Origin of the sequence: Coralloluteibacterium thermophilum (assembly GCF_042654365.1) — a bacterium.
In the GTDB taxonomy this organism is placed as follows: domain Bacteria; phylum Pseudomonadota; class Gammaproteobacteria; order Xanthomonadales; family Xanthomonadaceae; genus Coralloluteibacterium; species Coralloluteibacterium thermophilum.
The window spans coordinates 1-55,318 of record NZ_JBHSGG010000025.1; the positions used below are offsets into that span (position 1 = coordinate 1).

Here is a 55,318-nt window from a genome sequence, read left to right on the forward strand (position 1 = left end):
GGGAACGGGGAACGGGGAACGGGGAACGGGGAACGGGGAACGGGGAACGGGGAACGGGGAAGGCTAGCAGCGGCACTGCAGCGGCGGTGTGCAGCAGCCGGACGCTCAGTCGCGCTCCAGCAGGAAGAAGAACGGCTGCGCGCTGTCGCGGAGGTCCATCAGGCCCAGCACGCGGGCCTCGTCGATGCGGCGGAAGTGGTCGACGATCGGCAGGCGGTCGTAGAGCATCGCCGCGCTGGCGACGCCGCGGTGGACGATCTCCCGCAGCCGCGCAGCGGGACGCCGGGTGCGCAGCAGCGGGCGCGCGAGCGCGAAGGCGCCGCGCACAGGAGCGCTGCGCGCGAGCGGGGGCGCGGCCAGTGCGAGCGAGAGCGGCATGCGCGCCGGCTGCAGGGCAACCGTGCCGCGCCCCGTCGCGAACAGCAGCGGGTCCACGTCGTCGTCGCCGCGGAACGCCTTGCCCCACCAGCCGAGCGCCGGGAGCAGGCCGTCGAGCCGATGCCCCGTGCGCAGCTCCGCACCGCGCCAGCGCCCACGCAGCGCGGCGGTCCGCAGCCCCGGCAGCCGGTCGTAGTGCGCGAGCGCATCCGCCGGCGCCAGGACGCCGCCGCGCCAGTCGGCCAGCCAGCGCGGCGGCGGCGCGTTCATTCGTCGAAGCGCAGGTGCTTGACCGACTTGCCGTGGCGCCGGATCAGCTTCAGCGCCTCGATGCCGATCTCGATGTGGCCCTGGACGAACTCCGCGGAGACGCGCGCGTCGCTGGCCTCGGTCTTCACGCCGTCCGGGATCATCGGCTGGTCGGAGACCAGCAGCAGGGCGCCGGTCGGGATGTGGTTGGCGAAGCCGGCGGCGAACACCGTCGCGGTCTCCATGTCGATCGCCATGCAGCGCAGCGAGCGCAGGTAGTCCTTGAAGCGCTCGTCATGCTCCCAGACCCGGCGGTTGGTGGTGTAGACGGTGCCGGTCCAGTAGTCGTGGCCGAGGTCGCGGATCATGGTCGAGACCGCGCGCTGCAGCGCGAAGGCCGGCAGCGCCGGGACCTCCGGCGGCATGTAGTCGTTGCTGGTGCCCTCGCCGCGGATGGCGGCGATCGGCAGGATCAGGTCGCCGAGCTGGTTCTTGCGCTTGAGGCCGCCGCACTTGCCCAGGAACAGCACCGCCTTGGGCGAGATGGCGGAGAGCAGGTCCATGAGCGTGGCCGCGTTCGGGCTGCCCATGCCGAAGTTGATCATGGTGATGCCGTCGGCGGTGGCGCTGGGCATCGGGCGGTCGTGGCCGACGATCTCCGCGCCGGTGATGCGGGCGAAGTGGCCGAGGTAGCCGCCGAAGTTGGTCAGCAGGATGTGCTCGCCGAACTGGTCGAGGGGCACGCCGGTGTAGCGCGGGAGCCAGTTGGCGACGATCTGTTCTTTTTCTTTCATGTGTCGACCCTGTCGTTGCGGAAGGCAGGGCGCGGTGCGGCATCGACACGCGGCCAACGTGGCCGCCCGGACGCGATGCCAAGAACCCGCACCCGAAGCGCCGGCGGCTGCGGGGGCGGCCGCGGGACGGCGCCCGCGCGCCCCCGGCACCGGCCGGGGCATGCCGCAGGATAACGGCCGCTTCCTGCACCCGGGCCGACCCGTGACCGGCGCCGCTTGGCAGCGGCGGCCGGCGGGGCTACGGTTCGGGACTGTTTTCCCGGGGAACTCCTGCCTCATGACACGACTGGCCCTTGCCGGGCTCGCCGTCGCGCTGGCCTGCACCAGCGCCGCGGCGGCCGACCGCACCTCCACCCGCAGCATCGACGCCTATCCCAGCACCTACCGTCCCATCGTCGAGGCGCCGACCCTGATCCGCGGCGCCACCGTCCTCACCGGCACCGGCGAGCGCCTCGACGGCGCCGACGTGCTGATCGAGGACGGCCGCATCGCCGGCGTGGGCAGCGGCCTGCGCGCGCCGCCGGGCGCGCGGGAGATCGACGGCAGCGGCAAGTGGGTGACGCCGGGGCTGATCGACGTCCATTCGCACCTGGGCGTGTACCCGAGCCCCGGCGTGCGCGCGCATTCCGACGGCAACGAGATGATCGCGCCCAACACGTCGCAGGTGTGGGCCGAGCACGCGGTCTGGCCGCAGGATCCCGGCTTCGCCACCGCGCTCGCCGGCGGCGTGACCACGCTGCAGATCCTGCCCGGCTCGGCCAACCTCATCGGCGGCCGCGGCGTGACCCTGCGCAACGTGCCGGCGCTGACCTACCAGGCCATGAAGTTCCCGGACGCCCCGCACGGCCTCAAGATGGCCTGCGGCGAGAACCCCAAGCGGGTCTACGGCGGCAGGAACCAGGCGCCGATGACGCGCATGGGCAACATGGCCGGCTACCGCGCCGCCTTCGCCCAGGCCGCGGAGTACCGCAGGGCCTGGGACCGCCACGACGGCAACAGCCGCGGCGGCGGCGAGCCGCCCAAGCGCGACCTGCAGATGGACACCCTGGCGGCGGCCATGGACGGCGACATCCTCGTCCACGTCCACTGCTACCGCGCGGACGAGATGGCCAACATGCTCGACCTGGCCAACGAGTTCGGCTTCCGCATCGCCGCCTTCCACCACGGCGTGGAGGCCTACAAGCTCGCCGACCGCCTGGGCGAGGAGGGCGTCTGCGGCGCGCTCTGGGCCGACTGGTGGGGCTTCAAGATGGAGGCCTACGACGGCATCCAGGAGAACATCGCCATCGTCGATCGCGCGCCGGGAGGCTGCGCCATCGTGCATTCGGATTCCGACGAGGGCATCCAGCGCCTCAACCAGGAGGCGGCCAAGGTCATGGGGCGCGCCGAGCGGCTGGGCATGCCGATCCCGCCGGAGCGCGCCATCACCTGGCTGACCTCCAACGCCGCCCGCTCCCTCGGCGTCGCCGACCGCACCGGCACCCTGGAGCCGGGGAAGATGGGCGACGTGGTGCTGTGGGACCGCAACCCCTTCAGCGTCTACGCGCACGCCGAGAAGGTGTTCGTCGACGGCGCCCTGCTCTACGACCGCCACGACCCGGCGCGCCAGCCGGTCTCCGACTTCATCCTCGGCCAGGAGGGCATCCGATGAGCCGCGCCGTCACCCTGCGCGGCATCGCCGCGCTCGCCGCCGTCCTGTTCGCCTTCCCCGCCGCCGCGCAGGACGTGCTGATCCGCGGCGCCCGCGTGCACACCGCCACCGCCCAGGGCACGCTCGAGAACGCCGACGTGCTGGTGCGCGGCGGCACCATCAGCGCCGTCGGCCCGGGTCTGGCCGCCCCCGCGGGGGTGCCGGTGGTCGAGGCCGAGGGGCGTCCGCTCACCCCGGGTCTGTTCGCCGGCCTCACCGCGCTCGGGCTGGAGGAGGTCTCGGGCGAGCCCGACACCGTGGACAACGCGCTGGGCTTCGCCGACACCCACTCGGTCGAGGCGCAGTGGCGCCCGGAGTTCGACGTCGCCCCCGCCTACAACCCGCACTCCGCGCCGGTCGCCATCAGCCGCGTCGAGGGCCTGACCTTCACCGTGCTCGCCCCCGGCATCCTGCCCGGCGGCAGCTTCGTCAGCGGCCAGGGCGTGGCGGTGCGCCTGGACGGCAGCTTCGACGCCGCGCTCGACCCGAGCCGCACGCTGTTCATCCAGCTCGGCAGCCGCGGCAAAGGCTTCGCCGGCGGCAGCCGCGCGGGGCAGTACATGCTGCTCGAACAGGCGGTGCGCGAGGCGCGTCCCAATGCCCCGGCCAATCTCGCCGCGATGGCGCCCTCGCACGGCCTGCTGACGCCGATCGGCCGCGAGACCCTGGCCCGCTACCTGCGCGGCGGCCGCGTGCTGTTCTACGTCGACCGTGCCGCCGACATCCGCCAGGCCCTGCTGCTGGCGGAGCGCTTCGGCTTCCAGCCGGTGATCGCCGGCGGCGCGGAAGCGTGGAAGGTGGCCGACCTGCTGGCGGCGAAGCGGGTGCCGGTGCTGGTCGACGCGCTGGTCAACCTGCCCGGCAACTTCGACCGCCTCGGCGCGCGCCTGGACAACGCCGCGCGCCTGCACGCGGCCGGCGTGCCGGTGGGCTTCACCCAGTCCGGGGACGCCACCCACAACGCGCGCAAGATCCGTCAGCTCGCCGGCGTCGCCGCCGCCAACGGCCTGCCCTGGGAGGCCGCCCTCGCCGGCCTCACCCGGGTGCCGGCGGAAGCCTTCGGCATCGCCGACGGCCTCGGCACGATCGCCGTCGGCCAGCGCGCCGACCTCGTGCTGTGGAGCGGCGACCCACTGGAGGTCACCACCGGCGCCGAGCAGGTCTGGCTGGGCGGCCGCCCCGACAGCATGCGCTCCCGCCAGACCCAGCTCCGCGACCGCTACCTGCGCGAGGACGGGGGCTGGCCGAGGGCGTACCTGAAGTAGGGCAACGGCGGGAATCGGGAGTCGGGAATCGGGACCTGAGGGGTGCGGGAACGTAGGAGCCATCCGCGCTATCCAGACCTGCAGGTCCCGATTCCCGCTTCACCCTTCCCTCTTCCCGCTCCAAGAAGAAGGCAGCAAACAGCGACCGAGGAGCGGGGGAACGTAGAGCCATCCCTCTACCCAGACCTGCAGGTCCCGATTCCCGCTTCCCTCTTCCCGCTCCAAGAAGAAAGCGGCGCAAGCAGGGACCCGAGGGGCACGAAAGTCCAGGAGCCATTCCGCTGTCCCGACCTACAGGTCCCGATTCCCGCTTCACCCTTCCCTCTTCCCGCTCCACCCATCTTCAGATCCCTGAACCGCCGTCGCGCCGGCCGGGCCGGCGCGACGGTTTCCACGGCGGTCCGCGTTGGAAGTAGCGAGGCAAGCATGCCTCCTCCCCCAACGTGAGGATCTGCCCATGTCCCGTACCCCCCTCCGCATCGCCCTGTCGCTCGCGCTGGCCGCCGTCGGCGGCGCCGCCATCGCGCAGGACGCCCCCGTCCGTGGCGAGCGCCAGGCGCCGGCCCGCGACGTCGCCACGCTCGAGCAGCATGCGCGCGACCGCGCCGCGGCCATCGACGCGAACAACGACGGCTACATCACCGCCGAAGAGGTCATCGCCCACCGCGACGCGCAGCGCCTGCGCATGGAGCAGCGCCGCCTGGAGCGCATGGGCGGCAGCGACGGCCGCATCTCGGTCGCCGATTACGAGGCCGCGCAGCTCGAGCGCATCGCCCGGCTGGATGCCGACGGCGACGGCCAGATCAGCCGCGAGGAGTTCCGGGCGCAGCGTCCGGGCGGCAAGGGCCACTTCGGCCACGGCCGCCGCGGCGGCCCGGCGGCCGGCGCCCGCTGAGCCCATGCGATGATCCGGCCTCCCGGCCTGACCGCGATGCTCCTGATGGACAACCGACCGGCGGACGCGACGTCCGCCGCCACCGGACCTGCCGACGACGGCGCCGATCCCGATCTGGAGCTCGTGCTCCGGATCGGGCGCGGCGACCAGGCCGCCTGCGCCGCCTTCGTCGAGCGCTACATCGACCGCGTGCAGCGGCTCGCCACGCGCCTCACCGGCAACCGCGAGGACGCCGAGGAGGCGACCCAGGAGGTGTTCATCAAGGTCTGGCAGCAGGCCGCACGCTGGACGCCCGGCAACGCCCGCTTCTCGACCTGGCTGTACCGGGTCGCCACCAACGTCTGCTACGACCGCCTGCGCCGGCGGCGCGAGCACGAGCCGATGGAAGCCGCCGACCACGTGAGCGGCGGCGACACGCCCGAACAGGTGATGGGCGAGGTGCAGCGCGAACGCGACGTGGCCGCGGCGCTCGACGCCCTGCCCGAGCGGCAGCGCGCCGCCATCGTCCTGTGCCATTACGAAGGCCTCAGCCAGCGCGAGGCCGCCGCCACCCTGGAGGTGTCGGAGGAAGCGCTGGAATCCCTCCTCGCCCGCGGCCGCCGCAGCCTGCGCCGCAGCCTTACCGGAGACGCGCGATGACGCCCCGCCCGCCCATGACCCTCGACCGCCTCGACACCCTGCTCGACGCGTGGGGTGCGGACCCCGCGCGCTGGCCCGCCGCCGAGCGCGACGCCGCGCTCGCACTGGTCGCCGCGTCGGCCGAGGCGCGCACGCGCCAGGCCGCCGCCGCCCGGCTCGACGCCGCGCTCGCTCTGCCCGATCCGCCGGGCGCATCGATGCGCCTGCGCCGCGCCGTCCTCGACGGCATCCCCGTCCCGCGCCCCGGCCTCGCCGCGCGCCTGCGCGGCCTGTTGCAGCCGCTCGGCGGCTGGCGCATGGCGGGGCCCGCCTTCGCCGCGAGCCTCGCGCTCGGGGTGGCCTTCGGCAGCTTCGTGCCGAAGCAGGAGACGGCGGTGGACGAGGACGCGCTCGTGCAGTTCGCCCAGCTCGACAACCGCTACCAGGACTTCCTGCCGTGACCGCCCTGCCCCGCCCCTGGCGCATCGCGCTCGTCGTATCGCTGCTGGTCAACGTGCTGCTCGCCGCCGCCCTCGCGACCTTCGCGCTGCGCTCGCCGGAGGAGCCGCCCCGCACGCGCGGCGGCGGCCTCGCCGGCATGCCGCATCCCCGCGCGCTCGCCGAGGCCTTCGGCGAGGAGCGGCGCGTGCTGCTGCACGAAATCTGGGACACCCATCGCGAGACCATGCGCCCGCGCTGGCGCGCCATGCACGCCGCGCGCCAGGACATCTCGAACGCCCTGCGCGCCCAGCCTTTCGTCCGCGCCGACCTGGACGCGGCCTTCGCCCGCCTGCGCGCGGCCGATGCCGAGATGGCCGAGACCGCCCAGGCCGCCCTGGGCGACTTCGCCGAACGCCTGGACGACGCCGAGCGCGCCCGCCTCGCCGACATGCTGGAACCGCCCCCGCACCGCGGTGACGGCAAGAGCCGCGCGCGCTGAGCCCACAGCGCACGGCCCTTCCCCCCGCCGCTTCCCGCTCTTCCGTCACCCATCCCGTCCCAGGCCCCGAGCCCCGGAACCCGGCCCCTCTCCACCATGCCCACCACCCCCGTCGCCTGGTACTTCGATTTCGTCTCGCCCTTCGCCTACCTGCAGTGGCCGAAGGTCCGCGCGCTGATGGCGCGCGAGCCGGTGACGCTGCGTCCGATCCTGTTCGCGGGCGTGCTCGACCATCTCGGCCTCACCGGCCCCGCCGAGATCCCCGCCAAGCGGCTGTTCACCTACCGCATCGCGCAGTGGCGCGCCGGGCGCGAGGGCGTGCCGCTGCGCTTTCCGCCGGCGCATCCGTTCAACCCGCTGGCGGCGCTGCGCCTGTGCATCGCGGCGGGCACGACGCCGGACGCCGTCGATGCGCTGTTCGACTGGATCTGGCGCGACGGCAACGCCGGCGACAGCATCGAGGCGCTCGCGCCCGTGGCGCAGCGGCTCGGGATCGACGACCCGGCCGCGGCCATCGCCGACCCGGCGGTGAAGGCGCAGCTCAAGGCCAACTACGAAGCGGCGCTCGCCGCCCAGGTCTTCGGCGTGCCCACGCTCACCGTCGGCGGCGACGCGTTCTGGGGCAGCGACGCGGCGCACGAGCTCGCCGAGGCGGTCATCGCCGACCCCGGCGTGCTGGAGACACCCGAGATGCGCCGTCTGCGCGACCTGCCGGTGGGCGCGCGCCGCCGCGGCTGAGGCTCAGGCGGGGCGCGCGCCCGCGGTCGCCGCCGCGGGCGCCGACTGCCGGTACCAGATGGCGAACAGCGCGACCGCGAGCAGCAGCTCGGCGAGGTCGCCGCCGTAGTACATCCACTGCGCCGCGGCCTCGCGCTCGGCCAGGCTCGCGCCGGTGCCATGGGGGAAGCCGCCCGCGTACATGACCTTCCCCAGCAGCGCGTGGGTGCCGGCGCCCACGAACAGCACCACCGCGCGGTACCGCAGCGACGGTCGCCGCGGTGCCGGGTCCGGCCCCACCAGGGCCCAGGCGTAGAGGTAGCCGGCGGCGACGAAGTGGTAGTGCACGAGCGCGTGCAGCGCGAGATCGTGCCGGGACATCGCGTACAGCGGCGTCAGGTAGAGCAGGGCCATGCCGCCGACGTTGAGCACCAGCGCCACGACCGGATGCACCAGGACGCGCGCCAGGTCGCCGTGCAGGACGCGCACGAGCCGCCGCGCGGCATCGACCGGCAGGGCGCCGAGCAGCAGCGTCAACGGCGCGCCGAGCACGAGGAACAGCGGCGCGAACATGCCGATGGCCAGGTGCTGCGCCATGTGCCCGCGCAGGTCCGCATGCGCCCACGCCATCGCCTGCGCCGACAGGCCCCACGCCAGCAGGGCGACCCCCAGCCCGAAGCTCGCGCCGCGCCAGCGGCTCCAGGCGCGACGGCGCCGCGCCGCCACCAGGTAGGCGCCGACCAGCACCAGCCCGACCGCCCACGGCAGCCACTGCCCCGGCGACAGCGCCGCGTCGTGGTGGGCGTGCACGGCTTCAGTCCACCGGCCGCGCGTGGCGCGCGCCGCGCCAGAGCCACACGCCGACGAGGAACAGCAGCAGGCCGGAGGCGTTCCAGGCGATGTCGTAGACCAGCAGGTTCTCGACCCCGTAGCGGACCTGGTGCAGGCGGAGGATCTTGTGGTCGACGATGCCGTCGAACATCTGGAACCCGCCCGCCCCCAGGAAGAACCCGGCCCAGGCCGCGCGCGGCACCAGCAGGCCGCGGCGGCGCACGTCGGCGTAGAGGAAGAAGCCCGCCACCAGCGCGATGAGCTCGGCCGCGTGCAGGAAGCCGTCGGACATCAGTCCCACCAGCGGCGTGGCGCGGTCGTAGAAGTGGTGCCAGGCGAGGATCTGGTGGAACACGATCTCGTCCACCGCCGCCATGATCGCGATGCCGATGACCAGCGCCGCGCGCAGCGAGCGGCGACGCGCGTGGGCGGCGATGTCGAGCGTGTCGGACGCGGCCATGCCCGCCGGTGTACGCGGGGCCGCGCCAAGGGCGCGTGGAGCGGGCGCGGCGCAGGCGCCGGCCGGGCGTCCGCCACGCGCCCCCGGAGGGCTAGGGCTGCGGGTCGCCGGCGGGCGTCGGCGGCGCGGGCTGCTGCGCGGGGCGGATGTAGAAGCCGGCGACGCTGCCGTCCGGCGCCAGCGCCCAGGCCAGTTCCGCCGGTGCGTCGGGCGCCTTCTCGAAGCGGGCCACGCGGCTGTAGATGCGCATGCCGTCCTGGCTGCCGGTCTGCTCGGCGATGACGGCCGTCTCGGCGCCGAGCTGGGTGCGCACCTGCTCGTGCAGGGCGCCGAGCTGCTCGCGGCTCAGCGCCTCGCGCATGCGCGCGTCGAAGCGGCCGTGCACGGCATCGAGCTCGCCCGCGGCGAACTGCCGGGTGAGCGCGCGGCCCTCCTCGAGGGTGGCGGGATCGGGGGCGTCCTGCGCGGCGGCGACGCCGGCGAACAGGAACAGGCAGAAGCAGAGGAACGAGAAGCGACGGACCTGGCGCATGGCGCGGCTCCGGGGGCGGCGGGCCAGCATAGCGCGGCCGCACCCTGACCTCCGGCCCGGTTGCGCGGGCGCCGCTTTCCCTAGGATCGACCGGTTCGCCACACCTTCCGGAGCATCCGATGCATCGTCGCCCCCTCGCCTGCGCGCTCGCGCTCGCGTTCGCCGCCTTCGCGCCCACCCACGTCCACGCCGCCGATGCGCGCGCCTGGGACGTCTCCGCCGCGCACGGGCAGACCAAGCGCGTGCGCTTCGAGACCAGCGAGGGCACCTGGCTCGACCTCGACGTCAGCCCGGACGGGCGCAGCATCGCCTTCTCGATGCTCGGCGACATCTACCTGCTCCCCATCGAGGGCGGGCAGGCGCGCCGGCTCACGTCGGGCCCGGCCTGGGACGTGCAGCCGCGCTTCTCGCCGGACGGACGCGAGATCGCCTTCACCTCCGACCGCGACGGCGGCAACAACCTCTGGCGCATCGGCATCGACGGCCGCAACCCGGTGCAGGTGACGAAGGAACGCTTCCGCCTGTTCAACAATCCGGCGTGGACGCCGGACGGGCAGTACCTGATCGGCCGCAAGCACTTCACCGGCACCCGCTCGCTCGGCGCGGGCGAGCTGTGGATGGTGCACCGCTCCGGCGGCAACGAGGGCATCCGCCTCACCGAGCGCAAGAACGACCAGCAGGACCTCGGCGAGCCCGCCGTCTCCCCCGACGGGCGCTACGTGTACTTCTCCGAGGACGTCACCCCGGGCCCGACCTTCCAGTACAACAAGAACCCCCACGCCGGCATCTACGCGATCAAGCGGCTGGACCGCGAGACCGGCGAGATCGAGACCGTGCTGCAGGGCGCCGGTGGCGCCGTGCGGCCGCAGCCCTCGCCGGACGGCAGGTCGCTCGCCTTCGTGCGCCGCGTGCGCGAGAAGACCGTGCTGCACCTGGCCGACCTCGACAGCGGCGACGTGCGCCCGCTGTGGGACGGCCTCTCCCGCGACCAGCAGGAGGCCTGGGCGATCTTCGGCCCCTACGCCAACTTCGCCTGGACCCCGGACGGCCAGGGCATCGTGATCTGGGCGCAGGGCCGGCTGTGGAACGTCTCCGCGGCCGACGGCACCCCGCGCGAGATCGCCTTCACCGCGGAGGTGGACCAGACCGTCGCCGCGCCGCTGCGCTTCGAACGCGAGCTCGACGGCGACAGCTTCGCGCCGCGCATGATCCGCGACGTCGCGACCTCGCCCGACGGCGGCACCCTGGTCTTCCACGCGGTCGGCAGCCTGTGGAAGAAGACCCTGCCGGACGGCCGTCCGGAACGCCTGACCGGCTCGCGCGGCGTCTTCGAGTACCAGCCCAGCTTCAGCCCCGACGGCCGCAGCCTGCTGTACACGACCTGGTCGGACGCCGAGCAGGGCGCGATCCACCTGCTCGACCTCGCGACCGGCCAGAGCCGCCAGCTCACCACGCAGCCGGGCTTCTACTACGGGCCGGTGTTCTCGCCGGACGCGCGCACCATCGCCTGGTCGAAGGAGAGCGGCGGCGGCCTCACCGGCAGCATGAACACCGGCGAGACCGGCATCTACGTGATGGCGCTCGACGGCGGCACGCCGCGCCGCATCGCCCAGCGCGGGCGCGCTCCGCAGTTCTCGGCAGACGGCGAGCGCGTGCTCTTCCTCACCGGCGGCGGCATGTCGAAGAAGCTGCAGTCGGTCGGCCTGCACGGCGAGGCGCCGCGCGACGTGTTCGACCTCAAGTACGTCGACACGGTGCGCATCAGCCCCGACGGGCAGTGGGTGGCCTTCACCGAGCTGTTCAACGCCTACGTCGCGCCCATGCCGCGCCTGGGCGAGGCCATCGCGCTCAGCAAGGACACCAAGGCGCTGCCGGTGAGCAAGGTCAGCGACTACGTCGGTTCCTACCTGCACTGGGGCGGCCGCGGCGCCTCGCTGCACTGGATGGTCGGCGACGAGTACATGAGCCGCGACCTGCACGAGGTGTTCCCGTTCCTGCCCGGGGCGTCGGCCTCGCCGGCGCAGGCGCGCGGGGTGAAGGTGGGCCTGAGCGTGCCGACCGACGCGCCCCGCGACGTGGTCGCCTTCACCAACGCGCGCATCGTGACCATGCGCGACGCGGAGAACACCGAGGAGGTCATCGAGAACGGCACCCTCGTGGTCGAGGGCGACACCATCCGCGCGGTCGGCGCGGATGTCGCCGTACCGGCGGGCGCGCGGGTGATCGACGCGAGCGGCAAGACCATCGTGCCCGGCTACGTCGACGCGCACGCGCACGCGGCGCACTTCGGCGGCGGCGTGGTGCCGCAGCAGAACTGGGCCTACTACGCCAACCTGGCGTTCGGCATCACCACCATGCACGACCCTTCGGCGACCACGGAGTTCGTGTTCTCGCAGGCCGAGCTGCAGCGCGCCGGCGAGATGGTGGGGCCGCGCGTGTTCTCCACCGGCACCATCCTCTACGGCGCCGACAGTCCGTCGAAGGCGGTGATCGACTCCATCGACGACGCGCGCGCACACGTGCGACGCATGAAGGCGCACGGCGCGTTCTCGGTGAAGAGCTACAACCAGCCGCGCCGCGACCAGCGCCAGCAGGTCAACCGGGCCGCGCGCGAGGAGGGCATGCTGGTGGTCGAGGAAGGCGGCAGCACCTTCCAGCACAACATGACGATGATCCTCGACGGCGTCACCGGCATCGAGCACAACATCCCGATCGCGCCGCTGTACCAGGACGTGCTCGGCCTGTGGTCGCAGACCGACGTGCGCAACACGCCGACGCTGGTGGTCACCTTCGGCGGCCTGTCCGGCGAGTACTGGTGGTACGCGCGCGACAACGTCTGGGAGGATCCCAAGCTCAACCGCTTCTTCCCGCGCGAGACGCTGGACGCGCGCGCCATCCGCCGCGAGACCGGCCCGGAATGGGACTACTGGCACATCGACGTGGCGCGCTCGGTCAAGCGCCTGCGCGATGCCGGCGTGCGCATCCAGGTCGGCGGTCACGGCCAGCTGCAGGGGCTGAGCCCGCACTGGGAGGCGTGGATGTTCACCCAGGGCGGCTTCTCCAACTTCGAGGCGCTGCGCGCCTTCACCATCGACGGCGCCGACTACATCGGCTACGGCCGCCAGCTCGGCTCGCTGGAGCCGGGCAAGAAGGCCGACCTCGTCGTGCTCAACGCCGACCCGCTGGAGGACATCCGCAACACCATCGACACCCGCTACGTGATGGTCGGCGGACGCCTGTTCGACGTGGACGCCGACATGGCGGAGATCGGCAACCGTGCCGCGCCGGCGCCGGAGTTCTTCTGGCAGCGCCACCGCGAGGGCCGCAGCTTCGGCCTGCAGTACGGCCCCGCCGGCCCCTGCCACTGCCCCAAGGGCACGCACCCGGCCTCGCCGCTGGAGATGTACGTCCGCCCGAACGCGCGCAACTGAGCCCCGCCGCCACGACGCGTGCCGGCCGGTGCCCCGCACCGGCTGGCACGCGCGACCGGGTTTGGCTAGGGTGACGCAACCCAGCACACCGCATCCGCATGCACGACGCCCTGCAGCGCCTGTTCAACGTCCGCCGCGACGAGGTGGTCCCGGTCCTGCTGGCGATGCTGTTCTTCTTCTGCGTGCTCACCGCGCTGATGGTCCTGCGCCCGGCGCGCGACGCGCTGGGCATGCAGCGCGGCATCGAGGCGGTGCGCTGGCTGTTCATGGGCACCGCCCTGGTCACGCTGCTCGCGAACCCGGTGTTCGGCTGGCTGGTGAGCCGCTTCCGGCGGATGGCCTTCATCGGCGCGACCTATGCCTTCTTCGCCCTGAGCCTGCTCGCCTTCCACCTGCTGCTGGTGCTCGCGCCGGCCGCGGTGGGCGAGGTCAGCGGCCAGGTGTTCTACGTCTGGTTCAGCGTCTTCAACCTCTTCGCGACGATGCTGTTCTGGGCGCTGATGGCGGACCGGTTCTCGCTCGCCCAGAGCAAGCGCTTCTTCGCGCTCATCGCGGTCGGCGGCACCCTGGGCGCGGTGTTCGGGCCCTGGCTCGCCTCGGTGCTGGCGGAGCCGCTCGGCACGCCCAGCCTGCTGCTGGTCTCGATCGGCTTCCTCGCACTGGCCACCCTCGCCGCCTGGGGCGTCGCGCGGGGCCGCACCGGCGGCACCGCGACGGAGGCGCCGCCGGAGCCCGCCATCATCGGCGGCAGCGCCTGGGCCGGGCTCAAGGCGGTGTTCCGCTCGCGCTACCTGCTCGGCATCGCGGGCTACGTGATCGTGATGACGATCATGGCCACCCTGCTCTACTTCACGCGCCTGCAGATGGTCGCCGCGCTGGGGGACGACCTCGACCTGCGCACCGCGGCGTTCGCGCGCATCGACCTCTACACCCAGCTCGCGACGCTGTTCCTGCAGGCGGTCGTGGCCGGGCACCTCATGCGCCGGCTCGGCGTCCACGTGGTGCTGGTGCTCCTGCCCCTGACCGCGGCGCTGGGCTTCGTCGGCCTGGCCATCGTCGGCTCGATCGCCGCGCTCATCGTCTTCGAGGCGGCGTTCCGCGCGGTCCAGCGCGCGCTGACGCGGCCCGCACGCGAGACCCTGTACGTGGTCGTGTCGCGGGAGGACAAGTACAAGTCCAAGGCCTTCATCGACACCTTCGGCTATCGCGGCGGCGACGTGATCGGCGCCCAGGTCGAGGGCCTGCTGGGGCGCCTGGGCATGGGCCTGGCCGCGCTCGCGAGTGCGGCGGTTCCCCTGGCGCTGGCCTGGGCGGTGCTGGGCCTCTGGCTGGGCCGCGCGCAGCGGCGCCTCGCGGCCACGGACGAACCGCGCTCCGCAGCGCTCCACTCCGATACCGACATCCATCCAGACCACACAAGGAGTCCATCGTGATCACCCGTCGTGAGTACCTGAAGCTCTCCCTCGCCGCCGGCGTCACGCTCGCGATCAACCCGAAGCTGCTGCGCGCCGACGACACGCCGCAGGCGCTGATCACGCGCGCCATCCCGCGCACCGGCGAGCAGCTGCCGGTGGTGGGCCTGGGCAGTTCGGCCTCGTTCTCGCGCCTCGCCGGGGAAGGCGACACCGCGGCCCTGCGCGAGGTGCTGGAGACCCTGGTGCGCCGGGGCGGGCGCGTGTTCGACACCGCGCCGAGCTACGGCGCCTCGGAGGAGGTGGCAGGCCGCATCGCGCAGGAGGCCGGCATCGCCGAGACCCTGTTCTGGGCCACCAAGGTCAACGTCGCCCCGCGCGGCGGCGGCGCCGCGGATCCGGCGGAGGCGCGCGCGCAGATCGAGCAGTCGTTCGCCCGCCTGGGCACGCCCACGCTCGACCTCGTCCAGGTCCACAACCTCGGCGACGTGCCGACCCAGCTCGGCATCCTCAAGGAGCTGCGCGAGGCCGGCCGCGTGCGCCACATCGGCGTGACCACCACCTTCCCGCAGCAGTACGCCGACCTCGAACGGATCATGCGCGAGGAGCCGATCGACACCATCGGCGTGGACTACGCCATCGACAACCGCACGATGGAGGAGCGCATCTTCCCGCTGGCGCAGGAGCGCGGCATCGGCGTGCTGGTCTACGCGCCGTTCGGCCGCACGCGGCTGTGGGAGAAGGTGGATGGCAAGGAACTGCCCGACTGGGCGGGCGAGTACGGCATCGCCTCGTGGGGCCAGTTCTTCCTGAAGTTCGTGCTCTCGCACCCGGCGGTCACCGTGGCCACGCCGGCCACCAGCCGCGCGCGCCACGTGATCGACAACCTCGGCGCCGCGGTCGGTCCGCTGCCGGACGAGGCGGCCCGTGCGCGGATGATCGCGCACATCGAGAACCTCTGAGCCGACGCCCCGGTCGCCGCGCCGCCCGCCGGCGCGGCGACCCCGCCGATCAGCGCCCCGGCAGCTCGAGCACGGGCACGAAGCCGCCGTAGATCATCCGCTTGCCGTCGAACGGCATGGGATTGGCCTCGGGGCTCATGCGCGGGTCCTTCATCATCCTCTCCATGCCCGCGTCGCGGGTGGCCTTGTCCGGCCACTCGATCCAGGAGAACACCACGGTCTCCCCGTCCTTTGCCTGCACGGCGCGACGGAAATCGGTCTGCCTGCCCTCCGGCACGTCGTCGCCCCAGCATTCGACGACGCGGAGCGCGCCGAACTCGAGGAACAGGGCGTCCGCCGTGCGCGCATGCGCGACGAACGCATCCCGGTTGCGGGTGGGGACGGCGATCACGCAGCCATCGATGTAGGTCATGTCGGTTCTCCTGTGGACGGACGGATCGTGGCGCCGGCGGCGCCACCGATCCTGGACGAACCGCGCGGGCGCGGATCGACATCGCGATCTACTGCACGCCGACGCCATACGCGGTAGAACGGTGGGCCGCGGCCGTCGCGCCCACCCTCTTCCACCGGCAAGGAGAACCCGATGACCCCTCGCACCGCCCGCCATCGCCTGCAGGTCGCCACCGTCCTGGCCGACTTCATCGAGAACGAGGCGCTGCCGGGGACCGGCATCGGAGTCGACGCGTTCTGGGCCGGGTTCGACGCCATCGCACACGACCTCGCCACCCGGAACCGCGCCCTGCTCGCCGAACGCGACCGCCTGCAGGCCGAGCTGGACGCCTGGCACCGCGCGCATCCCGGCCCGATCCGGGACATGCTCGCCTACCGCGCCTTCCTCGAACGCATCGGCTACCTGCTGCCGGCGCCCACGGGCGTGCAGGCGCGCACGGCGAACGTGGACGAGGAGATCGCCCGCCAGGCCGGGCCACAGCTCGTGGTGCCGGTGATGAACGCGCGCTACGCGCTCAATGCCGCGAACGCGCGCTGGGGCAGCCTCTACGACGCGCTGTACGGCACGGACGCCATCCCCTTCGAGGACGGGGCAGGGACCGGCGGCGGCTACGACCCGGCGCGCGGTGCGCGGGTGATCGCCTACGCGCGCGAGGTGCTCGACGGGACGGCGCCGCTGGCGACCGGCTCGCACGCCGACGCCACCGGCTACGCCATCGTCGACGGCGCCCTGCGGGTGACGACCCGCAACGGCGCCACGGCGCTCGCCGATCCCGCGCAGTGCGTGGGCTACCGCGGCGATCCTGCCGCGCCCTCGGCGGTGCTGCTGCGGAACAACGGGCTGCACATCGAGATCCAGATCGACCGCGAACACCCGATCGGCCGCACCGACGCCGCCGGCGTCAAGGACGTGCTGCTCGAGGCCGCGCTCAGCACGATCATGGACTTCGAGGACTCGGTCGCGGCGGTCGACGCCGACGACAAGGTGCTGGCCTACCGCAACTGGCTGGGCCTGATGAAGGGCGATCTCGCCGAGTCGGTGACCAAGGGCGGCAGGACCTTCACCCGGCGCCTGGAGCCCGACCGCGAGTACGTCGCGCCCGACGGCGGCCGCCTGGTCCTGCACGGCCGTGCGCTGCTGTTCGCGCGCAACGTCGGGCACCTCATGACCAACCCGGCGGTGCTGCTCGCCGACGGCGGCGAGATTCCCGAGGGCATCCTCGATGGCGTGATCAGCACGCTCTGCGCGCTGCACGACCTGCATCGCCGCGGCAACTCGCGCACCGGCTCGATCTACATCGTCAAGCCGAAGATGCACGGCCCCGAGGAGGTCGGCTTCGCCGATGCGCTGTTCGAGCGCGTGGAGGACCTCTACGGCCTGCCGCGCCACACCCTCAAGATGGGCATCATGGACGAGGAACGGCGGACGACGCTCAACCTCGCGGCCTGCATCGCCGCCGCCGCCGACCGCGTGGTGTTCATCAACACCGGCTTCCTCGACCGCACCGGCGACGAGATCCACACCGCGATGGAGGCCGGCCCGATGCTGCGCAAGGGCGACATGAAGTCCACGCCCTGGATCCGCGCCTACGAGCAGAACAACGTGCTGGTCGGCCTGGCCTGCGGCCTGCGCGGGCGCGCGCAGATCGGCAAGGGCATGTGGGCGATGCCCGACCGCATGGCCGACATGCTCGCGCAGAAGCACGTCCATCCCGAGGCCGGCGCCACCACCGCCTGGGTGCCCTCGCCCACCGCAGCCACCCTGCACGCCCTGCACTACCACCGCATCGACGTCGGCGCGGTGCAGGCCGAACTCGCCACCATCGACGTGGCGGGCCGGCGGGACGCCCTGCTCGACGAACTGCTCGCCGTCCCGGTGGTGGAGGCGCCGGCGTGGTCGGACGCCGAGATCCAGCAGGAGCTGGACAACAACTGCCAGGGCATCCTCGGCTACGTCGTGCGCTGGGTCGCGCAGGGCGTCGGCTGCTCCAAGGTGCCGGACATCCACGACATCGGCCTGATGGAGGACCGCGCTACGCTGCGCATCTCCAGCCAGCACATCGCGAACTGGCTGCACCACGGCGTCGTCGACGCCGCGCGCGTGCAGGCCACCCTGGAGCGCATGGCGAAGGTCGTGGACCAGCAGAACGCCGCCGACGGGGCGTACCGGCCGATGAGTCCGGACTTCGAGGGCTCGCTCGCCTTCCAGGCCGCACGCGCCCTGATCTTCGAAGGCCGGGCCCAGCCCAACGGCTACACCGAGCCGCTGCTGCACGCCTACCGGCTGAAGGTGAAGGCGGTGGGGTGAGGGGCTTTGGGCTTGGGGCTTGGGGCCTGGGGCTCGGGCTCGGGCTCGGGCTCGGGCTCGGGGGATTTTTCCGCGTTCGCGGCGTCGGGGGCGAGCCGACGGCTGCCGCGTGGCGGCCGGCACGTTGACGGCGCGGCAGGAAGAACGGCAATCGCGGCCGAAGGCGCTCCGGCGGATGCCGGCGGGAGCGGCTTCAGCCGACGCGGTGGGGCGAAGGGGGCTTCAGTTCCCGCTCGCCGCCCGTGCGGGTGGCGGGGACGGCGAGCGCGCGGCGACCGGCGACGGCGGCGCCTCCGCTGGCTCGGGCGCCGCTTCGCGCGCCGCGGCGGATGGTGCCCGCCGCAGGTCCGCGAGCGCCTCGGCGCGGCGGATCGCCGGCATGTCGTTGTAGGCGCCGTGGTCGACGCCCATGTGCGCCCAGGGGCCGAAGCCGCCCATGGCGCCATGGAACTCGCAGGCGCCCGCGCCCGTGGCCGCACCGGCCAGCGCGAGGACGGCGGCCAGGCGCCTCATTCGGCGATCACCGTGAGGGCGTCCAGCTCCATCGTGTAGGCCGCGGTCGCCATGTCGTTCTGGGTGCGGTCGATCTTCAGCGTGCCTTCGACCCAGTACGCGTCCCAGATCTCGCCCATGGGCTGCGGCGTCCGGGGCTTGATGTAGATGAGCTGGTTCGGCGGCGGCGGCGGCACGTGGATGCAGGCGCCGAAGTAGGGCACCAGGAACATGTCGATCATCCGGTTCTGCTCGTCCACGTTCAGCGGGACGATGTAGCCGGCGATCTTGCCGCGCACCCCGTCCATGGTGGCGACGGTGCGCTCGGAGTCGAACACGACGCCCGGGCCGCTGCCGTCGTGGCTGATCTCCGCCATCGCCTGCAGCGCCTCGATCTCGTCGGGCGGCATGAGTTCCAGCCAGTCGATCTCGCGCGTCTCGGCCAGCGCCGCCAGGGGCAGCAGGGCCAGGCCGAGGACCAGGGACTTCACCACTCGCAGCATTGCCGTCTCCACATCGACGTCGGGCCGCCCGCAGGGGCGGCGGAAGACCCGCATGTTACTCCGTAACGGCTGACGGCCCGATGGACGGCCGCGCGGGGCGCGGCCGCCCGCCTCAGCGGCTGACGGTCATGCCGTCCTGCACCGAGCGCCGGTACGCCAGGCCCGCGGGCAGCAGGCCGACCAGGATGCCGCCGGCCAGCACCCAGGCCAGCAGGCGCAGCTCGGAGGCGTCGGGCAGGCGCGCGCTCACGAACAGGCCGTAGCGCGCCTGCAGCCAGGGCGCGGCGATCCGCAGCCCCAGCTCGACCAGCAGCAGGCCGAGCGCACCGCCCGCCAGCGCCAGCAGGGCCGCCTCCATCAGCAGCAGGCCGAACACGTGCCGCGGGCCCGCGCCGACCGAGCGCAGGATCGCCATCTCGCGCCGGCGCTCGTTGAGCGTGGCGAGGATGGTGGTCAGCAGCACCATCAGCGCCGCGACCACGACCGCACCGGCGGCGGCCAGCAGTGCGCGCTCGACCGTCCCGAGCATGCTCCAGAGCTGCTGCAGGGCCACGCCCGGCAGCACCGCCGTGAGCGGCTCCTCCGGGTACTCGTTGATCGAGCGCTGCAGCGCGAAGGTGGCGATGCGCGACCTCAGCCCCACGAAGGCGGCGGTGATGCTGCCGGGCTGCAGGCGCGCCATGTCGAGCGCCTCCGCCTCCGGCGCGTTGCCGATGCGCGTGCCGCTGCGCCAGTTGAGGTGGATGGCCTCGATCGCCGGCAGCGAGACGTAGACGCCCTGGTCCGCCGCGGTGCCGGTGCGGGCGAGGATGCCAACCACGGTGAAGGGCCGGTCGTCGTGCTGGTTGATGTTGACCCGCGCGGTGCCGTGCGCGAGCACGATCTCCTGGCCGAGCCCGTAGCCGAGCCGCTGCGCCACGTCGGCGCCGATCACCGCCTCGAACAGGCCGGCGGTGCCGGTGGCGTCGAAGGCGCGGCCCGCGGCGAACTCCAGCCGGCGGTCGCCGGCGAAGCCGATGTGCTCGAAGTAGGCTGGCGTCGTGCCCACCACGCGGAAGCCGCGGTGCGAATCGCCCAGCGAGACCGGCACCGCCCAGGCGACCTGCGGGTTGGCGGCGATGGCCTCGAACGAGGCCCAGCGCAGGTTGTTGGTGGCGTCGCCGAGGTGGAACACCGAGTACAGCAGCAGCTGCACGGGATGCGCGCGTGCGCCCACGATGAGGTCGGTGCCCGAGACCGAGCGCAGGAAGGACTCGCGGGTCTCGACGCGCAGGCGTTCCACACCCACCAGCAGGGCCACCGCCAGCGCGATGGTCAGCACGGTGAGCACGACGGTGAAGGCGCGGTTGCGCAGGCTGCGCCAGGCGATGCGGATCAGCGCGTTCATGCGGCCTCCGGCGCGGTCAGGCGGGCGAGGCTCTCGCTGCGCGCGAAGCGCGCGGCGAGCGCGAGGTCATGGCTGACGAACAGCAGGGCCGAACCCGCGGCCTCGCACTCGGCGAACAGCAGCGAGAGGAAGTCGTCGCGGGCGTCGGCATCCAGCGCCGAGGTCGGCTCGTCGGCGATGACCAGGTCCGGCCCGCCGATCACCGCGCGCGCCGCGGCCACGCGCTGCTGCTGGCCGACCGACAGCGCCATGGCCTGGCGGTCGCCGACCGCACGCGCGCCCAGGCCCAGATGGTCGAGCAGGGTCGCGGCCGCCGCCTCCAGCGAACCGAAGCGGGCGACGGCGCGCTCGCGACGCAGGGCCGAGAAGCGGCAGGGCAGCAGCACGTTCTCGACCGGCGACAGGAAGGGCAGCAGGTTGAACTGCTGGAACAGGACGCCGATGCGGTCGGCACGCAGTCGGTCGCGGCGGTGGCCCGGGAGCGCGCTCATCGGTGCCCCGCCGACCTCGACGCGTCCCTGCTGCGGCACCAGGGTGCCGGCGATCAGGTTCAGCAGCGTGCTCTTGCCGGTGCCGCTCGGGCCGTGCAGGAAGACCCGCTCGCCGGGCGCGAGCGCCAGCGCCGGCACGCGCAGGCGCCAGTCGCCGCGCGGCCAGCCGAAGACCAGCCCCTCGACGCGCAGCGCGGGCGCCGGGGCGGATGCCGCCGCGCTCACGGCAGGTCGATGCGCGCCGCGCCGGCACGCAGGGTGCCGCCGGTCTGGCCCGCTTCGCCGACCACCTGGGTTCGCACCTCGCGCAGGCCGGGGAAGCTGCGGAAGAGCCCGGCTGCGTCCATGGCGACCGGCGTGCCGCTGCAGACGAAGACCAGTTCGGCCAGCCAGTCCGCATGGCCGTGATCGTGATCGTGATCGTGATCGTGATCGTGGTCGTGGTCGTGGTCGTGGCGATCGTGATCGCCGCCGCCATGCGCGCCGTGGCCGGCGGCGTCGCCGCGCAGGTTCTCCGGCAGGGTCACGCGGTTGCCGTCCACCTTGCAGGCCGCGCCGACGAAGGCGAACAGGCGGTCGGCCTCGATGAAGGCGGCCTGCGCACGGCGCACCGCGGCCTTCTCCTCGTCCGTGGCGGCGGCGTGCTCGAAGCCCACGAACCCGTCGCCCGCGCCCTCCAGGCGCAGTTCCACGCGCGGAGCGTCCACGGCCACGTCGAGCCGGGCGACGCCATGTTCGTGGGCGGCCTGCTGGGCGAGGACGGGTGCGGCGGCGACGAGCGCGAGGGCGCTCAGGGCGGTACGGGTCATGCGGCGACTCCTGGACTCGACATCATCGTTATAATGTATCAATTGAGGACGGACTCCGGGAGACACGATGCGCTGGACGCCCTGGCTCGACCGCCTCGGTGCGGCCACGTCGGCCGCATGCGGCGTACATTGCGCGGCGCTGTCGGCCTTCCTGCTGATGAACCCCGCCATCTGGTTCCAGCGTGCCCGTTATGCGCGCGAGATCCAATGGCTGACCTGGCTGGAGATCGGCTTCGCGGCGGCGGCCGTGCTCTTCGCCGTCCTCGCCCTGGGCAGCGGCTGGCGCCGGCACCGCCACTGGCTGCCCACCGCCCTCGCCCTCCCGGGCCTGTCCATGATCCTCGCCGGCGTGTTCACCCGCCTCCACGACGTCCTGTTCTGGGGCGCCGGCACGGTCCTGGCGGGAGGACTGCTGATGATCGCGGCGCATGGGGTGAATGTGCGGCTGGGGAAGCGGGAGCGGGAAGAGGGAATCGGGAAGCGGGACCTGAAGGTCGGCACGTGAGCAGGGGACAGGCACGCTGACGCGCCCGCTCCCCGTTCCCCGTTCCCCGTTCCCTGCCCCCAAGGTCCCATTCCCTCTTCCCGCTTCCCTCTTCCCGCCTCCGCTTCACCCGCCCAGGAATCATCCCCCCACCACGCCCCCGCCTCCACCCTGTCTCCAGTTCCACCCATGGAGGTCCCGATGACAACCCGCTTCCTGGTCTCCCTGCCCCAGCCGGCGCGCGCGCGCGGCGAGGGCGGGCTCTCCTTCACGTCCGAAAGCCCGCAGGGCTTCGCCGAGGAGCTGGAGAACGCACTGCGCACGCCCGCGCTGTTCGAGCGCTGGCGGGCGGCGCAGCCGGAGCCGGACGAGGTCGACCCCACCCTCGGCGCGACGGATCCGGAGGCGCGGGTGACCGGCAGCCAGCGGGATCTGCGCATCGAACTCGACATCCGCACCCGGCTGTCCGGCGACATCCTCAAGCAGCGCCTGCGCTGGCTCGCCGGCAACGGCTGGGAACTGCGCGACGTGCGTTCCGACACCACGCCGCAGGGGGGCTGGATCGGCCCCGCGGGCTGAGGCGCTCCGGCGAGAAGCGAGGGATGAGGAGTGAGAAGCGAGGCAGAGGAGCAACTGCCCGCCCTCGTTCTCACTCCCCTCCACTCACTCCTCGAAACGCCCGTCCACCGCCTGCCGGCCGAGGGCGACGTCGTCGCTGAAGAAGCCGTCGATGCCGGCGTCGAGATGGGCGCGGATCTCCGCGACCGAGCCTTCCGGGTTGCGCGCCTGCGGCGGTCCGCCGGCCGCGAGCGCCGGCGGCAGGAAGGCGTTCTCCGGCCGGAAGGTGTAGGGCATGACCAGCAGGCCGGCGGCGTGGGCGTCGCGCACGAGCGCGGTGGGCGCGCCAAGGGCGCCGTCGGCGTCGAGCGGGATCACGAGGCGGCTGGGCGGGCCGATGCCGTCGGCGTAGCCCGCGACCTCCCGCAGGCCGGCGGGGGTCGCCATCGCCCCGTAGGTCAGGTCTCTGCCGGCGGACGCCGCATCCCACGGCCGGCCGTCGGGTGCGCCGAGCAGCTGCAGCAGGCGGACGTTGCCGCGCGCAGGACCGAGGCGCGCCCGCAGCGCGCGCAGGTTCGCGACCTCGAAGGACTGGATCCACACCGGCGCCCGACGCGTGTAGGGATGCGCCTGGATGGCGTCGAGCAGGGCGTCCTCCATCGGCAGGCCGATCGAGGCGAAGTAGCTGCCGTGCTTGATCTCCGGCACCAGGCCGATGGTGCGCCCCTCGCGTTCGGCGGCCTCCGCGACCAGCGCGACGATCTCCTCCCAGGTCGGGACCTCGTAGCGGCCGTCGTGGTCGGTGGGACGCAGCTGCGGGATGCGCTCGCGCGCGCGCAGCGTCTTCAGCTCGGCGAGGGTGAAGTCCTCGGTGAACCAGCCGGTGACCGGCGCACCGTCGATCGTGCGGGTGGTGCGTCGCGACGCGAACTCCGGCCGCTCGCCGACGTCGGTGGTCCCGCCGATCTCGTTCTCGTGGCGCGCGACCAGCATGCCGTCGCGGGTCATGACCAGGTCCGGCTCGACCATGTCCGCACCCAGCGCGATGGCGACGCGGTAGGCCTCCAGCGTGTGCTCGGGGCGTTCGGCGCTGTGCCCGCGATGGGCGATGACCAGGGCGCCTGCGGCGGGCGGCGCGGGTGCGGGCGCCGGCGCGGCGGCGCAGCCGGCGAGGGCGGCGAGGGCGGCGAGGATCACGAGGAAGGACAGGCGCATCGGCATGAACCGGGCAGTGGACCGCCTCCCATTCCAGCGCAGCCATCCTGCACGCGCATGACGGCGGCTCAGCCGGTGTTCTGCACGCCGGCGGCGATGCCGTTGACGGTCGCCACCAGGGCCTCGAACAGCTCGCCGTCCTCGGGCCGGTCCTGCGCGCGCCAGCGCGCGAGCAGGTCGACCTGCAGCAGGCTGATCGGATCGACGTAGGGATTGCGCAGGCGGATCGACTCGCGCAGGCGGCGATCGCCGGCGAGGATCTCCTCGCTGCGCTTGATCGCGAGGATGCCGTCGCGGGTGCGCCGGAACTCCTCGCCGATGCGCGGGAAGAACCCGTCGTGCAGGTCGCCGGCCAGCAGCGAGTAGCGCTCGAAGATGCCCAGGTCGGACTTGGCCAGCACCATCTCCACGTCGTCGAGCAGGGTGCCGAAGAAGGCCCAGTCCTGCGCCATCTCGGCGAGCGCGTCGATGCCGTGGCGCGCGATCGCCCGCTCCAGCGCGTGGCCGACGCCGTACCAGCCGGTGAGCCCGGCGCGGTTCTGCGACCACGCGAACACCCACGGGATGGCACGCAGGCTCTGCACGCCGCCGCTGCCGCCGCGCTTCGAGGGCCGGGAACCGATGCGCAGGCGCTGGATCACGTCGATCGGGGTCGCCGCCTGGAAGTAGTCGGGGAAGCCCGCGGTGTCGTAGACCAGATCGCGGTAGCAGGCACGGGCATCGCGCGCGAGCTCGGCGGCGATCGCCTTCCAGCCCGCCTCGCGCGCGTCCGCCGGCCGCGGGCGCAGGGTCGCGCGCAGCACCGCGCCGGTGGCCTGTTCGAGGTTGCGCAGCGCGATGGCGCGGATGCCGTACTTGCGGTGGATGACCTCGCCCTGCTCGGTCAGGCGCAGCACGCCGTCCACCGAGCCGCGCGGCGCCGCGATCACCGCGCGCTCGGTCTTGCCGCCGCCGCGGCTCGCGGAACCGCCCCGGCCGTGGAAGAACTCGATCCGCACGCCGGCGTCCTGCGCCACCGCCGTGAGTTCGACCTGGGTGCGCTGCAGCGCCCAGCGCGAGGCGACGATGCCGCCGTCCTTGGCGCTGTCGGAGTAGCCGAGCATCACCACCTGGCGGCCGCCGCGCGCATCCAGGTGGGCGCGGTAGACCGGGTCGGCGAACAGGGCGCGCATCACCGCCGGGGCGGCGTCGAGGTCGTCCACCGTCTCGAACAGCGGCGCCACGTCGAGCGGCACCTGCTCCTCTTCCACGCAGCCGGCGATGCGGGCCAGCGCCAGCACCGCGAGCGCGTCGGCGGCGCTGCGCGACATGCTGACGATGTAGGGGCCGAACGCTGCCGCGCCGTAGCGCCGGCGCGACTCGGCGACCGTGCGGAACACGTCCAGTGTGGCGGCGGCCTCGCCCGGCTGGGCGGCGGCCGGCGGCGCGGCGACGACGGCGTGCAGGCGCTCGACCCGCGCCTCGACCGGACGCGCGGCCCACTCCGCATCGCCCAGCAGCGCCGCCAGCGCCGCGTCGTGCACGGCGGAATCCTGGCGCAGGTCCAGCGCGGCGAGGTGGAAGCCAAAGGTGCGCGCGCGGCGCAGCACCCGGCGCAGGGTGAAGACGCCGGCGTGCTCCCCGCGGTTGGCGCACAGGCTGGTCTCGATCAGTTCGAGGTCGTGGACGAAGTCCTCGGCCGAGGGATAGCCCTGCGTGCGGTCGTCGGCGGTCGCGGTCAGGCGCGCGGCCATCAGCAGGAGCAGCACGCGGTAGGGCGTGTCGTCGTAGCGGGCCTTGATCCGCGCCGCGGCCTTGGGCAGCAGGCGACGGTAGCTGGCGAGGCGCTCGAGCACGCGCGCATCCACCTCGACCCGCGACAGCGACTGGGTCAGCAGCGCGGCCAGGTGCCGCAGGTCGCGCCGGTAGGCCTCGAGCACCTGCGCACGCTGGCCGGCGAGCGTGGCGGCGATGGTGTCGGCACCGACGTTGGGGTTGCCGTCCATGTCGCCGCCGACCCAGGAACCGAAGGCCAGCACCTGCGGCACCCGTCCGCGCGCGGCCTCGCCCCAGGTCGTCGCGAGCGCATCGGCGAAGGCTTCCTGGAACACCGGCGCGACCTTGTAGAGCACGTCGGAGAGATAGAAGCTCACGTGCTCGAACTCGTCGGCCACGCTCGGCTTGTGCGGCGCGGTCTCGGCGGTCTGCCAGCCCGCGGTGAGCGCGGTGCGCATGCGCCCGAGCCCGGCGCGGCGCTCGGGCGGGGTCAGGGTGCGGTCGAGGTCCTCGACCAGCACGCGCACGATGTCCTGCTCCTTCTCGAGCAGGGCGCGGCGCACGGCCTCCGTCGGATGGGCGGTGAACACCGGCTCGATGCGCAGGCGCGTCGCCAGGGCGAGCATCTCGTCGAGGGTGACGCCCTCCTCGCGCAGCGCGGCCATCACCTGCAGCAGCGAGCCGGGCTGCGGGCTCGCGCCGCTGCGCTCGTAGTCGCGCCGGCGGCGGATGCGGTGCACCCGCTCGGCGAGGTTCACCGCCTGGAAATAGGTCGCGAACGCGCGCACCAGCGCCTCGGCGCGGTCCAGCGGGACGTCGTGCAGGCGCCCGGCGAGGGCGTCCAGCCCGGCACCGTCCTCGCGCCGCCGGATCGCCGCGACGCGCAGGGCCTCCACCTCGTCGAGGAAGTCCGGCCCGACCTGCTCGGCCAGGATCTCGCCCACCAGCGCGCCGAGGCGGTTCACGTCCTCGCGGAGGGGGCGGTCGGTGTCGGGAAGATCGATCTCGCGCAGCGGCGCGTCGGCGGGAAGGGTCGTCCGGGTCATGGGCCGAGCCTAGCAGGCCGCGCGTCATGCGCTCCGCCCTCGCCTCGACCTGCTCGAAACGCGGCGGGAGTCACGCTTCACACGACACCCTAGGGTCGACCCCAGCTACGACTGGGGTCAGGGGCGCTTACGCTGGCCCTTCGTATGCCCTCGCCCCGGAGGCATCGCATGCTCATCGACAGGCTGATCGAGAGGAGCCCGCTCCTGAGCAGGGTGCTCGGGGGCAGCGGCGCAGCCAATCCGGGCCAGGGCCCGCAGTTCGGCGGCAGGCAGCCCCTGCGGGGGGCGGGGCTGACCGACGCGCTCAACCGTCTCGGCCTCACCACGCCGGCGGCAGGCAACAGGGGTGGCGCGCCTGGCGCCGTTGGAACGCCGGGTGCCCCCGGCGGCGGCCCCCCGGTCGCATTCCAGCCCCAGGTCGGCCCCGGCCACCCGCCCGCCCCCTTCGCCAACGGGCATGTGCTGCCCGCGCAGGCCGGCAATGGCGGCCCCCATGGGCCACTGGGCCTGCTCCATGCACCGGGCCGCACGGCGCCCGCCCAGGGTGCGCCGCTGGTCCAGCCCGGGCACGGCTTGCCTACACCCGGCGGCGGCACCCTCGCGCTGCCCGTCCCGCCGGGCCTCGCACGTGCGATGCCCGCAGCGAACCCGCTCGCCCTGGCCCAACCGGGAACCGGACCGCTCCAAGCCCCGGGCCTGCCGGCGGGGGTGCCGGTCGCACGCGGGCTACCGTCGCCGGCAGCGGCGACGTCCGCGCCGATACCGATGGCCACGGGCCTGCCGGGTGCCGCAGCGTCCGGCCTCGGCCAGGGCATCGCGCAGACCGCGCAGCAGCTCGGCCAGACGGTACAGGGTCTGTTGCGGCCCGGGCAGGCATCGCCGCCGCCGATGCCGGCCGCACCCCAGCTTCCCGGCACGGCCGGGCCTGCCACCACCCTCGGCCAAGGCATCGCGCAAACCGCGCAGCAGCTCGGTCAGGCGGCGCAAGGCCTGTTGCGCCCCGGACAGGCAGCGCCGCCGCCGATGCCGGCCGCACCCCAGCTTCCCGGCACGACTGCACCCGCCACCGCCCTCGGTCAAGGGCTTGCCCACACCGCACAGCAGCTCGGCTCGCCCCCGCAGAGCCTGCTCCGCGCGGGGCAGCCCGCGACGCCGGCGACCACGCAGGCTGCGACCACGGCGGGCATGGCGGTACCCGGGCAGGCAGCGCCGACACAGCCGGCAACGACGCGCAACCTGCCGGGCGCGCCGGCGCAGGCCAGTCCGGCCTCGACCTCGACACCCTCCCAGGCCGCGCCGCCGACGGGGATGCCACAGACGGCGCCACGCGCAGCCACTGCATCGCCGGTGCCCGCGAGCGCACAAACAACCGTCGCGCCAGGCACCGCGGGCACCACCGCCACCGTCGCGCCGGTTCCTGCGCGCACGACGGCAGATGCGCCGCCCCCCGCCACTCCAACGGGCGAGGCCGCACGCAGCAGCGAATCCGCCAGCCTGCTCGACCGCCTCGGTGCACTGCTGCGGCCCGGCGCGAACGCGCCGCAGGTTTCCCAGCCGGCCGCAAACGTCGCGGCCACCCCCGGCGGCGCCGAACAGGTCGCCGGCACCACCGTGCTCGCCCAGGCCGCGCAGGCCCCGGCCGCACGTGCGGACGCCCAGGCGCCGTTGCAGGGCACGACGGCCGAACAGCGCGCGCAGCGCGGCGACCAGATGGCGACGCCGGTGTACACGGCGGAAGGCCCCGGGCGCCGCCCGCTGCGGCGCCGGGTGCGGATGCTGCCTGCGACCATGACCCGCCTGCTGGTCGTGCTCGGCGAGAAGAGGGCCCTGCTTCTGCCGCAGGATGCCGACCCGAACCGCGACGTTCACCGCGCCGTGCAGCAGCTGTTCTGGGTCTTCGCGGTGACCGCCTACGGCTGCCTCGGCCTCGCGCTGCTGATGCTGCTGCCCGGGCTGCGCGACGGTGCGCCCACCAGCACGGCGGCCTCCGCCACCGGCACGGTCTCGCTGTTCATCGGCCTCGCCGCAGGCGCCGCCGCCTGGGTGCTCGCGCGGCGCGCGCTGCGGGCCTCGCGCAGGCCGGAGTCCTGAGGCGCGGACTCAACCCGCGCCGTGGCACTTCTTGTACTTCTTCCCGCTGCCGCAGGGGCAGGGATCGTTGCGCCCGGGGGCGGTCTCGCGGCGCACGGGGGCCGGACGCTGGTCGTGGATGCGCTGCAGGAACATGTCGTGCAGCATCTCCGGCAGGTCGTCGGCCAGGTCGAAGCGCTCGGCGAGCGACAGCACGTCGGCCTCGTCGGCACCCACCTCGCGCGCGTGTTCGGCATTCACCAGGGCCAGGCGCGAGATCACCAGGACGTCGTTGGCGATGTCCTCGTGCGCGTCGAGCCAGGCATCCCACGCCTCGGCGCGCAGTTGCGTGCCGTGCAGGAAGCCGCCCGCCCAGGCCGAGGCGTAGGGGAAGTCGGCCGGCAGCCCGGCCAGCGGATCGTCCGCATCCGGCGCGACCGTCTCGGCCTCCTCGGGCAGGCCGAGGAAGGGATGCGCGGCGTCGCGTCCACCGGGACGTTCGTCCGGGGCCACCGCGATGCGGCGCAGGATCTGCGCCTCCAGGCGCGCGATCAGCGCCTGCGCCTCCTCGGTCTGGCGGGCGTCGCGCCGGGGCGTGGACGTGCCCCAGACGGCGGGCAGGTAGTCCTCCGCCGTCAACGCGACCGGCCCGGCGAGCACGGCCGACAGGAAGCCGTCGAGCATCTCCAGCCCGATGATGCCGTCCGCGGGATCGGCGCAGCGGTCGAGCAGCAGGTCGAGGCGGTCGAGCTCGGCATCGTCGAGCGGAAGGTCGTTGGCGCGGGTCATGTCAGTAGGCGAACTCGTGGAAGACGGGATCCACCGAGCCGCCCCAGGCGCCGTGGAAGCGTTCGAGCTTGCGCTCGGCGGCGGTGACGCCGCTGCGGGCGACCTCGATCAGCGGTTCGAGGAAACCGGCCTCGTTGTCGCCGGAGGCGTTGAGGCGGGCGCGGCGGCTGAGTCCCGCGCCGGCGATCTCCAGGGCCGCCAGGGCGAGGTCCTGCACGCGGCCGCCGCGGAACGGCAGGGCCAGGGCGTGCTTCGGCACGCCGTCGCGCAGGGCGTGGCGCTCTTCGCGGGTGAAGTCCTTCACCAGGTCCCAGGCCGCGTCGAGCGCGGCGTCGTCGTAGAGCAGGCCGATCCAGAACGCGGGCAGCGCGCACAGGCGCTTCCACGGGCCGCCGTCGGCGCCGCGCATCTCCAGGAACTTCTTCAGCCGCACTTCGGGAAAGGCGGTGGTGAGGTGGTCGGACCAGTCGCGCAGGCTGGGGATCTCGCCCGGCAGCGGCGCCAGCCGCCCCGCCAGGAAGTCCCGGAAGTCCAGCCCCGCGCAGTCGACGTACTCGCCGCCGCGGTAGGCGAAGTACATCGGCACCTGCAGCATGTAGTCGACGTAGCGCTCGAAGCCGAAGCCGTCCTCGAACACGAAGTCGAGCATGCCCGTGCGGTGCGGGTCGGTGTCGGTCCAGATGTGCGAGCGGTAGCTGAGATAGCCATTGGGCCGCCCGTCGGCGAAGGGCGAGTCCGCGAACAGCGCGGTGGCCACCGGCTGCAGCGCAAGGGCGACCCGGAACTTCTTCACCATGTCGGCCTCGTCGGCGAAGTCGAGGTTGACCTGCACCGTGCAGGTGCGGGTCATCATGTCGAGGCCGAGGCCGCCGACCTTCGGCATGTAGGCGCGCATGATCCGGTAGCGGCCCTTGGGCATCCACGGCATGTCCTCGCGGCGCCACTTGGGCTGGAAGCCCATGCCGAGGAAGCCCAGGCCCAGCTCGCTGGCGACGGCCTTGACCTCGCGCAGGTGGGTCTCGGCCTCGCGGCAGGTCTGGTGCAGGTTCTCCAGCGGCGCGCCGGAGAGTTCGAGCTGCCCCGCGGGCTCCAGGCTCACGGAGGCGCCGTCCTTGGCCAGTGCGATGAGCGTGCCGTGCTCCTCGATGCGCTCCCAGCCGAAGCGGGTCAGGCCCTCGAGCATGGCGCGGATGCCGTTCTCGCCCTCGTAGGCGGGCGGACGCAGGTCGTCCAGGCGGAAGCCGAACTTCTCGTGCTCGGTGCCGATCCGCCACGCCTCGCGCGGCTTGCCGCCGGCGATGAGGTACTCCACCAGCTGGCGGCGGTCGGTGACGGGGATCTCGGATTCTTGGCTGGGACCGGACACGCGCGGGCGCCCTCGCTTGGGGCCCGCAATGATGGGGGCAGGCGGGGGGATGGGAAAGGCCGATGGGCTACGCACAGCGTCCCGACGACCGAAACTATCGGCTCCCGCGGACAGGAGCCCGCGCGGGAGGCGGCGGCCACCGGGGTTCGCCTTTGCCCGCCCCGCGCGCGATGCTGCGACGCCCCTTGAGACTCCGGACACCCCATGCGGAACAGCCCGCCTCCACCCCGCCGCCCGAGCACCGCCCGATGAAGCGCCGGCGCTGGCACGCAGCGATCCGCCGCGCGGCGACAGCCGCGCTGCTGGCCGCGACGGCGCACGCGGCGGCGGACACCCTCGAGCGCGGCAACGGCCCCGAGCCGTCCACGCTCGACGCGCACCGCTGCCAGGAGGTCGCCTGCGGCAACGTGCTGCGCGATCTCTACGAAGGGCTGGTCGCCGAGTCCGCGGAAGGGCGGCTGGTGCCCGGCATGGCCGAGCGCTGGGAGGTGTCGGACGACGGCCGTCACTACCGCTTCCACCTGCGCGAGGGCCTGCGCTGGAGCGACGGCACGCCGCTGGACGCGCATGCGGTGGTGGCCAGCTTCCGGCGCGCCTTCGAGCCGGCGACCGCGGCCCCCTTCGCGCAGGCGCTGGAGATGATCGAGCACGCGCCCGCCATCCAGCGCGGCGAGCTGCCGCCCGAGCGCCTCGGCGTGCATGCGCCGGACGCGCGCACGGTGGCGTTCCGGCTGACCCGCAGCGCGCCGCTGCCGGCCCTGCTGACCCTGCCCATCGCCTTCCCGGTGCGGGTGGACCGCGCGCGCGCCCTCGGTGCCGAACACACCCGCCCCGGCAACCTGGTGAGCAACGGCGCCTACCGCCTGGTCGCATGGACGCCGCAGGCCTCGCTCACGCTGGAGCGCAACCCGGCCTTCCACGACGCCGCGAACGTGCGCATCCCGCGCGTGCGCTTCCACGTCACCGAGGACGCCTCCAGCGAGCTCAAGCGCTTCGCCGCCGGCGGCCTGGACATCACCGAGGTCGTGCCGCCGCAACCGCTCGCCGGCCTGCGCGCGCGCTTCGGGGAGCAGCTGCGGATCGCGCCCTACCTCGGCAGCTTCTGGCTCGGCCTCAACCTCGAACGCCCGCCCTTCCGCGACAATCCTGCCCTGCGCGAGGCGCTGTCGCTGGCGATCGACCGCGACATCCTCACCCGCCACGTCACCGCGCTCGGGGAGCAGCCCGCCTACGGCATCGTCCCGCCCGGCATCGACGGGCATGCGCCGGCGGCATTGCCGTGGGCGGACATGAGCCAGTCCGAGCGCGTGGCGCTCGCGCGGCAGCGCTACCGCGAGGCGGGCTATGGGGACGACCGGCCGCTCACCGTGGAGCTGCGCTACAACACCTCGACCCCGCACCGCCGCCTCGCGCTGGCGGTGGCCGCGATGTGGCGCGAGACGCTCGGCGTGCGCACGCGCCTGCGCAACGAGGAGTGGCGGGTCTTCGTCCAGAACCGGCGCCAGCGCGCGATCACCGAGGCGTTCCGCGGCGGCTGGATCATGGACGTGGAGGACCCGCGCAGCCTGCTGGCCAACTTCGTCGGCGACACCGCGCTGAACTGGAGCGGCTACCGCGACCCGGACTTCGAGGCGCTGCTGGCGGCGGCCGACGCGGCACCCGACGCCGCCGCCCGCAGCGCCCTGCTGCGCGAGGCGGAGGCGCGCCTGCTCGACGCGCATGCCGTGATCCCGCTGTACTACTACACCTCCAAGCACCTGGTGGCGCCGCGCGTGGGCGGCTGGCAGGCGAACCCGCTCGACCGCCATCCCACCCGCCATCTCGACCTCGACGGCGGGGCCGCGCGATGAGGCGCCTGCCCGCGCGCCTGTTCGAGGCGCTCGCCACCCTGTGGCTGCTGGCGACGCTGTGCTTCTTCCTGCTGCGCGCCGCGGAGGGCGGGCCCTTCGACACCGAGAAGGCCGCGCCGCCGGAGGTGATCGCCGCGCTCGAAGCCCAGTACCGCCTCGACCAGCCGCTCTGGCGCCAGTACCTCGGCTGGCTGGGCGACGTCGGTCGCGGCGACCTGGGACCGTCCTTCCAGTACCCCGACTACACGGTCAACCGCCTGCTCGCGCTGGGCCTGCCGGTGACCGTCTCCAACGGCGCGCTCGCCCTGGCGCTGGCGCTGGCGGTCGGGCTGCCGCTGGGCGCCTGGGCCGCGATGCGGGCGGGAAGCCCGCTCGACCGCGGCCTGATGTTCGGCGCGGGTCTCGGTCTGGCGGTCCCCAAGTTCGTCGCCGCCCCCCTGCTGATCCTGGTGTTCGCCGTGGCCCTGCAATGGCTGCCGGCCGGCGGCTGGGACGGCGGCTGGCGCAGCCGCGTGCTGCCGGTGATCGCGCTGGCCCTGCCCAACCTCGCCTATGCCGCGCGCCTGATGCGCGCCAGCCTGCTGGAGACCCTCTCCGCCGACTACCTGCGCGCGGCGCGCGGGCGCGGGCTTTCCGCCGCGCGCGTGCTGTTCGCCCATGCGCTGCGCCCCGCCCTGCTCCCGGTCGCGGCCTGGCTGTCGCCGGCGCTGATCAGCGTGGTCACCGGCTCGGCCATCGTCGAGCAGGTGTTCGGCATCCCCGGCATCGGCCGCTACTTCGTGCAGGGCGCGCTCAACCGCGACTACACCCTGGTGCTGGGCGTGGTGCTCGTGGTGGGCGCGGCGATCGTGCTGATCAACGCGCTGGTGGACGCCCTGCGACGGTGGATGGATCCACGGCTGCGGGACGCATGACGCCCGACCGCAGGCAGCGCCCGGGCGGCGGCGCGTGCAGGGCGATGCCACATACAGAGCACAGGCAAGTGCCTGGCGCGGGCATGCAGTGCCGCTGCAAGAGCAAGTGCAGAGCTTCCGCGCCTGCGGCGCGGCCTACTTTTGTCTTGGCAAAAGTAGGCAAAACCGCTCCCGCGGGCCGCTCGCCGACGCTTCGCGTCGGTGCCCTGCGCTTCTCGCCGGGCGCGGCGGCGGCCGAACTCGCTTCGCTCAGACAACGGCCGCCTTCCTTCCGCGCCCGCCTGCGATGCTCGGCTCGCTCTAACGCGGGATGGCAGAGCACGGCCAGAGCCAAAGCAAGAGCGCGCGTGTCGTTGCCGTTGCCTTAGCTGTTGCTGTTGCTGTTGCTGTTGCTCGTGACCTTCTTCGCCCTTAGAGCGAGCCGAGCACCGCAGGGCGAGGCGGAGAATAGGCGGGCGTTGTCTGAGCGAAGCGAGTTCGCCCGCCGCCGCCTCGACCGAGGAGCACAGGGCACCGGCGCGTCAGCGCCGGCGAGCGGCCGGGCGAAGGCGGTTTTGGTTCCTTTTGCCAAGACAAAAGGAACCCGCGCCGCAGGCGCGGAAGCTCTGCACTTTGCTGTTGCTCTGCGCCTGGATGCGGAGCCCCACACCTTCGATCGCCGGGATGACGAGGTAAGCAGCGCTGCATGCAGATCCTGCGCCCGAGCGAGCCGATCATCGCAGGCCGGCGCGGAAGAAAGGCAGCCGCTGTCCGAGCGAAGCGAGTTCGGCCGCCCGCCAGCACGTGCGGACGCGCGGATCAGGCCTCCGCCGGCTGCGGCGTCTCGCGCGGCGCCGAACCGAGATCGAGCCAGCCCGCCACCACGCTCCGCAGCTCGTCCACGCCGAGCTTCGACGAGGACGAGAACAGCTGCGCGGTGACGTGCTCGCCGTAGTCGGCCTGGAGCTGGCGACGGACCTGGAGCAGGGTCGACTGCTGGGCGCCGCGGCTCAGCTTGTCGGCCTTGGTCAGGATGCAGTGCGCGGGCAGCGCGCGGGCGTGCGCGTAGGCCAGCATCTGCTGGTCGAACTCGCGCAGCGGGTGGCGCACGTCCATCACCACCACCAGCCCCACGAGGGCCTCGCGGTCGCGGAAGTAGCCGTTGATGAAGCTCTGCCAGTGCGCGCGCAGGTCCGGCGGCACCTTGGCGTAGCCGTAGCCCGGCAGGTCGACCAGCCAGCGTTCGGGGCGCACGCGGAAATACACCAGCTGCTGGGTGCGGCCGGGGGTCTTGGAGGTGCGCGCGAGCTTGTTGTGCCCGGCCATGGCGTTGAGCGCGCTCGACTTGCCGGCATTGGAGCGCCCTGCGAAGGCCACCTCGCGGCCGCCGTCCGGCGGGAGCTGGCGCGGCAGATGGGCGGCGAGCACGTACTCGGCGCTGTTGAGCGGATTGGACATGGGGTACCGGAACGATGGGCGCCGGAGACGATAGCATCCGGCCGCGCAGCGCCCGGTGGCCGCGCTTCGTTGACCACCCTCGGGTGCACCGCGATAATCTCGCGGTTCCGCGCCACGGCGGCCGCCCGGCCGCTTCAGCCCATCGCGTTCCGGAGTCAACCCATGCCCTTTCCGCGCAGCCTCGGCCTGGTCGGCCTTCTCTTCGCCGCCACCGCGCTCGCCCAGAACCAGGATGCGGCACAGCCGGCGGTCCAGCCTGCCCCGGTGCCGCCGGCCGAACAGCCGAGCCCCGATCCGACGCCCGCCCCCTCCGACATCGAGCAGCCGCGCTCGGGCCAGGAGCGCCACGCCGAGGGCGGCAGCCCGGCCGTGGCCCAGCCGCTGCCCGAGGAGGCCGCCGCGCCGATGGTCGCCCTCGACGATCCCGACGCGCCGGTGAACCCGGGCGATGCGTCCGCCGGCCAGGCCATCGCGGCCGTCTGCGCGGCCTGCCACGGCGCCGACGGCAACTCGGTCGATCCGCAGTACCCCAAGCTGGCCGGCATGCCGGAGCGCTACATCGCGCGCCAGCTCGCCCTGTACAAGAGCGGCGAGCGCCCCGACCCGATCATGATGGGCTTCGCCGCCCAGCTGTCCGCCCAGGACATGCGCGACGTCGGCGCCTACTTCGCCAGCCAGAAGGTCCTGCCCGGCCTCGCCGACGACACTCCGCTCGCGGACGGGCCGAACGAGGGCCAGCCGTTCTACGCGGTGGGCGAGGCGATCTACCGCGGCGGCGACCGCGACCGTGGCATCCCGGCCTGCATGGCCTGCCACGGTCCCGCCGGCGAAGGCAATCCGGGCCCGGCCTACCCGGCGCTCGCCGGCCAGCACGCCGGCTACACCGTCGCCCAGCTGCAGCACTTCCGCAGCGGCCAGGGCTGGGGCGAAGGCGCGAACGCCAACGTGGTGATGCCGGCCATCGCCGCCAACCTCAGCGACGAGGAGATCCAGGCCCTGGCGACCTACATCGAAGGCCTGCACGCCGTCGCCGAACAGGCACCGGCGAACTGATCCACGGCCCCGCACTGCGGGGCCGTTTCCTTTCGACACCAGAACTCGGGACGCATCATGCTCAAGCTCCGCCTCCTGGCCCTCGTGCTGTGCACCGCGACGCTGACCGTGGCATGCGGCGCGGAGGACGCCCCCGCACCCACGGCGCCGCCGGCGCCCGCCGCCGAGACCGCTCCGCCGCCCGCCCCGGCCCCCGCGCCGCAGGCCGAACCGGCGACGACGGACGAGATCGCAACGCCCGCCGCGGCCGCCGAGCCCGCGACCGACGGCACCACCGCGGAGGCCGGCACGCCGGCCTCGCCCGCCGCCGAGACCCCCGCCCCGGCCCGCTACAGCGGCCCCACGCCGGTCGAAGGCACCAACTACCACCGCATCCCGCAGCAGCTCGCGGTGAACCCGCAGCCCGGCCGCATCGAGGTGGTCGAGATCTTCGGCTACACCTGCCCGCACTGCGCCGCCCTGCAGCCGTTCGTGGCGAGCTGGAAGGCCCGCCTGCCGGCCGACGTGGACTACATCCACCTGCCCGCGGCCTTCGGCGGCTTCTGGGAAACCTACGCCCGCGCCTACTTCACGGCCGAGGCCATGGGCATCGCCGACCGCAACCACAGCGCCCTGTTCCAGGCGGTGCACGTCGAGCGCAGCCTGCCGCCGAGCGCCAATGCCGGCCCGCTGATCGCCCGCTGGTACGGCGAGCGCGGCGCCGACGCCGCCGCCTTCGAGTCGACCATGCGCTCCTTCGCCATCAACGCGCGGGTGGCCCGTTCGCAGCAGCTCACCGAAGCCTGGGGCGTCACCGGCACGCCGGAGATCGTCGTCAACGGCAGGTACCGGGTCGTCGCCGCCGGCGGCTTCGAGACCATGCTGCAGACCGTGGACTACCTGATCGATCAGGAGCGCCACGCGGACTGAGGCGGGCCGCCACCGGCAGCACCTTCCCGACGGGGCCGCGCTGCGGCCCCGTCGTCGTTTCCGGACACGCTTCCGTCATCCTGCTGCAACACCGGCGCCAAGCGGGCGCCACATCCGTGGTCGATGATCCCGGGCTTTACCGCGCCCCCGGGCGCGGCTCATGTCCAGCAAGGGGAACATCGATGCGATTGACTCACAGCCTGATGGCGCTCGCCGTCGCGTCCGCGCTCGTCGCGGCACCCGCCGCCGCGCAGTCCGGAGCCGTCTCCGCAGCCAGCGTCGTCGAGGCGCGCGTGCAGGGCGCCGCCGGCGTCGTCTTCGGCGAGGTGCGCGAATCGGTGCGCGGCGCGGCGCTGCCGGGCGCACGCATCCGCATCAACGGCGTGGAGACGACCACCGCCTCGGACGGCAGCTTCCGCGTCGCCGGTCTCCCCGCCGGCACGCACGCCATCAGCGTCGACTACCTCGGCTATCAGCCGCTCGCCGACCGGATCACCGTCGGCGCCGACGGCGGACTGCGCGTCGAGATCAGCCTGGTCAGCACCGTCGACACCTCGACCACGCTCGGCCGCATCGAGGTCCGCGCCACGCGCGACGCGCAGGCGCTGGCGCTCAACCAGCAGCGCGTCTCCGACAACTACCGCAACGTGGTCTCGGCCGACCTGCTCGGCCGCTTCCCGGACACCAATCTCGCCGAGGCCACCCAGCGCATCCCCGGCGTGTCGATCGAGCGCGACCAGGGCGAGGGCCGCTACGTCAACGTGCGCGGCGCGCCGCTCGAGTTCACCAGCGTTTCGGTGGACGGCGTGCAGCTGGCGTCGCCGAACGCCTCGCGCCGTGCGGTCGAGCTCGACACGATTCCCGCGGACGTCATCTCCGCGCTCGAAGTCACCAAGGCCCTGACCCCGGACATGGACGGCGACGCCATCGCCGGCCAGATCAACATCGTTACCCAGAGCGCGCTCGACGGCGACGACCTGATCCTGCGCGGCTCGGCCGGCGCCGGCGAGTACGAGCTCGGCTCGGGCAAGAACCAGCGCGCCAACCTCACCATCGGCAACCGCTTCGGCGCCGACCGCAACATCGGCGTGCTGATCGCCGCCTCGGGCAGCCGCTCGGGACGCTTCACCGACAACGTGGAGACAGCGTTCTTCCGCGACGAGGACGGGCGCATCCTTCCCGAGACCACGGAAATCAAGGACTACGAGGGCGAGCGCACCCGCACCGGCGTGACCGGCCGCTTCGACTTCCGCCTCGACGCCGACAACCTGTTCTACTTCATCGCCTCGAACTCGCGCTTCAAGGACCACGAGTTCCGCGACACCCTGGCGATCGAGTACGAGCGGCACACCGACGACTCCACCGAGTTCGCCGGCACCGCCGGGCGCGCCACCTTCGACAAGGAGCTGCGCGAGCGCACCCAGGCGCAGCGCATCCGCACCTTCAACCTCGGCGGCGAGCACTACGCCGGCAACGACTGGAAGATCGACTGGCAGGCCTCGCGCAGCACCGGCATCCTCGAGGTGTCGCCGCGCATGCAGTACATCTTCCGCTCCAGCGTGCGTCCGCAGCTGGAGTACGACTACGCGAATCCCGACTTCCCCAGCTGGCGCATCGTCGGCGCCGACGGCGCGCCCGAGAGCGGCGTGAACCTGCCCGAGGACTGGTACGCCTTCCGTCGCCTCAACGACCGCTACGAGTACGCCAAGGAGAACGAGACCGGCCTGCGCCTCGACTTCAGCCGCCCGCAGACCTTCCTCGGCGACTCCGGCGACCTGCGCTTCGGCGTCCGCGCGCGCCTGCGCGACAAGGACAGCAACGACGACCGCCGCCGCAATGGCGATGCGGGCGACTTCGCGTCGCTGGGCATCGGCTACTCCGACATGCTCTGCGACAGCTGGTCGAACAACTTCGACTACTTCCTGACCGGGCGCCGCTTCTGCCGCGACATCTTCTCGCGCTACGCCGAGGCGCTGCGCGAAAGCCCCAACCACAACGTGCTGGTCCCGGACTCCATCACCAACGACTACCGCGCCGAGGAGGACATCCACGCCACCTACGTCCGCCTCGACGCGCGCTGGGACAAGCTCAGCATGGTCGGCGGCCTGCGCTACGAGCGCACCGCCACCTCGGGCGAGGCCGCCTACTACGACCTCGACGAGGAGACCGCGGTGGTGCAGCGGGTCGAGCGCGACTACGTGAAGCTGCTGCCCAGCCTGCACTTCCGCTACGAGTTCGATCCCGACTCGATCCTGCGCTGGTCGTACTCCACCGGCATCAGCCGCCCGAACTTCACCAACACCGTGCCGCGGCTGGTGATCAGCGACAACGACCGCGAGATCGAGGGAGGCAACCCGGAACTCAAGGCGACGTACTCGCACAACCTCGACGTCTCCTACGAGCACTACCTGCGGCCGCTGGGCCTGCTGTCGGTGGCGGCGTTCTACAAGCGCCTGGACGATCCGATCTTCGTGACCAACAGCACCGTGGCCGGCGGTCCCTACGACGGCCTGCGGCTGACCCGCGCGGAGAACGGCGCCGACGGCCGCATCCTCGGCCTCGAGCTGGCCTGGCAGCAGACCTTCGACTTCCTGCCCGCACCGTTCGACGGTCTCGGCGTGTACGCCAACTACACCTACGCCGACTCGCGCGCGGAGCTGCCCTTCGGTGCCGGCCGCACCGACCTGCCGGGAACCTCGAAGCACAACGCCAACGTCGCGCTGTTCTACGAGAAGCACGGCTTCAACGCCCGCATCGCCTGGAACCACCGCTCGAAGTACATCCAGGAGTTCGACGTCCTCGACCCGGACTTCAACGTGTTCTGGGACGAGCGCTCGATCCTGGACTTCTCGACGAGCTACCAGTTCTCCCCGAACTGGCAGGTCTTCGGCGAGATCAACAACATCACCGACTCCCGCCAGCGCCGCTTCCAGGGGCAGGACAACCGGGTGCTGGAGCTGGAGCAGTTCGGCCGCTTCTGGCTGGCCGGCGTGCGCTTCGAGTACTGATGCGCGTTTCCTGAACGACCATGACCGCCGGCCCTTGTACGGGCCGGCGGCGGTCGCCATGGTCTCCACCACGCCGGCATGACGCCGGCGGGCGCACCCTGCCGTCCACCGCAGGGCCTGTCGAAGTCCATGCCGCCGAGCCCAAGCCCCAACGCCGCTGCGCCCTCCGCGTCACCCTCCCGACACACCCTGTCGGTGCTCAGCGCCAACATCCAGGCCGGCTCCAGCACCCAGGCCTACCGCGAGTACGTCTCGCGCAGCTGGTCGCACGTGCTGCCGGCGGGAAAGCGCGACAACCTCGCCGCCATCGCGCGGACCGTGGCGCCCTTCGACATCGTCGGGCTGCAGGAGTCCGACCCGGGCAGCATGCGCTCCGGCTTCAACAACCAGACCCGGGTACTGGCCGAAGCCGCGCACTTCCCGTTCTGGAGCCACCAGCCCAACCGCAGCATCGCGCGCATCGCCGGCAGCGCCAATGGCCTGCTCAGCCGCATGGCGCCCACCGAGGTGCTCGACTACCCGCTGCCGGGCCGCATCGCCGGCCGCGGCGTGCTGATGGCCCGCTACGGCGGCGACGACGGCCTGACCGTGGCGGTCGCGCATCTGTCGCTCGGGGCGCAGTCGCGCCACGCCCAGCTGGCCTTCCTCGCGGAGCTGCTCGGCGACGCCCCGCACGCGGTGCTGATGGGCGACTTCAACTGCCACCACGAGGCCAAGGAGATGCAGGTCCTCTACCGCCGCACGCGGCTGGAGCCGCCCGCCTGCACCCACCTCACCTTCCCGAGCTGGCGCCCCGCGCGCTGCCTCGACCACATCCTCATCGGCGGCGTCGCCTGCAGCGGGCTGCGCACGCTGGTCGCCGGCCGTTCGGACCACCTTGCGATCGCCGTCGACATCGAGGTCGACGCCCACCTGGTCGAATCGCGGCCGGCCGCACGCGCCGCCGGCGCCTGAACGCGGGTCGCGCCCATCGACAGGGCGGCGCGGGTTGACTACCGTGTCCGTGTTCAGGTCGCGTGCCTTGGGGAGGGCATTCGCATGCACACCTTGTCCAACCGGATCCGGCAGGCGCGGGGCCTCCTGCCGATGACCCAGGCCGAGCTGGCCCGCCAGGTCGGCGTGCAGCGCAGCGCGGTCGCGCAGTGGGAGCAGCACAACGGCACCGCGCCCAGCATCCGCCACATGCTGCAGATCGCCCAGGTCACCGGCACCTGCCTGGAATGGCTGGCGACCGGCCGCGGACCCGTTCGCATCGACCAGAGCGAGACGACCGCCGCCGTCGTGCTCGACGACTACGCGCAGGACCATCTCGAAAGCCGCCTGCTCGAGGCCTTCCGCAAGATCCCCCGCCGCCAGCGCGAGCCGCTGGTCGGCATGATCGAGATGATGGCGCGCCGCTAGGCGGCCGCGCGGTCCGCACGGAGACCGGCCCGCCGCTGCGGGCCGGTCCCGCGCCGAGCCGTCAGAACCGCATGTCGGCGCGCACGTACCAGTAGCCGCCGCCGGGGATGTCGTAGGTCGAGGCGTCGTAGCCGTTGAGCGAGCAGGACAGGCACAGCGGCGGCTCCTTGCCGAACACGTTGAGCCCGCCGACCGTCAGGTCGAGACCCCGCGCTACGTCCAGCCGGTAGCCGAGCTGCAGGTCGTGGTAGGTGGTGCTGCCGAGGCGGTTGGTGCCGGTCGCGGGATCGCTGCAGGCCGGGAAGGCGGCGGCGTTACCGCAGCCTTCGACCAGGTCGCTGGTGTGGCGCATCGTCCACGCCGCCGAGAACGCACCGAGGCGCCAGTCGAGGGTCAGGTTCGACGACCACTCGGGGATCGCGCTGTCGTTGACCTCGATGCCCACCTGCCGCGGCTGCAGCGAACCGTCCGCGCCGACGGCCTCGTAGCGGCCGACGAAGGTGTTGCGCCAGGTCACGCCGAAGCGCCCGGCGCGCGTCTCGGGCAGGGTCCAGAACAGGTCCACGTCCCAGCCGTCGGTCTTGATCACGCCAAGGTTGGTCAGGCGGTTGCCGAAGCCGTTGATGCCGCCGGTCGGCGCCCGCGTGATGCCGTCGCAGAAGGCGGCGTCCAGCGTCGCCACGCAGAGATCGAGCTGGGTCTGCGCGTCGATGGCCTGGATCGCGCCCTCGATCTCGTGACGATAGAAGGTGACCTCGATGTCGAAGCGCTCGGCGAGGCCGCTCTCCTCGATGAACGTCGGGCTCCACACGAAGCCGGCGCTGAAGCTGTCCGCACGCTCGGGCTCGAGACCGGGATTGCCGCCCGTGGTGATCGAGATCTGGGGGTTGGTCTGCGCGTAGCCCGCCGGGACGCCGAGGGCGGCGCAGTTGGCGGCGTCGCCCGGTGCGGGCTCCCCGTTGGGCCCGAGCGAGCAGGGGTCGATCAGGGTCGCATCGAAGCGGCTGTCGGAGCCGAACAGTTCGCCGATGGAGGGGGCGCGGAAGCCCTTCGCGAAGGTCGAGCGCAGCAGGAACTCGTCGGCGAGCTGCCAGCGCAGGCCGTACTTCGGCGTGAACTCCCCGCCGAAGGTCGAGTAGTCCGAGTAGCGCCCGGCCAGGCTCAGGTCCAGCGCCTTGCCCCAGCCGGAGCCTTCGGCCAGGAGCGGCACGTTGAACTCGGCGAATACCTCGTTGACGTCGTACTTGCCCGAGGTGGGCAGCGACGGCACGCCGTTGTAGTCGCCCGCCACGGTCAGCGGATCGGGCCGGTACCAGCCCTCGTAGCGCCGGTGCTCCACGCCCGCGGCGAAGCCGACGGCGCCGGCCCAGGTCGCGAACAGGTCGCCGGACACGTTGGCCGAGGCCAGCGCCAGCGTGTTCTCGCTCGCGTCACGAACGATGGGCTGGATGTAGGCCAGCATCTCCGGCGTGATCGTGCCGGGTCCCCCGAAGATGTCGAGGGGCACGCAGCCGGCGATGGCCGCGCAGGCGGCGGGGTCGCCCAGGGCGTTGGCGATGTGGCGGATGTTGTAGCTGCCGGTGTTGACCTGCTCGGCACTGTTCTCGCTGTAGGCCAGGTTCACGTCCCAGAACCAGCCGCGGTCGCCGACCTCGAAGCTCCCCTCCAGGCCGGTGCCGAGGTACCAGGTGTCGACCTTCTGCGCATAGCGGCGCGGGCCGCCTTCGACCGGGCGCCGGCCGATCATGATCAGGTTGGTCGCGGAATCGAGGTCGAAGCCGAACGGGTTGTAGGGGTTCGCCCCCGAGATGAAGATGTTGTCCGCCTGCGGATTCCCGGTGCCGGCCTCCGGCCCGAGGAAGATCGGCTCCGGCGCGGCCTGGTTGGCGGACTCGCGCCGGTTGTACAGGGCCTTGGCGTACCAGGTCGTGGTCGGCGAGACGTCGAAGCGGAACTGGCCGAACACGCCCTTCCGCTCGGACGGCGTCAGCAGCAGGTTGTAGGGCGAGAAGTTGAAGCGGTCGGCACCGCCGAAGCAGTGATAATCGTCGGTGCGCGCACAATCCTGCCCGGGCAGGTAGGTAGGGTCGCTGGCCCCGGTGTTCGGCGTGATGTCGTGGGTGATGCCGGTGTTCGGGTCGACGAACATGAAGCGGCCGGTCGGCGTGCCGGAGCTTCCGCCCACCGCCACCGCATCCTCCGGCGACAGGCCCGGGACCGGATACCGCGACTGCGCGCGCGTGCCCGCGCCGATCTCGCGCTGGTCCACGTAGCTCGCACCGACGAACCAGGTGGCGCGGTCGGAACGCCCGCCCCAGCCGAGGTCGATGCTCTTCTGCGCACCGTCCCCCTTGCCGAACTCGCCGTAGTTGACCGTGACCTGCGCACCCTCCATGTCGCGGCGGGTGATGATGTTGACCACGCCGGCGATGGCGTCCGAGCCGTACAGCGAGGACGCACCGTCCTCGAGCACCTCGATGCGGTCGACGATGGCGAGCGGGATGGTGTTGAGGTCGGTGGCCGCGCCCACGCCGGAGGCCGAGGCCTCGTTCACCCAGCGCACGCCGTCGACCAGCACCAGCACGCGCTTTGAACCGAGATGGCGCAGGTCCACCGTGGTGGCGCCCGCACCCACGCCGCTGCCGTCCGGCGGAAAACCGAAGTTGCCGGACGAGTTGAACCTGGTGTTGAGCGCGGAGCCGGAGGCGGTGATCTGCTGGATCACGTCGCCCACCGAGGTCAGGCCGCTGCGGTCGATGTCGGCGCGGGTGAGGGTCTGCACCGGCACCTGGGCCTCGATGTCGGCCCGCTTGATGCGGGTGCCGGTGACCTGGATCTGGTCCAGGCGCGTCGGCGCCTGGGCCTGCGCCTCCAGGACCAGGGTCGCCGGGAGCAGGAGGCAGCCCGCGCGCAGTGCGGCGACGAGCGGACGGGTACGGGCGGAGCGGCGGAAGCTGCGCATGCGGTACATCCCTGTTGACTGGAGGAGGAGAGATCCCGCAGACGCCCCTGTCCGCCCGGGATGGCTTCGTTTGTAAAGAAACCGTAATGCTTCCGCAAGCAGCGGCAGCAGCCTCTTCCGCCCCCGCCCCCGCCCTCAGCCCAAGGCCAGCGAAGCCGCGATGGCGAGCAGGAAGGCCGCGAATACCCGCCGCAGCGCGGCCCCGCCGATCCGGTGCGCCAGCCGCGTGCCCAGCGGCGCGGTGAGAACGGACGCCAGCGCCACGGCGATCGCCGCCGGCAGGTAGACGTAGCCAATGCCGCCGGACGGCAGGCTGCCGGCGGGTGCGTGCGCCATGTAGCCGAGCGCGCCGCCGACGGCGATGAACACGCCGCAGGCGCTGGAGGTGCCCACCGCACGCACCGGCTCGACGCCCCGCGCCACCAGCAGCGGCACGGTCATGCTGCCGCCGCCGATGCCGACCACGGCGGAGACCGCGCCGATGACGCCGCCGGCCGCCCACATCAGCGGCCCGCGCGGCGGTCCCTCGCCCTCGGCCGGCACCCGCGGCCGCCCGAACAGCAGTTGCGCCGCGGCCAGCACGCAGTAGCCGGCGACGATCCAGCGCAGCGCGGCGCCCGGCAGCGCCGTGGCGAACAGACTGCCGAACCAGGCGCCGAGCAGCAGCCCGGGGACCAGGGCGCCGACCGTCCGCCAGAGCACGCTGCCGCGCCGGTGGTGGGCCCGCGCGGACGCGCTTCCGGTGAAGACGACGCTGGCCAGCGCGGTCGCCAGCGCCGCGTGCATGGCCGCCTCCGCCGGGATGCCCAGCGACGGCAGCAGCCAGGCGAGCGCGGCGACCAGGACCAGACCGCCGCCGATGCCCAGCAGCCCCGCCAGCACGCCCGCGACCGCGCCGAGGGCGAGGAAGGCCGGCACCGCCGGCAACCACTCCGGCGTCACGCGGCCTTGCGCCGCTTGAAGTGAAGAAGGCGCTGATCGGGCATCGACTAGACTCTCGGCATGCGCGGACGAACTGCTTTCAAAACAACGACCTTCCTCTTCCTGCTGGCCATCGGCACGAGCCTGGCGACGGCGCGCGTGGACCCGCGCCAGGGCGAAGTGCGCGCGGCCCTTGCCGACGCCGAGCGCGGCACGCTCGACGCGCGCACCGCCGCCGCGCTGGCCGACCATCCGCTGTATCCGTGGATCGAGTACGCCGCCCTGCGACGGGAGCTGCGGCATCTTACCGCCGACCGCGTGCAGGGCTTCCTCGACCGCCATGCCGGCCAGCCGGTGGCCGAGGTGCTGCGCGAGGCCTGGGTCGCCGAGCTGGCGCGCCGCCAGGACTGGAGCGGCTTCCGCGCCTTCTACGTACCGCCGCCGCCCGGGTCGGGGCGCACGCCGAGCGACGCCATGCGCTGCGCCGACCTGGCCGCGCGCCAGGCCACCGGCGCGATGGACGCAGCCTGGTGGCGCGACCTCGAGGCCGCCTGGACCGTGGGCCGCTCCATGCCCGACGCCTGCGACGGCCCCTTCGCCGCGGCCGCGTCCGCGGGGCGGCTCACGCCGGCGCTGCGCTGGGCGCGGATCGAACTGGCCGCCGAGGAAGGCGCCCCCGGGATCATGCGGGTCGCGGCGCGCGGACTGCCGCCGGAGGACGCGGCACTGGCCGCGGACTACGCCGCGTTCATCGAGGCGCCGCACGACCGCGCGGGCGGCTGGCCGCGGACCGAGCGCAGCCGGCGCATCGCGGCGCATGGGCTGGCCCAGCTCGCGCGGCGCGACCCCGACGGCGCCGAGCGGCGCCTGGAACAGCTGGTCGCCGCGCTCGGCATGAGCGAGGCCGACGCCGCCCCCGCGCGCTACCAGATCGCGCTGTGGACGGTCGCCTCCTACCATCCCGGCGCGGCCGAGCGGCTGGCGCGGGTCCCGGAGTCCGCCTACGACGAGCGCCTGCACGAATGGCGCGTGCGCGAGGCGATGGCGCGCCAGGACGACGCCGCCGCGCTCGCGGCCATCGCGCGGATGCCGGAGGCGCAGCGCACCAGCGCGCGCTGGACCTACTTCCAGGCGCGCCTGCTCGAACGCCTCGGCCGCAGCGAGGAGGCGCGCACCGCCTATGCCTACGCCGCCAGCGCCTCGACCTTTCACGGCTTCCTCGCCGCCGACCGCATCGGCGCGCCCTACGCCCTGTGCCCCTGGGAACCGGAGCACCCGGCGGGGCTGGTGCGCGAGATCGAGGGCCACCCCGGCCTCCAGCGCGCCTTCGCGCTCTACCGCATCGACCGCACCGCCTGGGCCACGCGCGAATGGCTGGCGGCGGTCGACGGCTTCGACGACGCCCGCCGGATCGTCGCCCTCGAACTCGCCCAGCGCGACGCCGACTGGTGGGACCGCGCGGTGTTCTCGCTGGGGCCCAACCCCGAGTTCCAGCGCCTCTACACCCTGCGCTTCCCGCTGCACCACGACCGCATCCTGCGCGAGCAGGCCCGCCGCAACGGCCTCGACCCCGCCCTGGTCGCCGCCGACATCCGTGCCGAGAGCGCGTGGATGCCGCGCGCCCGCTCCAGCGCCGACGCGCTCGGCCTGATGCAGCTGCTGCCCTCCACCGCCGAGGCGACGGCGCGCCGCCTCGGCGTGCCCTGGCGCGGGCGCGAGAGCCTGTTCGAGCCGGAGGTCAACCTCACCCTGGGCACCGCCCACCTGCGCTACGAGCTCGACAAGCAGGGCCTGCCCTATCTGGCGATCGCCGCCTACAATGCCGGGCCGGCGCCCGTGGCACGCTGGCTGGCGCAGCGCCCCGACTTCGATCCCGACTTCTGGATCGAGACCGTGACCTACCGCGAGACCCGCGAGTACGTCGCGCGCGTGCTGGCCTTCAGCGTGATCTACGACTGGCGCCTCGAGGGGAGGGCGGTCTCGCTCACCGAGCGGATGGCAGGACGGGCGGCGCCGACGCGGCGCGACCGCGCCTTCGTCTGCCCGGCGACGCAGGCCCGCTGACCCGGCCACTCCGCCACCAGCGACCCAGGCACGTACATGGCTCGACCCAGACGCATCGCCATCCTCGGCGGCACCGGCTTCGTCGGCCGCCATCTCGTCGCGCGCCTGGTCGCGGACGGGCACGACGTCGTGGTGCTGAGCCGCAATCCCTCGGTGCACCCGGACCGCCTGTTCCCGCCGCGCGTGGACGTCGTCCGCTGCGACGTCCACGACCGTGCCGCACTGGCGCGGCGGCTGGCAGGCATGGACGTGGCGATCAACCTGACGGGCATCCTCAACGAGGGCGGCGGCCCGCTGGTGCGAGACTCCGGCAAGGGCTTCGCGCGCGCGCACGTCGAGCTCGCACGCACCCTGACGACCGCATGCCGCGAAGCCGGCGTGGCCCGCCTGCTGCAGATGAGCGCGCTCAACGCGGGGCGCGGCCGCAGCCACTACCTGGCCTCGCGCGGCGAGGCCGAGGCGGTGGTCAGGGCCTCGGGCCTGGCCTGGACGATCTTCCAGCCGTCGGTGATCTTCGGCCGCGGCGACGGCCTGTTCACCCGCTTCGCCCGCCTGCTGCGGCTGAGCCCGGTGCTGCCGCTGGCACGGCCGTACGCGAAATTCGCGCCGGTCTACGTCGGCGACGTGGTCGAGGCCTTCCGCCGCGCCCTGCGCGACCCACGCACCGTCGGCCAGACCTACGAACTCTACGGACCCGAAGTCCTGACCCTGGCGGGGATCGTGCGCCTGACCGCGCGCGCCCTCGGCCTGCGGCGCGCGGTGCTGCCGCTGCCGGACGCCCTCGGCCGCATCCAGGCGGAGATCGGCGAGTGGCTGCCGGGCAAGCCGATCTCGCGGGACAACTTCCGTTCGCTGGGCACCGACGCCGTGGGCGGCGTGGACGGTCTGCACCGGCTGGGCATCGTCCCCACGCCGATCGGCGCGGTGCTGCACGACGTCCTCGGGCGGCCGGACGACCGCCCCGCCCGCCTCGACCGCTACCGCCGTCGCCAGTAGGAACGCCGCATGCCCCGCCTCCCCGTCCTCCTCGTCGCGGCCCTGCTCGCCGCCGGCTGCGCCCCCGCGCCCACGGGCTACCGCCCCGCGCCCGACAACGAGGCCGCCTGCCTCGCCGACGGCGGCACCTGGGCGCGCCACGGGCGCCTCGGCGTGGCCTCCTGCGCGCGCCCCACCCACGATGCCGGCCGCACCTGCCGCGACGGCAGCGAATGCGCGAGCGCCTGCCTGGCGCCCGAGGGCGTGGAACCGGGCACCGCAACCACCGGGACCTGCCACGTCAGCGACCGCCTGTTCGGCTGCCACACCCGGGTCACCGACGGCCACGCCGCGCCCACGATCTGCATCGACTGACATGCGCGCCTACCTCGTCGGCGGCGCGGTGCGCGATGCCCTGCTCGGGCGCCCCCCGGGGGACCGCGACTTCGTCGTGGTCGGCGCCACGCAGGCCGAGATGGAAGCCGCGGGCTTCCGCGCCGTCGGCCGCGACTTCCCGGTGTTCCTGCATCCCGAGACCCACGAGGAGTACGCGCTGGCGCGCACCGAGCGCAAGTCCGGGCGCGGCTACCGCGGCTTCGTGGTCGACGCCGCCCCGTCGGTGACGCTGGAGGAGGATCTCCAGCGGCGGGACTTCACCATCAACGCCATCGCCCGCGACGAGCACGGCGCCCTGGTCGATCCCTACGGCGGCGCGCGCGACATCGAGGCCCGCGTGCTGCGGCACGTCTCGCCGGCCTTCGCCGAGGACCCGGTGCGCATCCTGCGCGCGGGGCGCTTCATGGCGCGCTTCGCGCCGCTCGGCTTCCGGGTGGCGGACGAGACCCTGGCGCTGATGCGCGGCATGGTCGCCGACGGCGAGGCCGACCATCTGGTGCCCGAGCGGGTCTGGCAGGAACTGGTGCGCGCGCTGGCCGAGCCACGGCCCTCCGCCTTCCTCGCCACGCTGCGCGCCTGCGGCGCGCTGGCGCGGGTGCTGCCCGAGGTGGACGCGCTCTACGGGGTGCCGCAGCGCGCCGAGTTCCATCCCGAGGTGGACACCGGCCGCCACCAGGAGCTGGTCAGCGACATGGCGGCGCGCCTCGCGCCGGGCGACGCGCTGATCGGCTTCGCCGCGCTCACGCACGACCTCGGCAAGGCGCTGACGCCCGGGCACGTGCTGCCTCGCCACCTCGGGCACGAGCAGGCCGGGCTCGCGCCGCTGCGCACGCTGTGCGAGCGCCTGCGGGTGCCCGCGGAGTACCGGCAGCTCGCCGAGGTCTGCTGCCGCGAGCACCTCAACGTGCACCGCGTGGCCGAGCTGCGGGCGAGCACCCTGCACGACCTCATCGTGCGCTGCGACGGCTTCCGCAGGCCGGAACGCATCGACCGGCTCGCCACCGTCTGCGAGGCGGACGCGCGCGGGCGCGAGGGCAGCGCCGAGCGGCCCTACCCGCAGGCCGCACTGCTGCGGCGGCTGCACGCCGCCGCCGCGGGGGTGAAGCCGCGCGATCTCGACCTCGAAGGGCTCGCCGGCCCCGCGGTGGGCGAACGCATCCGCAAGGCGCGCATCGCCGCGATCCGCGCGGCGGCGGGCGCGGGAACCTAGCGCCGGGCCAGCCCGGCCGCCAGCGCGCGGTCCAGGCGCACCAGCGCATCGCGCGCCGGCGTCAGCGCCACCAGGGCGCCGAGCAGCACGCCCGCCGCGTTGGCGACGGCGTCGGCCGCATCCATGGAGCGCGTCTCCGGCACGAGGGTGCCCTGCGCGACCTCGATCGCCGCGCCCAGCAGCACCAGCCCGGCCGCCGCCAGCACGCGGCCGCGCACGCTGGCGAACAGCGCCATGGCGTAGGCCGACAGCAGCGCATAGGCCAGCAGGTGGCCGAGCTTGTCCGAGCCCTGCGGCGCCTCGCCCAGGTAGGGCGCGGGCAGCAGCGAGACGGCCACCGTGGCCGCCAGCGCCGCGACCCACAGCCCCGACCACAGGCGGGGCCGCACGAACCGCAGGCTCACAGGCGGTGGCTCAGGTCGCCGACCGCGAAGGCGTGCTCGAGGTCCACGTCGCGCACGAAGCCGATCGCCTGGAAGCGCTCGCCCATCTCCGCCGGCAGGGTCAGCCGCTTGACCTCCTGGGTGCGGCGGTAGCGTGCCGCGGCATCGTCGATGCGCTCGATCGCCGCAAGCTCCTCCTCCAGCCCGTTGGCGAGCAGGAAGCTGGCCTGCGCGCAGTAGCCGGCGTAGTCGAAGCCGGCGTGGGTGCAAGCCTCGGCCACCGCGGTGAAGTCGACGAAGGCCGTGAGGTCCTGCAGCCCCGGCAGATGGAAGGCGTCGCCGTGCGCGCGGTGCCGGTAGTGGCACACCAGGGTGCCGTCGCTGCGCTCCCGCGCATAGAACTCGCGCCGGGCGTAGCCGTAGTCCACGAACAGCAGGGCGCCGCGGGCCAGCGTGCCGGCGATCGCCTGCATCCAGTAGGGCAGCTGCGGCAGCACCTCGGAGCGGTAGCCCTCCGGCAGCGGCCGCTCCAGCCGGCGCTGCACGTTCGCCACCGCCGCGGCGACCAGGGCGTCGGCCGGCCGCGCGTCGCGGACGAAGCCGCCGGCCGCGTCGAGCGCCACGTGCTCCTCCCAGGTCCCGCCGTCGCGGATCTCGAAGCGGGTGGTCGGCAGCGCATCGAGCACCTCGTTGGCGAACAGCACGCCCTCCCAGCGCTCCTGCGGCGGACGGTCGAGCCAGCGCACGCGCGCGGCGACGTCCGGCGGCAGCGTGGCCAGGCGTTCCCGCTGGCGCTCGCGCAGGTCGGCGCTGGGCTCCAGCAGCAGGTACTCGGCAGGCAGGCTGCCCCGCTCCGCCAGGCGCAGCAGAGCATCGTGGGCGAAGGCCCCGGTGCCGCCGCCCAGCTCCAGCACCCGCGCCTCCGGACCGATCTGGGCGAGCACGGGGGCGATGGCGTTCGCGGTGCAGCGCGCGAAGACCGCCCCCAGTTCCGGGGCGGTGACGAAGTCCCCGTCCGCGCCCAGCTTGCGCGCGCCGGCGCTGTAGTAGCCCAGGCCCGGCGCGTACAGGACCAGCTCCATGTAGCGCGAGAACGGGATGCTGCCGCCGGCGGCGGCGATCTCCGCGCGGATGGCCTCGACCAGGCGCGCGCTGTGCGCGGCTTGGTCGGCGTCGGGGGGCGGCAGGGCGACGGACATGCGGGCTCCGGGAGCGAAACGCTGCAGGATAGCGCGCGCGGACGCGGCACCGGCGCGACCCGGCACCCCGCGTTTCGCCCCCGGTTCACCCGCAGCGCAGGAGACTCGCAGCACATGGGCACGCCTTCCTCCCGACGCCGGCGCGGACTGCCGCTCGAGATCCACGACGCGGCCGACGACGGCACCGGCGAACTCCAGCGCCGCATCACCGATGCCGTCACCGGCCTGCTCGGCCGCACGCCGTACAGCAGCGAACCGGCCAGCGCGGTTCCGCGGCTGCGCTCGCAGGCCATCGCCGACGCCGCCGCGCGTCGCGCAGGCGTGCTCGCGGGCTCGCTGTCGCTGCCGCCGGGTCCCATGGGCTGGATGACGGTGCTGCCGGAGCTCTACGCGATCTGGAACATCCAGTCGCAGATGGTCGCCGACATCGCCGCGGCGCACGGGCAGCACTGGCGCCTGGGCCGCGAGCAGATGCTGTTCTGCCTGTTCCGGCACACCGCCGCCCAGGCCTTCCGCGACTTCGCGGTGCGCGCCGGGCAGCGCTGGCTGATCCAGAGCGCAACCCAGGAGGCGCTGGTGCGCGCCGTCCGCCACGTCGGCGTGCACCTGTCCCGCCGCGCGCTCACCCGCGGCGTCTCGCGCTGGGTGCCGCTGCTGGGCGCGGTGGGCGTGGGTGCCTACGCCTGGTACGACACCCGCGAGGTCGCGCGCACCGCCATCGAACTGTTCTCGCAGGAGGACGTCCGCGACATCGAGCTGCCCCGGACGTCCTGACCCGGCCTCACCCGTGCCGGACCGGAGAGGCGAGCACCATCCTCGCTCCCCCCTTCTCCTCCCTTCCCCCTACTCCCCGGCATCACCCGGCTCCTCCTCCGCGGACAGTGGAGGAGGGTTGGGGGCGCTTCGGCGAGGCGCGAGAGATCAGGAGCGGGAAACGAGTGGCGGGTGCACGCGCTCGTCCTCGCTCCTCGCTCCTCTCCGCTCACTCCTCGAGCAGCGCGCTCAGGCCTGCGGCACGTCCGCCGCGCGCTCGGCGCCGCCGGGTGCGACCGCGTCGCGCGCCGCCAGGGCGCTGCCGCCCTGCTCGCCCAGCATGCGGAAGTCCGCGCCCGTCGGCGGCTGGAACACGCGCAGCCCGAACTCCGGGAGGATCGCCAGCAGATGGTCGAAGATGTCCGACTGCACGCCCTCGTAGACCGCCCAGGCGGTGCTCGAGGTGAAGCAGTAGATCTCGATCGGCAGCCCGTTCGGGCCCGGGTCGAGCTGGCGCACCAGCAGGGTCAGGTCCTGGTTGATGCCGGGGTGCTGGCGCAGGTAGCACTCGACGTAGGCGCGGAAGGTGCCGAGGTTGGTCACCCGGCGGGTGTTCACCAGGTCCTGACCACGCTCGCCCAGGGTGGCGTTCCACGCATCGATCTCGGCCTGCTTGCGGTCCAGGTAGGCGTCGATCAGCGCGAAGCGGTGCATGCGCCGGCGCTCGTCGGCGTCGAGGAAGCGCACGCTGGTCTGGTCGATGAACAGCGAACGCTTGATCCGGCGGCCGCCGGATTCGCTCATGCCGCGCCAGTTCTTGAAGGTGTCGGTGATGAGCTTGTTGGTCGGGATGACCGTGATGGTCTTGTCCCAGTTCTGCACGGTGACCGTGTGCAGGGAGATGTCGATGACGTCGCCGTCGGCGTTGAGCGAGGGCATCTCGATCCAGTCGCCGACCCGCACCATGTCGTAGGAGGCGACCTGCACGCTGGCGACCAGCGACAGGATGGTGTTCTGGAACACCAGCATCAGCACCGCGGCCATGGCGCCCAGGCCGGCCAGCAGGGTGAACACGTCGCGCTGCATGAAGGTGCCCACGATCATCAGCGCGCACACCGCGAACAGGATGATCTTGACCAGCTGCAGATAGCCCTTGATCGGCTTGCTGCGCGCGTCCGGGCGGCGCTGGTAGATGGTGTTGACCACGTCCAGCGCCGCGCTGAGCGTCAGCACCAGGGCCAGGAACACGAAGGCCTGGGCGAGGTTCTGGATCAGCAGCGTCAGCCGCGGCGGCAGGTGCGGCACCAGGCCCACGCCGGCCTGGATCACCAGCGCCGGGACCACGTTGGCGAGGCGGTCCACCACGCGGTGGTGGCCCAGCGCGCCCTCGCGGAAGAACGGCATGCGGTGCGCGAGGCCGCGCAGCCCGCGCAGGATCACGTGGCGCGTGAGCCAGTTGGCCAGCCCGGCGACGAGGAACAGCAGCACCAGGCCCAGCAGGGCCTGCAGCCAGGGATAGGGTTCGAGCCAGCCCAGTGCGGGCGCGAGATCGATGTCGGTCATGGGAGCGGACGACGGAAGAAGTGGAAGCGATGCGCGCGCGGGCCGGGGCGAGCGTGCGCGGACCGCCGTGGAGGCGGTGCGCAGAGCCTAGCAGGCGCGGCACGCGAGCTCGGCGACACGGCACAATGCGGCGCATGGCCTTCACCGCTCCCGTCGCCCTCGTCACCGGCGCCGCACGTCGCATCGGCGCGGCGATCGCGCGCCGCCTGCATGCCGACGGCCACGCGCTCGCCCTGCACTACCGCCGCCCCGGTCCCGAGCTCGACGCGCTGCTCGCGGCGTTCGAGGCCGCGCGCCCCGGCAGCGCGGTTGCGCTGCAGGCGGACCTGCGCGAGCCGCAGGCCTGCGAGCGGCTGGTGGCGGAGGCGCAGGCGCGGCTGGGCCGGCTGGACGCGCTGGTCAACAACGCCTCCGCGTTCGCCGTGGCGCCGCTGGAGGCCAGCGACGCGGCGCTGTTCGACGCGCAGTTCGCGGTCAATGCGCGCGCGCCCTTCCTGCTCGCGCGTGCGGCCGCGCCCTTCCTGCGCGCGCAGCGCGGTGCGATCGTGAACGTCGCCGACGTCTACGCGGCGCAGCCGCGGCCCGACGCCATCGCCTACTCCGCCTCCAAGGCCGCGCTGGTCGCCATCACCCAGGGGCTGGCGGGCGCGCTCGCGCCCGAGGTGCGGGTGAACGCGGTAGCGCCCGGGGCGATCCTCTGGCCGGACGGCGAGAGCGGCAGCGGCGACCGCGAGGCCATCCTCGCGCGCACCGCGCTCGGCCGCCGCGGAAGCCCGGAGGACATCGCCGACGCGGTGGCGTGGCTGCTGCGCGCGCCCTTCGTCACCGGGCAGGTCGTGCGCGTGGACGGCGGACGGGCGCTCACCGCCTGAGCGGCACCGCCGTCGTCAGAGGACCAGGTCGATCCGCTGCAGGCGGTCGTGCCCGCCCATCTCCGCCCACAGCGCGGCGAGCGTGCGACCCAGGGTCGGATGCACGAGCCCGGGTGCCAGGTCGACCATCGGGCCGAGCACGAAGGCCTGCCCGGCGAGGTCCGGCCGGGGCAGTTCGAGGTGGCCCGGCCCGCGCAGGACGCGGTCGTCGTAGAGCAGCAGGTCGATGTCCAGGCTGCGGCTGGAGAAGCGCGGCACGTCGCGGCGACGGCCGTGCGCGTCCTCGATGGCGTGCAGGCGCGCGTCGAGCGCGACCGGATCCAGGGCGGTCTCGATCCGCGCGGCGGCGTTGAGGAAGGGATCGCCCTCGAAGCCGACGGCCGCGCTGCGGTAGACGGGCGACACCTCGACCGTGCCGAAGGCCTCGCGCAGCGCCGCCACGCCGGCGCGCAGGTGGTGCTCCGGCGCCACGTTGCTGCCGAGGCTGAGCCAGGCGACGGCCATCGTCAGGCGCCCGCGCGCGTGCCGCGCTCGATGATCACGCCCACCGC

Annotated in this window: 50 protein-coding genes (1 of these 50 cut by a window edge); 27 read left to right on the forward strand and 23 right to left on the reverse strand. The window is 73.4% G+C overall.

Translation table 11 applies throughout. The features are described 5' to 3' along the window. Positions 1-105 precede the first annotated feature (105 nt). Positions 106-648: a DUF4334 domain-containing protein gene (locus tag ACFO3Q_RS09075; RefSeq protein WP_377004348.1), complete on the reverse strand. Its 543-nt coding sequence runs from the start codon at positions 646-648 to the stop codon at positions 106-108. Continuing rightward, complete coding sequence (locus ACFO3Q_RS09080) at positions 645-1,421, reverse strand: AMP nucleosidase (RefSeq protein WP_377004349.1); 777 nt, start codon at positions 1,419-1,421, stop codon at positions 645-647. Before ACFO3Q_RS09080 ends, ACFO3Q_RS09075 begins: the two co-directional genes overlap by 4 nt. 277 nt (positions 1,422-1,698) lie before the next feature. On the opposite strand from ACFO3Q_RS09080, the gene ACFO3Q_RS09085 reads away from it, so the two are divergent. The 7 genes from ACFO3Q_RS09085 (at position 1,699) to ACFO3Q_RS09115 (ending at position 7,567) form a co-directional block, all read left to right on the forward strand. Continuing rightward, on the forward strand, positions 1,699-3,072 hold the full coding sequence (locus ACFO3Q_RS09085; RefSeq protein WP_377004350.1) for an amidohydrolase: 1,374 nt from the start codon (positions 1,699-1,701) through the stop codon (positions 3,070-3,072). Next, positions 3,069-4,376 (forward strand): amidohydrolase family protein, encoded by a 1,308-nt coding sequence (locus tag ACFO3Q_RS09090; protein WP_377004351.1) that lies wholly within the window; start codon positions 3,069-3,071, stop codon positions 4,374-4,376. Before ACFO3Q_RS09085 ends, ACFO3Q_RS09090 begins: the two co-directional genes overlap by 4 nt. A gap of 457 nt (positions 4,377-4,833) precedes the next feature. After that, positions 4,834-5,271 (forward strand): EF-hand domain-containing protein, encoded by a 438-nt coding sequence (locus ACFO3Q_RS09095; protein WP_377004352.1) that lies wholly within the window; start codon positions 4,834-4,836, stop codon positions 5,269-5,271. A gap of 9 nt (positions 5,272-5,280) precedes the next feature. Next, a complete protein-coding gene (locus ACFO3Q_RS09100; protein ID WP_377004353.1) occupies positions 5,281-5,910 on the forward strand; it encodes an RNA polymerase sigma factor in 630 nt (209 codons plus the stop codon). Further along, a complete protein-coding gene (locus ACFO3Q_RS09105) occupies positions 5,907-6,350 on the forward strand; it encodes a hypothetical protein (RefSeq protein WP_377004354.1) in 444 nt (147 codons plus the stop codon). The genes ACFO3Q_RS09100 and ACFO3Q_RS09105 overlap by 4 nt, the downstream gene beginning before the upstream one ends. Beyond that, complete coding sequence (locus ACFO3Q_RS09110; protein WP_377004355.1) at positions 6,347-6,829, forward strand: periplasmic heavy metal sensor; 483 nt, start codon at positions 6,347-6,349, stop codon at positions 6,827-6,829. The genes ACFO3Q_RS09105 and ACFO3Q_RS09110 overlap by 4 nt, the downstream gene beginning before the upstream one ends. A gap of 96 nt (positions 6,830-6,925) precedes the next feature. Then, positions 6,926-7,567: a 2-hydroxychromene-2-carboxylate isomerase gene (locus tag ACFO3Q_RS09115; RefSeq protein WP_377004356.1), complete on the forward strand. Its 642-nt coding sequence runs from the start codon at positions 6,926-6,928 to the stop codon at positions 7,565-7,567. A 3-nt stretch (positions 7,568-7,570) separates the two neighbouring features. Here ACFO3Q_RS09115 and ACFO3Q_RS09120 read toward each other — a convergent pair whose 3' ends face one another. From ACFO3Q_RS09120 to ACFO3Q_RS09130, 3 genes are all read right to left on the reverse strand, one after another. Further along, positions 7,571-8,356, reverse strand: coding sequence for a cytochrome c oxidase assembly protein (locus ACFO3Q_RS09120; protein ID WP_377004357.1), 786 nt, complete (start codon positions 8,354-8,356; stop codon positions 7,571-7,573). 4 nt (positions 8,357-8,360) lie between these two features. Further along, a complete protein-coding gene (locus ACFO3Q_RS09125) occupies positions 8,361-8,837 on the reverse strand; it encodes a DUF2243 domain-containing protein (RefSeq protein ID WP_377004358.1) in 477 nt (158 codons plus the stop codon). A 91-nt stretch (positions 8,838-8,928) separates the two neighbouring features. Next, the gene (locus ACFO3Q_RS09130; RefSeq protein WP_377004359.1) at positions 8,929-9,369 is read right to left on the reverse strand and encodes a hypothetical protein; all 441 of its coding nucleotides are present in this window, start codon (positions 9,367-9,369) and stop codon (positions 8,929-8,931) included. 119 nt (positions 9,370-9,488) lie between these two features. Here ACFO3Q_RS09130 and ACFO3Q_RS09135 point away from each other — a divergent pair, with 119 nt between their 5' ends. The 3 genes from ACFO3Q_RS09135 (at position 9,489) to ACFO3Q_RS09145 (ending at position 15,174) form a co-directional block, all read left to right on the forward strand. Further along, positions 9,489-12,800 carry an amidohydrolase family protein gene (locus ACFO3Q_RS09135; RefSeq protein ID WP_377004360.1) on the forward strand — a complete coding sequence of 1,104 codons (3,312 nt, stop codon included), beginning with the start codon at positions 9,489-9,491 and terminating at the stop codon, positions 12,798-12,800. Between the two features lie 98 nt (positions 12,801-12,898). Then, positions 12,899-14,233 carry an NTP/NDP exchange transporter gene (locus ACFO3Q_RS09140; protein ID WP_377004361.1) on the forward strand — a complete coding sequence of 445 codons (1,335 nt, stop codon included), beginning with the start codon at positions 12,899-12,901 and terminating at the stop codon, positions 14,231-14,233. Further along, positions 14,230-15,174, forward strand: coding sequence for an aldo/keto reductase (locus tag ACFO3Q_RS09145; RefSeq protein WP_377004362.1), 945 nt, complete (start codon positions 14,230-14,232; stop codon positions 15,172-15,174). Before ACFO3Q_RS09140 ends, ACFO3Q_RS09145 begins: the two co-directional genes overlap by 4 nt. A 49-nt stretch (positions 15,175-15,223) precedes the next feature. On the opposite strand, the gene ACFO3Q_RS09150 is transcribed toward ACFO3Q_RS09145, so the two are convergent. After that, positions 15,224-15,586, reverse strand: a complete 363-nt coding sequence (locus ACFO3Q_RS09150) for a DUF1428 domain-containing protein (RefSeq protein ID WP_377004363.1) — start codon at positions 15,584-15,586, stop codon at positions 15,224-15,226. 171 nt (positions 15,587-15,757) lie between these two features. On the opposite strand from ACFO3Q_RS09150, the gene ACFO3Q_RS09155 reads away from it, so the two are divergent. Beyond that, the gene (locus tag ACFO3Q_RS09155) at positions 15,758-17,932 is read left to right on the forward strand and encodes a malate synthase G (protein ID WP_377004364.1); all 2,175 of its coding nucleotides are present in this window, start codon (positions 15,758-15,760) and stop codon (positions 17,930-17,932) included. Positions 17,933-18,154: 222 nt separating this feature from the next. On the opposite strand, the gene ACFO3Q_RS09160 is transcribed toward ACFO3Q_RS09155, so the two are convergent. Genes ACFO3Q_RS09160 through ACFO3Q_RS09180 form a run of 5 tightly spaced genes read right to left on the reverse strand, consistent with a single transcriptional unit; the run spans position 18,155 to position 21,614 of the window. Next, positions 18,155-18,445 (reverse strand): hypothetical protein, encoded by a 291-nt coding sequence (locus tag ACFO3Q_RS09160; protein ID WP_377004365.1) that lies wholly within the window; start codon positions 18,443-18,445, stop codon positions 18,155-18,157. Beyond that, positions 18,442-18,981: a DUF3299 domain-containing protein gene (locus ACFO3Q_RS09165; RefSeq protein WP_377004366.1), complete on the reverse strand. Its 540-nt coding sequence runs from the start codon at positions 18,979-18,981 to the stop codon at positions 18,442-18,444. The genes ACFO3Q_RS09160 and ACFO3Q_RS09165 overlap by 4 nt, the downstream gene beginning before the upstream one ends. 58 nt (positions 18,982-19,039) lie before the next feature. Continuing rightward, a complete protein-coding gene (locus tag ACFO3Q_RS09170; protein ID WP_377004368.1) occupies positions 19,040-20,314 on the reverse strand; it encodes an ABC transporter permease in 1,275 nt (424 codons plus the stop codon). Further along, positions 20,311-21,030, reverse strand: coding sequence for an ABC transporter ATP-binding protein (locus ACFO3Q_RS09175; protein ID WP_377004369.1), 720 nt, complete (start codon positions 21,028-21,030; stop codon positions 20,311-20,313). Before ACFO3Q_RS09175 ends, ACFO3Q_RS09170 begins: the two co-directional genes overlap by 4 nt. Beyond that, complete coding sequence (locus ACFO3Q_RS09180; RefSeq protein WP_377004370.1) at positions 21,027-21,614, reverse strand: ZrgA family zinc uptake protein; 588 nt, start codon at positions 21,612-21,614, stop codon at positions 21,027-21,029. Before ACFO3Q_RS09180 ends, ACFO3Q_RS09175 begins: the two co-directional genes overlap by 4 nt. A gap of 67 nt (positions 21,615-21,681) precedes the next feature. Between ACFO3Q_RS09180 and ACFO3Q_RS09185 the strand changes: the two genes are divergently transcribed. Continuing rightward, a complete protein-coding gene (locus ACFO3Q_RS09185) occupies positions 21,682-22,119 on the forward strand; it encodes a MerC domain-containing protein (protein ID WP_377004371.1) in 438 nt (145 codons plus the stop codon). A gap of 180 nt (positions 22,120-22,299) precedes the next feature. Then, on the forward strand, positions 22,300-22,677 hold the full coding sequence (locus ACFO3Q_RS09190) for a hypothetical protein (protein WP_377004372.1): 378 nt from the start codon (positions 22,300-22,302) through the stop codon (positions 22,675-22,677). 84 nt (positions 22,678-22,761) lie between these two features. On the opposite strand, the gene ACFO3Q_RS09195 is transcribed toward ACFO3Q_RS09190, so the two are convergent. After that, positions 22,762-23,877 carry a glycerophosphodiester phosphodiesterase gene (locus ACFO3Q_RS09195; RefSeq protein WP_377004373.1) on the reverse strand — a complete coding sequence of 372 codons (1,116 nt, stop codon included), beginning with the start codon at positions 23,875-23,877 and terminating at the stop codon, positions 22,762-22,764. A gap of 62 nt (positions 23,878-23,939) precedes the next feature. Then, complete coding sequence (ppc, locus tag ACFO3Q_RS09200; RefSeq protein ID WP_377004374.1) at positions 23,940-26,672, reverse strand: phosphoenolpyruvate carboxylase; 2,733 nt, start codon at positions 26,670-26,672, stop codon at positions 23,940-23,942. A gap of 168 nt (positions 26,673-26,840) precedes the next feature. On the opposite strand from ppc, the gene ACFO3Q_RS09205 reads away from it, so the two are divergent. Continuing rightward, positions 26,841-28,763: a hypothetical protein gene (locus ACFO3Q_RS09205; protein ID WP_377004375.1), complete on the forward strand. Its 1,923-nt coding sequence runs from the start codon at positions 26,841-26,843 to the stop codon at positions 28,761-28,763. A gap of 9 nt (positions 28,764-28,772) precedes the next feature. On the opposite strand, the gene ACFO3Q_RS09210 is transcribed toward ACFO3Q_RS09205, so the two are convergent. Together ACFO3Q_RS09210 and ACFO3Q_RS09215 are read right to left on the reverse strand one after the other, a co-directional pair. Continuing rightward, positions 28,773-29,531, reverse strand: coding sequence for a UPF0149 family protein (locus ACFO3Q_RS09210; RefSeq protein ID WP_377004376.1), 759 nt, complete (start codon positions 29,529-29,531; stop codon positions 28,773-28,775). 1 nt (position 29,532) lies between these two features. Beyond that, on the reverse strand, positions 29,533-30,897 hold the full coding sequence (locus ACFO3Q_RS09215; protein WP_377004377.1) for a glutamate--cysteine ligase: 1,365 nt from the start codon (positions 30,895-30,897) through the stop codon (positions 29,533-29,535). Positions 30,898-31,145: 248 nt separating this feature from the next. Here ACFO3Q_RS09215 and ACFO3Q_RS09220 point away from each other — a divergent pair, with 248 nt between their 5' ends. Both ACFO3Q_RS09220 and ACFO3Q_RS09225 read left to right on the forward strand, forming a co-directional pair. After that, positions 31,146-32,747 (forward strand): peptide ABC transporter substrate-binding protein, encoded by a 1,602-nt coding sequence (locus ACFO3Q_RS09220; protein ID WP_377004378.1) that lies wholly within the window; start codon positions 31,146-31,148, stop codon positions 32,745-32,747. Continuing rightward, complete coding sequence (locus tag ACFO3Q_RS09225; protein ID WP_377004379.1) at positions 32,744-33,661, forward strand: ABC transporter permease subunit; 918 nt, start codon at positions 32,744-32,746, stop codon at positions 33,659-33,661. Before ACFO3Q_RS09220 ends, ACFO3Q_RS09225 begins: the two co-directional genes overlap by 4 nt. Before the next feature lie 798 nt (positions 33,662-34,459). Here the strand turns inward: ACFO3Q_RS09225 and yihA are convergent. Then, positions 34,460-35,098: a ribosome biogenesis GTP-binding protein YihA/YsxC gene (gene yihA, locus ACFO3Q_RS09230; protein WP_377004380.1), complete on the reverse strand. Its 639-nt coding sequence runs from the start codon at positions 35,096-35,098 to the stop codon at positions 34,460-34,462. 162 nt (positions 35,099-35,260) lie between these two features. Here yihA and ACFO3Q_RS09235 point away from each other — a divergent pair, with 162 nt between their 5' ends. From ACFO3Q_RS09235 to ACFO3Q_RS09255, 5 genes are all read left to right on the forward strand, one after another. Further along, positions 35,261-36,151, forward strand: a complete 891-nt coding sequence (locus ACFO3Q_RS09235; protein WP_377004381.1) for a c-type cytochrome — start codon at positions 35,261-35,263, stop codon at positions 36,149-36,151. Between the two features lie 57 nt (positions 36,152-36,208). Beyond that, positions 36,209-37,060: a thiol:disulfide interchange protein DsbA/DsbL gene (locus ACFO3Q_RS09240; RefSeq protein ID WP_377004382.1), complete on the forward strand. Its 852-nt coding sequence runs from the start codon at positions 36,209-36,211 to the stop codon at positions 37,058-37,060. 182 nt (positions 37,061-37,242) lie between these two features. Then, on the forward strand, positions 37,243-40,068 hold the full coding sequence (locus tag ACFO3Q_RS09245) for a TonB-dependent receptor (protein ID WP_377004383.1): 2,826 nt from the start codon (positions 37,243-37,245) through the stop codon (positions 40,066-40,068). A 129-nt stretch (positions 40,069-40,197) separates the two neighbouring features. After that, complete coding sequence (locus tag ACFO3Q_RS09250) at positions 40,198-41,022, forward strand: endonuclease/exonuclease/phosphatase family protein (protein WP_377004384.1); 825 nt, start codon at positions 40,198-40,200, stop codon at positions 41,020-41,022. An 84-nt stretch (positions 41,023-41,106) separates the two neighbouring features. After that, positions 41,107-41,469, forward strand: a complete 363-nt coding sequence (locus ACFO3Q_RS09255) for a helix-turn-helix transcriptional regulator (protein WP_377004385.1) — start codon at positions 41,107-41,109, stop codon at positions 41,467-41,469. 61 nt (positions 41,470-41,530) lie between these two features. Here ACFO3Q_RS09255 and ACFO3Q_RS09260 read toward each other — a convergent pair whose 3' ends face one another. Together ACFO3Q_RS09260 and ACFO3Q_RS09265 are read right to left on the reverse strand one after the other, a co-directional pair. Then, positions 41,531-44,431, reverse strand: a complete 2,901-nt coding sequence (locus ACFO3Q_RS09260; protein WP_377004386.1) for a TonB-dependent receptor plug domain-containing protein — start codon at positions 44,429-44,431, stop codon at positions 41,531-41,533. Between the two features lie 135 nt (positions 44,432-44,566). Further along, positions 44,567-45,373: a sulfite exporter TauE/SafE family protein gene (locus ACFO3Q_RS09265; RefSeq protein WP_377004387.1), complete on the reverse strand. Its 807-nt coding sequence runs from the start codon at positions 45,371-45,373 to the stop codon at positions 44,567-44,569. A gap of 60 nt (positions 45,374-45,433) precedes the next feature. On the opposite strand from ACFO3Q_RS09265, the gene ACFO3Q_RS09270 reads away from it, so the two are divergent. From ACFO3Q_RS09270 to ACFO3Q_RS09285, 4 genes are read left to right on the forward strand one after another with little or no spacing between them, the layout of a single operon-like run. Next, complete coding sequence (locus tag ACFO3Q_RS09270; protein ID WP_377004388.1) at positions 45,434-47,416, forward strand: transglycosylase SLT domain-containing protein; 1,983 nt, start codon at positions 45,434-45,436, stop codon at positions 47,414-47,416. Between the two features lie 36 nt (positions 47,417-47,452). Then, positions 47,453-48,412, forward strand: a complete 960-nt coding sequence (locus tag ACFO3Q_RS09275) for a complex I NDUFA9 subunit family protein (protein WP_377004389.1) — start codon at positions 47,453-47,455, stop codon at positions 48,410-48,412. Between the two features lie 9 nt (positions 48,413-48,421). Beyond that, positions 48,422-48,766, forward strand: coding sequence for a hypothetical protein (locus tag ACFO3Q_RS09280; protein WP_377004390.1), 345 nt, complete (start codon positions 48,422-48,424; stop codon positions 48,764-48,766). A 1-nt stretch (position 48,767) separates the two neighbouring features. Further along, positions 48,768-49,997, forward strand: a complete 1,230-nt coding sequence (locus ACFO3Q_RS09285) for a multifunctional CCA addition/repair protein (RefSeq protein ID WP_377004391.1) — start codon at positions 48,768-48,770, stop codon at positions 49,995-49,997. Here ACFO3Q_RS09285 and ACFO3Q_RS09290 read toward each other — a convergent pair. Then, positions 49,994-50,401, reverse strand: a complete 408-nt coding sequence (locus ACFO3Q_RS09290) for a VanZ family protein (RefSeq protein ID WP_377004392.1) — start codon at positions 50,399-50,401, stop codon at positions 49,994-49,996. The two genes, ACFO3Q_RS09285 and ACFO3Q_RS09290, sit on opposite strands and share 4 nt — an antisense overlap. Then, positions 50,398-51,579 carry a class I SAM-dependent methyltransferase gene (locus ACFO3Q_RS09295; protein WP_377004393.1) on the reverse strand — a complete coding sequence of 394 codons (1,182 nt, stop codon included), beginning with the start codon at positions 51,577-51,579 and terminating at the stop codon, positions 50,398-50,400. The genes ACFO3Q_RS09290 and ACFO3Q_RS09295 overlap by 4 nt, the downstream gene beginning before the upstream one ends. A 114-nt stretch (positions 51,580-51,693) precedes the next feature. On the opposite strand from ACFO3Q_RS09295, the gene ACFO3Q_RS09300 reads away from it, so the two are divergent. After that, complete coding sequence (locus ACFO3Q_RS09300; RefSeq protein WP_377004394.1) at positions 51,694-52,353, forward strand: hypothetical protein; 660 nt, start codon at positions 51,694-51,696, stop codon at positions 52,351-52,353. A 228-nt stretch (positions 52,354-52,581) separates the two neighbouring features. Here the strand turns inward: ACFO3Q_RS09300 and ACFO3Q_RS09305 are convergent, their stop codons facing one another. Further along, positions 52,582-53,895 (reverse strand): mechanosensitive ion channel family protein, encoded by a 1,314-nt coding sequence (locus ACFO3Q_RS09305; protein ID WP_377004395.1) that lies wholly within the window; start codon positions 53,893-53,895, stop codon positions 52,582-52,584. A gap of 134 nt (positions 53,896-54,029) precedes the next feature. On the opposite strand from ACFO3Q_RS09305, the gene ACFO3Q_RS09310 reads away from it, so the two are divergent. Next, positions 54,030-54,767 carry a pteridine reductase gene (locus ACFO3Q_RS09310; protein WP_377004396.1) on the forward strand — a complete coding sequence of 246 codons (738 nt, stop codon included), beginning with the start codon at positions 54,030-54,032 and terminating at the stop codon, positions 54,765-54,767. A gap of 15 nt (positions 54,768-54,782) precedes the next feature. On the opposite strand, the gene folK is transcribed toward ACFO3Q_RS09310, so the two are convergent. Both folK and folB read right to left on the reverse strand, forming a co-directional pair. Further along, the gene (folK, locus tag ACFO3Q_RS09315; protein ID WP_377004397.1) at positions 54,783-55,271 is read right to left on the reverse strand and encodes a 2-amino-4-hydroxy-6-hydroxymethyldihydropteridine diphosphokinase; all 489 of its coding nucleotides are present in this window, start codon (positions 55,269-55,271) and stop codon (positions 54,783-54,785) included. A 2-nt stretch (positions 55,272-55,273) separates the two neighbouring features. Next, positions 55,274-55,318: the 3' portion of a dihydroneopterin aldolase gene (gene folB / locus ACFO3Q_RS09320; RefSeq protein ID WP_377004398.1), read on the reverse strand. It continues 318 nt past the right edge of the window; the window shows 45 of its 363 coding nt (coding positions 319-363); the start codon falls outside the window, past its right edge; it ends in the stop codon at positions 55,274-55,276.

Bases quoted from the DNA above. Each gene is read 5' to 3' on its own strand.
- ACFO3Q_RS09075 (WP_377004348.1), bottom strand. From the start codon at position 648: ATGAACGCGCCGCCGCCGCGCTGGCTGGCCGACTGGCGCGGCGGCGTC.
- ACFO3Q_RS09130 (WP_377004359.1), bottom strand. From the start codon at position 9,369: ATGCGCCAGGTCCGTCGCTTCTCGTTCCTCTGCTTCTGCCTGTTCCTG.
- ACFO3Q_RS09285 (WP_377004391.1), top strand. From the start codon at position 48,768: ATGCGCGCCTACCTCGTCGGCGGCGCGGTGCGCGATGCCCTGCTCGGG.
- ACFO3Q_RS09245 (WP_377004383.1), top strand. From the start codon at position 37,243: ATGCGATTGACTCACAGCCTGATGGCGCTCGCCGTCGCGTCCGCGCTC.
- ACFO3Q_RS09195 (WP_377004373.1), bottom strand. From the start codon at position 23,877: ATGCCGATGCGCCTGTCCTTCCTCGTGATCCTCGCCGCCCTCGCCGCC.
- ACFO3Q_RS09275 (WP_377004389.1), top strand. From the start codon at position 47,453: ATGGCTCGACCCAGACGCATCGCCATCCTCGGCGGCACCGGCTTCGTC.
- ACFO3Q_RS09205 (WP_377004375.1), top strand. From the start codon at position 26,841: ATGCTCATCGACAGGCTGATCGAGAGGAGCCCGCTCCTGAGCAGGGTG.
- ACFO3Q_RS09105 (WP_377004354.1), top strand. From the start codon at position 5,907: ATGACGCCCCGCCCGCCCATGACCCTCGACCGCCTCGACACCCTGCTC.
- ACFO3Q_RS09305 (WP_377004395.1), bottom strand. From the start codon at position 53,895: ATGACCGACATCGATCTCGCGCCCGCACTGGGCTGGCTCGAACCCTAT.
- ACFO3Q_RS09115 (WP_377004356.1), top strand. From the start codon at position 6,926: ATGCCCACCACCCCCGTCGCCTGGTACTTCGATTTCGTCTCGCCCTTC.
- ACFO3Q_RS09260 (WP_377004386.1), bottom strand. From the start codon at position 44,431: ATGCGCAGCTTCCGCCGCTCCGCCCGTACCCGTCCGCTCGTCGCCGCA.
- ACFO3Q_RS09280 (WP_377004390.1), top strand. From the start codon at position 48,422: ATGCCCCGCCTCCCCGTCCTCCTCGTCGCGGCCCTGCTCGCCGCCGGC.
- ACFO3Q_RS09090 (WP_377004351.1), top strand. From the start codon at position 3,069: ATGAGCCGCGCCGTCACCCTGCGCGGCATCGCCGCGCTCGCCGCCGTC.
- ACFO3Q_RS09220 (WP_377004378.1), top strand. From the start codon at position 31,146: ATGAAGCGCCGGCGCTGGCACGCAGCGATCCGCCGCGCGGCGACAGCC.
- ACFO3Q_RS09125 (WP_377004358.1), bottom strand. From the start codon at position 8,837: ATGGCCGCGTCCGACACGCTCGACATCGCCGCCCACGCGCGTCGCCGC.
- ppc (WP_377004374.1), bottom strand. From the start codon at position 26,672: ATGACCCGGACGACCCTTCCCGCCGACGCGCCGCTGCGCGAGATCGAT.
- ACFO3Q_RS09310 (WP_377004396.1), top strand. From the start codon at position 54,030: ATGGCCTTCACCGCTCCCGTCGCCCTCGTCACCGGCGCCGCACGTCGC.
- ACFO3Q_RS09255 (WP_377004385.1), top strand. From the start codon at position 41,107: ATGCACACCTTGTCCAACCGGATCCGGCAGGCGCGGGGCCTCCTGCCG.
- ACFO3Q_RS09165 (WP_377004366.1), bottom strand. From the start codon at position 18,981: ATGCGGGTCTTCCGCCGCCCCTGCGGGCGGCCCGACGTCGATGTGGAG.
- ACFO3Q_RS09140 (WP_377004361.1), top strand. From the start codon at position 12,899: ATGCACGACGCCCTGCAGCGCCTGTTCAACGTCCGCCGCGACGAGGTG.
- yihA (WP_377004380.1), bottom strand. From the start codon at position 35,098: ATGTCCAATCCGCTCAACAGCGCCGAGTACGTGCTCGCCGCCCATCTG.
- ACFO3Q_RS09180 (WP_377004370.1), bottom strand. From the start codon at position 21,614: ATGACCCGTACCGCCCTGAGCGCCCTCGCGCTCGTCGCCGCCGCACCC.
- ACFO3Q_RS09250 (WP_377004384.1), top strand. From the start codon at position 40,198: ATGCCGCCGAGCCCAAGCCCCAACGCCGCTGCGCCCTCCGCGTCACCC.
- ACFO3Q_RS09155 (WP_377004364.1), top strand. From the start codon at position 15,758: ATGACCCCTCGCACCGCCCGCCATCGCCTGCAGGTCGCCACCGTCCTG.
- ACFO3Q_RS09190 (WP_377004372.1), top strand. From the start codon at position 22,300: ATGACAACCCGCTTCCTGGTCTCCCTGCCCCAGCCGGCGCGCGCGCGC.
- ACFO3Q_RS09085 (WP_377004350.1), top strand. From the start codon at position 1,699: ATGACACGACTGGCCCTTGCCGGGCTCGCCGTCGCGCTGGCCTGCACC.
- ACFO3Q_RS09300 (WP_377004394.1), top strand. From the start codon at position 51,694: ATGGGCACGCCTTCCTCCCGACGCCGGCGCGGACTGCCGCTCGAGATC.
- ACFO3Q_RS09295 (WP_377004393.1), bottom strand. From the start codon at position 51,579: ATGTCCGTCGCCCTGCCGCCCCCCGACGCCGACCAAGCCGCGCACAGC.
- ACFO3Q_RS09095 (WP_377004352.1), top strand. From the start codon at position 4,834: ATGTCCCGTACCCCCCTCCGCATCGCCCTGTCGCTCGCGCTGGCCGCC.
- ACFO3Q_RS09185 (WP_377004371.1), top strand. From the start codon at position 21,682: ATGCGCTGGACGCCCTGGCTCGACCGCCTCGGTGCGGCCACGTCGGCC.
- ACFO3Q_RS09240 (WP_377004382.1), top strand. From the start codon at position 36,209: ATGCTCAAGCTCCGCCTCCTGGCCCTCGTGCTGTGCACCGCGACGCTG.
- ACFO3Q_RS09225 (WP_377004379.1), top strand. From the start codon at position 32,744: ATGAGGCGCCTGCCCGCGCGCCTGTTCGAGGCGCTCGCCACCCTGTGG.
- ACFO3Q_RS09235 (WP_377004381.1), top strand. From the start codon at position 35,261: ATGCCCTTTCCGCGCAGCCTCGGCCTGGTCGGCCTTCTCTTCGCCGCC.
- ACFO3Q_RS09080 (WP_377004349.1), bottom strand. From the start codon at position 1,421: ATGAAAGAAAAAGAACAGATCGTCGCCAACTGGCTCCCGCGCTACACC.
- ACFO3Q_RS09170 (WP_377004368.1), bottom strand. From the start codon at position 20,314: ATGAACGCGCTGATCCGCATCGCCTGGCGCAGCCTGCGCAACCGCGCC.
- ACFO3Q_RS09150 (WP_377004363.1), bottom strand. From the start codon at position 15,586: ATGACCTACATCGATGGCTGCGTGATCGCCGTCCCCACCCGCAACCGG.
- ACFO3Q_RS09100 (WP_377004353.1), top strand. From the start codon at position 5,281: ATGATCCGGCCTCCCGGCCTGACCGCGATGCTCCTGATGGACAACCGA.
- ACFO3Q_RS09135 (WP_377004360.1), top strand. From the start codon at position 9,489: ATGCATCGTCGCCCCCTCGCCTGCGCGCTCGCGCTCGCGTTCGCCGCC.
- ACFO3Q_RS09210 (WP_377004376.1), bottom strand. From the start codon at position 29,531: ATGACCCGCGCCAACGACCTTCCGCTCGACGATGCCGAGCTCGACCGC.
- ACFO3Q_RS09270 (WP_377004388.1), top strand. From the start codon at position 45,434: ATGCGCGGACGAACTGCTTTCAAAACAACGACCTTCCTCTTCCTGCTG.
- ACFO3Q_RS09160 (WP_377004365.1), bottom strand. From the start codon at position 18,445: ATGAGGCGCCTGGCCGCCGTCCTCGCGCTGGCCGGTGCGGCCACGGGC.
- folK (WP_377004397.1), bottom strand. From the start codon at position 55,271: ATGGCCGTCGCCTGGCTCAGCCTCGGCAGCAACGTGGCGCCGGAGCAC.